52 protein-coding genes and 1 pseudogene (1 of these 53 running past the window's edge) are annotated in these 57671 nt (G+C 53.4%); 42 read left to right on the forward strand and 11 right to left on the reverse strand.

What is annotated here, in order from left to right:
• Positions 1 to 40 precede the first annotated feature (40 nt).
• Positions 41 to 646 carry an MFS transporter gene (locus M4I36_RS11965; protein ID WP_308661251.1) on the reverse strand — a complete coding sequence of 202 codons (606 nt, stop codon included), beginning with the start codon at positions 644 to 646 and terminating at the stop codon, positions 41 to 43.
• A 228-nt stretch (positions 647 to 874) separates the two neighbouring features.
• Here M4I36_RS11965 and M4I36_RS11970 point away from each other — a divergent pair, with 228 nt between their 5' ends.
• The 6 genes from M4I36_RS11970 to M4I36_RS11995 all read left to right on the forward strand — a co-directional run bounded on the left by M4I36_RS11970 (position 875) and on the right by M4I36_RS11995 (position 5001).
• Positions 875 to 1444 carry a manganese catalase family protein gene (locus M4I36_RS11970; protein ID WP_258111979.1) on the forward strand — a complete coding sequence of 190 codons (570 nt, stop codon included), beginning with the start codon at positions 875 to 877 and terminating at the stop codon, positions 1442 to 1444.
• Between the two features lie 186 nt (positions 1445 to 1630).
• Complete coding sequence (locus M4I36_RS11975; RefSeq protein ID WP_258111980.1) at positions 1631 to 1873, forward strand: sulfurtransferase TusA family protein; 243 nt, start codon at positions 1631 to 1633, stop codon at positions 1871 to 1873.
• 29 nt (positions 1874 to 1902) lie between these two features.
• Positions 1903 to 2262, forward strand: coding sequence for a DsrE family protein (locus M4I36_RS11980; RefSeq protein WP_258111981.1), 360 nt, complete (start codon positions 1903 to 1905; stop codon positions 2260 to 2262).
• A complete protein-coding gene (locus M4I36_RS11985) occupies positions 2240 to 2992 on the forward strand; it encodes a sulfurtransferase TusA family protein (protein ID WP_258111982.1) in 753 nt (250 codons plus the stop codon). The genes M4I36_RS11980 and M4I36_RS11985 overlap by 23 nt, the downstream gene beginning before the upstream one ends.
• A gap of 74 nt (positions 2993 to 3066) precedes the next feature.
• Complete coding sequence (locus M4I36_RS11990; protein WP_258111983.1) at positions 3067 to 4257, forward strand: cobalamin-independent methionine synthase II family protein; 1191 nt, start codon at positions 3067 to 3069, stop codon at positions 4255 to 4257.
• A gap of 75 nt (positions 4258 to 4332) precedes the next feature.
• Positions 4333 to 5001, forward strand: coding sequence for a cytochrome c biogenesis CcdA family protein (locus tag M4I36_RS11995; RefSeq protein WP_258111984.1), 669 nt, complete (start codon positions 4333 to 4335; stop codon positions 4999 to 5001).
• Between the two features lie 66 nt (positions 5002 to 5067).
• On the opposite strand, the gene M4I36_RS12000 is transcribed toward M4I36_RS11995, so the two are convergent.
• The 4 genes from M4I36_RS12000 to M4I36_RS12015 form a co-directional block, all read right to left on the reverse strand.
• Entirely contained in the window at positions 5068 to 5553 is a 486-nt protein-coding gene (locus tag M4I36_RS12000; protein WP_258111985.1) for a spore coat protein, read from the reverse strand.
• A 35-nt stretch (positions 5554 to 5588) separates the two neighbouring features.
• Positions 5589 to 5801 carry a hypothetical protein gene (locus M4I36_RS12005; RefSeq protein ID WP_258111986.1) on the reverse strand — a complete coding sequence of 71 codons (213 nt, stop codon included), beginning with the start codon at positions 5799 to 5801 and terminating at the stop codon, positions 5589 to 5591.
• A 124-nt stretch (positions 5802 to 5925) separates the two neighbouring features.
• Positions 5926 to 6774 carry a substrate-binding domain-containing protein gene (locus M4I36_RS12010; RefSeq protein WP_258111987.1) on the reverse strand — a complete coding sequence of 283 codons (849 nt, stop codon included), beginning with the start codon at positions 6772 to 6774 and terminating at the stop codon, positions 5926 to 5928.
• Positions 6775 to 7082: 308 nt separating this feature from the next.
• On the reverse strand, positions 7083 to 9155 hold the full coding sequence (locus tag M4I36_RS12015; RefSeq protein ID WP_258111988.1) for a TasA family protein: 2073 nt from the start codon (positions 9153 to 9155) through the stop codon (positions 7083 to 7085).
• Between the two features lie 501 nt (positions 9156 to 9656).
• Here M4I36_RS12015 and M4I36_RS12020 point away from each other — a divergent pair.
• The 4 genes from M4I36_RS12020 (at position 9657) to M4I36_RS12035 (ending at position 16236) form a co-directional block, all read left to right on the forward strand.
• The gene (locus M4I36_RS12020; RefSeq protein ID WP_258111989.1) at positions 9657 to 12494 is read left to right on the forward strand and encodes a 2-oxoglutarate dehydrogenase E1 component; all 2838 of its coding nucleotides are present in this window, start codon (positions 9657 to 9659) and stop codon (positions 12492 to 12494) included.
• A 130-nt stretch (positions 12495 to 12624) separates the two neighbouring features.
• Positions 12625 to 13869 carry a 2-oxoglutarate dehydrogenase complex dihydrolipoyllysine-residue succinyltransferase gene (gene odhB / locus M4I36_RS12025; RefSeq protein WP_258111990.1) on the forward strand — a complete coding sequence of 415 codons (1245 nt, stop codon included), beginning with the start codon at positions 12625 to 12627 and terminating at the stop codon, positions 13867 to 13869.
• 180 nt (positions 13870 to 14049) lie between these two features.
• The gene (locus M4I36_RS12030; RefSeq protein WP_258111991.1) at positions 14050 to 15330 is read left to right on the forward strand and encodes a S1C family serine protease; all 1281 of its coding nucleotides are present in this window, start codon (positions 14050 to 14052) and stop codon (positions 15328 to 15330) included.
• A gap of 132 nt (positions 15331 to 15462) precedes the next feature.
• A complete protein-coding gene (locus M4I36_RS12035) occupies positions 15463 to 16236 on the forward strand; it encodes a glycerophosphodiester phosphodiesterase (protein WP_258111992.1) in 774 nt (257 codons plus the stop codon).
• Between the two features lie 64 nt (positions 16237 to 16300).
• Here M4I36_RS12035 and M4I36_RS12040 read toward each other — a convergent pair whose 3' ends face one another.
• Both M4I36_RS12040 and M4I36_RS12045 read right to left on the reverse strand, forming a co-directional pair.
• On the reverse strand, positions 16301 to 17521 hold the full coding sequence (locus tag M4I36_RS12040; protein WP_258111993.1) for an MFS transporter: 1221 nt from the start codon (positions 17519 to 17521) through the stop codon (positions 16301 to 16303).
• Positions 17522 to 17574: 53 nt separating this feature from the next.
• Positions 17575 to 19005: an NAD-dependent malic enzyme gene (locus tag M4I36_RS12045; RefSeq protein ID WP_258111995.1), complete on the reverse strand. Its 1431-nt coding sequence runs from the start codon at positions 19003 to 19005 to the stop codon at positions 17575 to 17577.
• Positions 19006 to 19169: 164 nt separating this feature from the next.
• Between M4I36_RS12045 and M4I36_RS12050 the strand changes: the two genes are divergently transcribed.
• The 11 genes from M4I36_RS12050 to M4I36_RS12100 all read left to right on the forward strand — a co-directional run bounded on the left by M4I36_RS12050 (position 19170) and on the right by M4I36_RS12100 (position 30460).
• Positions 19170 to 20324, forward strand: a complete 1155-nt coding sequence (locus M4I36_RS12050; protein WP_258111996.1) for a PucR family transcriptional regulator — start codon at positions 19170 to 19172, stop codon at positions 20322 to 20324.
• A 137-nt stretch (positions 20325 to 20461) separates the two neighbouring features.
• Positions 20462 to 21610 carry an ABC transporter ATP-binding protein gene (locus tag M4I36_RS12055; protein ID WP_258111997.1) on the forward strand — a complete coding sequence of 383 codons (1149 nt, stop codon included), beginning with the start codon at positions 20462 to 20464 and terminating at the stop codon, positions 21608 to 21610.
• Between the two features lie 44 nt (positions 21611 to 21654).
• Positions 21655 to 21912 (forward strand): HPr family phosphocarrier protein, encoded by a 258-nt coding sequence (locus tag M4I36_RS12060; RefSeq protein ID WP_258111998.1) that lies wholly within the window; start codon positions 21655 to 21657, stop codon positions 21910 to 21912.
• 282 nt (positions 21913 to 22194) lie between these two features.
• Positions 22195 to 23154, forward strand: a complete 960-nt coding sequence (gene pfkA, locus M4I36_RS12065) for a 6-phosphofructokinase (RefSeq protein ID WP_258111999.1) — start codon at positions 22195 to 22197, stop codon at positions 23152 to 23154.
• Positions 23155 to 23300: 146 nt separating this feature from the next.
• Complete coding sequence (locus M4I36_RS12070; RefSeq protein WP_258112000.1) at positions 23301 to 23840, forward strand: CHRD domain-containing protein; 540 nt, start codon at positions 23301 to 23303, stop codon at positions 23838 to 23840.
• A gap of 254 nt (positions 23841 to 24094) precedes the next feature.
• The gene (purE, locus tag M4I36_RS12075) at positions 24095 to 24595 is read left to right on the forward strand and encodes a 5-(carboxyamino)imidazole ribonucleotide mutase (RefSeq protein ID WP_258112001.1); all 501 of its coding nucleotides are present in this window, start codon (positions 24095 to 24097) and stop codon (positions 24593 to 24595) included.
• The gene (gene purK / locus M4I36_RS12080) at positions 24576 to 25757 is read left to right on the forward strand and encodes a 5-(carboxyamino)imidazole ribonucleotide synthase (protein WP_258112002.1); all 1182 of its coding nucleotides are present in this window, start codon (positions 24576 to 24578) and stop codon (positions 25755 to 25757) included. The genes purE and purK overlap by 20 nt, the downstream gene beginning before the upstream one ends.
• Positions 25758 to 25884: 127 nt before the next feature.
• Positions 25885 to 26940: a phenylalanine--tRNA ligase subunit alpha gene (gene pheS, locus M4I36_RS12085; protein ID WP_258112003.1), complete on the forward strand. Its 1056-nt coding sequence runs from the start codon at positions 25885 to 25887 to the stop codon at positions 26938 to 26940.
• Between the two features lie 29 nt (positions 26941 to 26969).
• Entirely contained in the window at positions 26970 to 29450 is a 2481-nt protein-coding gene (gene pheT, locus M4I36_RS12090; protein ID WP_258112004.1) for a phenylalanine--tRNA ligase subunit beta, read from the forward strand.
• Positions 29451 to 29495: 45 nt separating this feature from the next.
• A complete protein-coding gene (locus tag M4I36_RS12095) occupies positions 29496 to 29783 on the forward strand; it encodes a cell division protein ZapA (RefSeq protein WP_258112005.1) in 288 nt (95 codons plus the stop codon).
• 161 nt (positions 29784 to 29944) lie between these two features.
• Positions 29945 to 30460, forward strand: coding sequence for a CvpA family protein (locus M4I36_RS12100; RefSeq protein ID WP_258112006.1), 516 nt, complete (start codon positions 29945 to 29947; stop codon positions 30458 to 30460).
• 107 nt (positions 30461 to 30567) lie between these two features.
• On the opposite strand, the gene M4I36_RS12105 is transcribed toward M4I36_RS12100, so the two are convergent.
• A complete protein-coding gene (locus M4I36_RS12105) occupies positions 30568 to 30936 on the reverse strand; it encodes a phage holin family protein (protein WP_374986162.1) in 369 nt (122 codons plus the stop codon).
• Between the two features lie 182 nt (positions 30937 to 31118).
• Here M4I36_RS12105 and M4I36_RS12110 point away from each other — a divergent pair, with 182 nt between their 5' ends.
• Entirely contained in the window at positions 31119 to 33461 is a 2343-nt protein-coding gene (locus M4I36_RS12110) for an endonuclease MutS2 (RefSeq protein ID WP_258112008.1), read from the forward strand.
• A 7-nt stretch (positions 33462 to 33468) separates the two neighbouring features.
• On the opposite strand, the gene M4I36_RS12115 is transcribed toward M4I36_RS12110, so the two are convergent.
• A complete protein-coding gene (locus M4I36_RS12115; RefSeq protein WP_258112009.1) occupies positions 33469 to 35742 on the reverse strand; it encodes a transglycosylase domain-containing protein in 2274 nt (757 codons plus the stop codon).
• A gap of 217 nt (positions 35743 to 35959) precedes the next feature.
• Between M4I36_RS12115 and M4I36_RS12120 the strand changes: the two genes are divergently transcribed.
• The 16 genes from M4I36_RS12120 (at position 35960) to yajC (ending at position 51060) form a co-directional block, all read left to right on the forward strand.
• A complete protein-coding gene (locus tag M4I36_RS12120; RefSeq protein WP_258112010.1) occupies positions 35960 to 36730 on the forward strand; it encodes a sporulation protein YunB in 771 nt (256 codons plus the stop codon).
• Positions 36731 to 36799: 69 nt separating this feature from the next.
• Positions 36800 to 38596 (forward strand): methyl-accepting chemotaxis protein, encoded by a 1797-nt coding sequence (locus M4I36_RS12125; protein ID WP_258112011.1) that lies wholly within the window; start codon positions 36800 to 36802, stop codon positions 38594 to 38596.
• A gap of 92 nt (positions 38597 to 38688) precedes the next feature.
• The gene (locus M4I36_RS12130) at positions 38689 to 39573 is read left to right on the forward strand and encodes a LysM peptidoglycan-binding domain-containing protein (RefSeq protein ID WP_258112012.1); all 885 of its coding nucleotides are present in this window, start codon (positions 38689 to 38691) and stop codon (positions 39571 to 39573) included.
• Complete coding sequence (locus M4I36_RS12135; protein ID WP_258112013.1) at positions 39530 to 40552, forward strand: aminoglycoside phosphotransferase family protein; 1023 nt, start codon at positions 39530 to 39532, stop codon at positions 40550 to 40552. Before M4I36_RS12130 ends, M4I36_RS12135 begins: the two co-directional genes overlap by 44 nt.
• 136 nt (positions 40553 to 40688) lie before the next feature.
• Positions 40689 to 41561 carry a nitrilase-related carbon-nitrogen hydrolase gene (locus M4I36_RS12140; RefSeq protein ID WP_374986167.1) on the forward strand — a complete coding sequence of 291 codons (873 nt, stop codon included), beginning with the start codon at positions 40689 to 40691 and terminating at the stop codon, positions 41559 to 41561.
• Positions 41558 to 42409, forward strand: a complete 852-nt coding sequence (locus tag M4I36_RS12145) for an NAD+ synthase (protein WP_258112015.1) — start codon at positions 41558 to 41560, stop codon at positions 42407 to 42409. The genes M4I36_RS12140 and M4I36_RS12145 overlap by 4 nt, the downstream gene beginning before the upstream one ends.
• Before the next feature lies 1 nt (position 42410).
• The gene (locus M4I36_RS12150; protein WP_258112016.1) at positions 42411 to 43142 is read left to right on the forward strand and encodes a YebC/PmpR family DNA-binding transcriptional regulator; all 732 of its coding nucleotides are present in this window, start codon (positions 42411 to 42413) and stop codon (positions 43140 to 43142) included.
• A 122-nt stretch (positions 43143 to 43264) separates the two neighbouring features.
• A complete protein-coding gene (locus tag M4I36_RS12155) occupies positions 43265 to 43630 on the forward strand; it encodes a hypothetical protein (RefSeq protein WP_258112017.1) in 366 nt (121 codons plus the stop codon).
• Between the two features lie 124 nt (positions 43631 to 43754).
• On the forward strand, positions 43755 to 44315 hold the full coding sequence (ruvC, locus tag M4I36_RS12160; RefSeq protein WP_258112018.1) for a crossover junction endodeoxyribonuclease RuvC: 561 nt from the start codon (positions 43755 to 43757) through the stop codon (positions 44313 to 44315).
• A complete protein-coding gene (gene ruvA, locus M4I36_RS12165) occupies positions 44312 to 44959 on the forward strand; it encodes a Holliday junction branch migration protein RuvA (protein ID WP_258112019.1) in 648 nt (215 codons plus the stop codon). The genes ruvC and ruvA overlap by 4 nt, the downstream gene beginning before the upstream one ends.
• An 80-nt stretch (positions 44960 to 45039) precedes the next feature.
• Entirely contained in the window at positions 45040 to 46050 is a 1011-nt protein-coding gene (gene ruvB / locus M4I36_RS12170) for a Holliday junction branch migration DNA helicase RuvB (RefSeq protein WP_258112020.1), read from the forward strand.
• A gap of 78 nt (positions 46051 to 46128) precedes the next feature.
• Complete coding sequence (gene sigI, locus M4I36_RS12175) at positions 46129 to 46920, forward strand: RNA polymerase sigma-I factor (protein WP_258112021.1); 792 nt, start codon at positions 46129 to 46131, stop codon at positions 46918 to 46920.
• 1 nt (position 46921) lies between these two features.
• Positions 46922 to 48310 (forward strand): anti-sigma factor domain-containing protein, encoded by a 1389-nt coding sequence (locus M4I36_RS12180; RefSeq protein WP_258112022.1) that lies wholly within the window; start codon positions 46922 to 46924, stop codon positions 48308 to 48310.
• A 123-nt stretch (positions 48311 to 48433) separates the two neighbouring features.
• Positions 48434 to 49489, forward strand: coding sequence for a tRNA preQ1(34) S-adenosylmethionine ribosyltransferase-isomerase QueA (gene queA, locus M4I36_RS12185; protein WP_258112023.1), 1056 nt, complete (start codon positions 48434 to 48436; stop codon positions 49487 to 49489).
• 9 nt (positions 49490 to 49498) lie between these two features.
• A complete protein-coding gene (gene tgt, locus M4I36_RS12190; RefSeq protein WP_258112024.1) occupies positions 49499 to 50647 on the forward strand; it encodes a tRNA guanosine(34) transglycosylase Tgt in 1149 nt (382 codons plus the stop codon).
• Complete coding sequence (yajC, locus tag M4I36_RS12195; protein ID WP_258112025.1) at positions 50644 to 51060, forward strand: preprotein translocase subunit YajC; 417 nt, start codon at positions 50644 to 50646, stop codon at positions 51058 to 51060. The genes tgt and yajC overlap by 4 nt, the downstream gene beginning before the upstream one ends.
• A gap of 103 nt (positions 51061 to 51163) precedes the next feature.
• On the opposite strand, the gene M4I36_RS12200 is transcribed toward yajC, so the two are convergent.
• Positions 51164 to 51580, reverse strand: coding sequence for a TIGR04086 family membrane protein (locus M4I36_RS12200; protein WP_258112026.1), 417 nt, complete (start codon positions 51578 to 51580; stop codon positions 51164 to 51166).
• Between the two features lie 298 nt (positions 51581 to 51878).
• On the opposite strand from M4I36_RS12200, the gene M4I36_RS12205 reads away from it, so the two are divergent.
• Both M4I36_RS12205 and M4I36_RS12210 read left to right on the forward strand, forming a co-directional pair.
• Positions 51879 to 54050 carry a sensor domain-containing diguanylate cyclase gene (locus tag M4I36_RS12205; RefSeq protein ID WP_258112027.1) on the forward strand — a complete coding sequence of 724 codons (2172 nt, stop codon included), beginning with the start codon at positions 51879 to 51881 and terminating at the stop codon, positions 54048 to 54050.
• 293 nt (positions 54051 to 54343) lie between these two features.
• Positions 54344 to 54847, forward strand: a pseudogene (locus M4I36_RS12210) (DUF421 domain-containing protein); the annotation flags it as partial.
• 75 nt (positions 54848 to 54922) lie between these two features.
• Here M4I36_RS12210 and spoVB read toward each other — a convergent pair.
• Entirely contained in the window at positions 54923 to 56506 is a 1584-nt protein-coding gene (gene spoVB / locus M4I36_RS12215) for a stage V sporulation protein B (RefSeq protein WP_258112028.1), read from the reverse strand.
• Between the two features lie 227 nt (positions 56507 to 56733).
• On the opposite strand from spoVB, the gene M4I36_RS12220 reads away from it, so the two are divergent.
• Positions 56734 to 57009 (forward strand): post-transcriptional regulator, encoded by a 276-nt coding sequence (locus M4I36_RS12220; protein WP_258112029.1) that lies wholly within the window; start codon positions 56734 to 56736, stop codon positions 57007 to 57009.
• Positions 57010 to 57244: 235 nt separating this feature from the next.
• A protein-coding gene (gene secD / locus M4I36_RS12225) for a protein translocase subunit SecD (RefSeq protein WP_258112030.1) crosses the window boundary here: on the forward strand, positions 57245 to 57671 show its 5' portion. 836 nt of this gene lie beyond the right edge of the window; the window shows 427 of its 1263 coding nt (coding positions 1–427); the start codon lies at positions 57245 to 57247; its stop codon lies off the right edge, out of view.

Consider the following 57671-nt stretch of genomic DNA (forward strand, 5'->3'; position numbering starts at 1 on the left):
TGGTTTCGTCACCTACCACGATACCAGGAGGTTTTTTAATCTAGCAAATCTTAAATTGCTTCATTACAGGACTGCTTAAGAAGAGATAAAAGAATGCGGCAAAGCCGAGCGTAGACAGGCTGTTGAAGAGAAACGTTAAATTGAAAGAGATAGCGGCTAAGATACCAGCCAATGTGGTTCCGAGAGCCACTCCGATGTTATTGCTGACGTAAATGGCATTGAACAGGGAGTGTCGATGTTCCGGCCACCGAAATCCGATAAAAGCATTGACGGCGGGCATCGTCACCGCGATGAGAAATCCGTTGACCGTCATCGCCAGAATGTAGAGAATCCAAGTCTTTGCAAAGATGAGACTGAACTGCGAGATGCCCGTGAGCACGAGGGATCCGATAATAAGACGCTTGGCTCCTAACCGTTCGTAAAGTGCTCCTCCCACGAACTGTCCAAGGATACTGGCTAGGGATTGAAAGAAGAGAGCCAAACCAGCTTGGCCGTAGGAGCGATGCAGCACGTTGTGTACATAAATGGTGGTGAGTGGCCACATCAACGCACTTCCAGTAGAGTTGACGAGGCTAGCGCCGATGAATGCATAGGATTCTCGTGGATAGGAGAAAAAAGAGAGTTGTCGATGCCACGGCAGACGAATGAGAGTCCATCTCCATTATGAGTAAAGTGGGTGGTCCCGGCTAGCGGGATCAACAAGCGCGCTTTATTGTAGCACGGAATGTGGCGAAAATAGCACTTTCTCAGGACCGTTTTTCGAAGCAATAGACGTTGCGGAAAACTACCGTGTCGGCGAAGTGGAAACGGCGAATACGGACAATCCTCGCGTGCATATGCATGTTCGAAAGAATGCCTTGGGGGTGGGCGATTCGTGTGGATTTACGAAAAAAAACTACAATATCCAGTGAAAGTTGGCAAGTGCGACCTGCGCTTGGCGAAAGTTCTCATGGAGCAATATGGAGGTGCGGATGGCGAGCTAGCGGCTGCACTTCGCTACTTGAATCAGCGGTATACGATTCCCGACAAAGTGATTGGACTTTTAACGGATATTGGAACTGAGGAATTTGCGCACCTTGAGATGATAGCCACGATGATTTATAAACTGACGAAAGACGCGACGCCAGAGCAGATGTGGGAAGCGGGCCTCGGGCCGCACTATGTTGCGCACGGCAACGCCTTATTCTACACAAATTCGGGAGGCACTCCGTTCACGGTGACCTACATCTCAGCTAAGGGCGATCCAATTGCCGACCTCTATGAAGACATTGCTGCCGAAGAAAAGGCGAGAGCGAGCTATCAGTGGATGATTGATTCTACGGATGATGTCGACATCCAAGACAGCTTGAAGTTTCTCCGAGAGCGCGAGATTATCCACGCACTGCGATTTCGAGAGGCTGTGGAAATTCTTAAAGACAAAGAGTCTGAGCAGACCATCTTTTAGATGTGTGGTTGCCCGTTGGGTGTGAAGCGTGAGGTGAACCGCACCAGGAGAAGGTTTAGGGACACTGAGATGACCCAGACTTTCTCTTTGACCAACTCATGAAAATATGGAATGATATATATAACCGATAGCATGTGGAGAGCTTCCTTCGTGGAGCAAGGTTCGTCCGAGATAGGGGGAGCATGAATGTGGGCAGCTGAGCATCGCTATGACGCCGGGCCGACCGGTTGCGGCGAGTTGGTGATGAAACTCTTTCTGACGATGCGTCGCATGCCGCCGGGCAGCACAATCGAACTCTTATCGTACGATCTCGGTGCTCGCGAAGATGTCCCCGCTTGGTGTCATTTGCGTGGGCAAATCTTGGAAGATTGGTTTGACGAGGGTGAAGTTCGGCATTACCTCATCCGCCGCGCGGACAACGCATTGTGACTTTCTGACGAGGAAAAGGGGAATGTAGGATGGCGAAATTAGCAATCAGCATAACGCATGCGAAAGACGACGCGGACAAGGCGACGGTAGGTTTTGTGGTCGCGAATGCTGCGGTCGCGTCAGGACAAGAGACTGTGATTTTCCTCAGTACAGAAGGTGTGTATTTGGCAAAGAAGGGCTATGCGGAAGACATTCACGAAAGTGGTTTCGCGCCTTTGCAAGAGTTGTTAAACAACTTCCGCGAAGCAGGCGGAACGGTTTGGGTTTGTAGTCCTTGTTTTAAAAAGCGTGGATTGACTGAGGATGACTTAATTTCTGGTGCCACGATTGTCGGCGGAGCGAAATTGGTAGAATTCCTCTCGCAGGGTGCCGCCTGTATCACGTATTGAAGCGATGAGTGCTCATTATCAACCAGACGTAGTTTGCGATGGTGGTGACCTCGACTGCGGCTCGGGACTGCTGCTCATCATCAAAAAGGCGATGGATGATGTGCCCAAGCGAGGTGTACTCGAAGTTCGAAGTCGAGAGTTGTCGGTTGCGGAAGACTTACCCGCGTGGTGTAGGATGGTCGGCCACGACTTTCTTGACCGAGCTCGCGGTGCTCAGTATGATACCTACTTTATTCGCAAGCATGCGGACGATGGGAATACTGTCAAAGAGGATTTGGAGGCTGCTCGGGGCTATCGATTTGCCGTTCGAATCCGTCGACAAGAGGGGCTCATGGCGAAAGTCTATGCGCGCAATCACAGTTTTCTGGCAGGGCGTCCTGCCGATTTTGCGGCGCATGTGGATGCCCCTGCAGCGGTCGATTTTTTGCTGACTGCGCTCGGTTCGGATTTAGTGGTTGGTTTACAATCCGCTGCTTCCCGTACTCAACTTGTTTTCGATGAGATTGAGCTGTCTTTGCAGGCGAAACTACGCAATATTCTCTACCATTTAAGCCTGGAGGATGAAGGAGATCCGTCGGTGGAGCTGATTGAAGGCACCCTGTATGTGGCCACCCTCGAGGAAGAGGCGGCCGTGCGCCATGTTTGGGCTGATGTACTTCGCCGCTCTCCGATGTATCAGACGTTACGGAAAGCGGCCGAGATCATCATTCGTTTGGAAGTCACATTGTAACCACTAGCATAGATGACCATGTCGTGTGTAGCGGGCCATGACCGCATCTGGCGTCTGAGGAAAGGAGTACTATTTTGGGGGTTCATATACCGCAATTTCCTGTCACTGTCGTCGGAAGTTGGCCGAGGTCCCGGGAAGTGTTGCGAGCCTTGCGGGAAAAGCGCTCTTCTCGCATGACGCAAGAAGAGTTTGACCGAGTCACTGGACAGGCGATATTGGACTGCGTACGGCTGCAGGAGCAAGCGGGCGTTGACATCGTGACAGATGGAGAGCAGAGGAGAGACAATTTTATTTCTTTTGTGGCGGAGCGACTAGAGAACGTTCAGATGTTGACCGTCGCCGAATTGCTCGACTACGTGGAAGACAAGGCGGGCTTTGAAGAAATCTTAGGGACCCTCGATGTGCCCGCCTATTCGCTCTCCAATCCGGCCGCGGTCGGGAAAATTCGCCGTGCTCGCCCGTTGGCGTTGGACGACTATCTGTTTCTGCAAAAACATACAGAAAAGGCTATCAAAGTGGCGTTGCCGGGACCCTATTTGCTAACGAGATCGATGTGGGTAGAAGGACTATCGCAAAGCACCTACCCTACCAAGGAAGAGATGGCTACGGACGTGGTGCGCGTTCTTCGTGAAGAATTGGAAGAGTTGATTCAGGCCGGAGTCGATTTTGTTCAACTGGACGAACCAGTCTTGACGGAGTTGGTGTTTACGCAAAAAAATGCGCATCGCACGTTTATGTGTGGGGCCCTCACGGCTAAGGCGGACGCAGAGCAAGAGCTGGAGTTTGCGGTCGACCTTATTTCTCAAGTGACACGCGGGATGACTCAGCGCGGAACGCGGCTTGGTGTTCACGTATGTCGCGGCAACTGGAGCACACACGAAGATGTCTTGTTGCGTGGGCCGTACCAACCGCTAGCGCCCTACTTGTCTCGACTTCCTGTCGATCAACTGGTTCTCGAATACGCAACGCCGCGAGCGGGGGATATGACTGCCTTAGCGTCTTTTGAACACATGGAAATAGGACTTGGGGTAGTCAATCCCCGGACAGATTGGGTGGAATCACCCGAAGACATCGTGGCAAAAGTTCGCATGGCGCTCTCTTATGTCCAGCCTTCGCAGGTTTTTCTCAATCCCGATTGCGGCTTTGGGACATTTGCGCAGCGTCCGATGAATGATGTCTCTCGCGCGGTAGACAAGCTGCGGGCGTGTGCCGAGGCAGCTCAGGCATTGCGACAAACCTATGCGGCCATCGTGCGGGAGGTTTAGAAGTTGCGGATTGTCATTCTCGCCTTTTCCGCGCTGGCGGGGGCCATTTCTTTTTGCGCTCCTTGACTGCTGAGCGTGCTGCCAGCCTTCATAGGCTATTTGAGCGGCACGGCCGCCGAGGTTTCGGCGGGATCGACCGTAAAATGGCGCATGACAAAGCACAGCGTTGCGTTTGTGGCGGGCTTCTCGACGACGGTCATTGGTCTTGGCATGATTGCGGCGGTTCTCGGCAAAGCGTTTTCCGGGTGGATTGGGTACGCGGGAGTGGTCGGAGGAATTTTGCTCCTGCTACTAGGATTGCAGCGGTTTGGTGCCTTGCGCTTGCCGTGGCTGCAGGATGCCGGTTTTGGACGACCGAAAGTCTCGCCAGTCGCGGAAAAACCAAGTTATTCACGTTCGTATTTGACGGGCTTTACGTTGGCGTTTGGCTGGCAGGTGACGCTGCTCTTGGTGCTCACGTTGGTTGTTGGTCTGCAAGAGTCTCTCTTTCAAAAGTTTTTGCTCTTGCTCATTTACAGTGCAGGCTTTTCTGCGATGTTTCTGTTCACGTTTGTCTTTTCCCGCCCGTTGGTCAGTGCGTTTCGAAGGCTGGGAAGGCATACCGTGTGGGTGGATAGAGCGGCGGGTACGCTCATGATTGGCATTGCGGTAGTTCTTATAACCACTGATGGAAATCTTCTAAAGTCTCTCGCAGACTGGAAAACCGGACCTATTATTAAGTCCTTATTCCATGGCAGGTTGTGAGCAACAAAGTAGAGCGCCTCTTTCTCCCCCTTTCAGGAGTGAGGCGCTCTCGTCATCTGCATGCCGTTACTGGTACGAGGAGTAGGTCGGAGACGAAGAGTACGTTTGTTCGGCGGGTGGTACACCTTGGCGAGTCGAGGATGTCATGTAGGACGTGGTGGAAGCTGGCGTTCCTGAACCTGATGCACGCTGTCCAGTGTTCTGCATCATCCACTGTTTGGTCTCGCGTTCAAATTGCCGATATTGTTGAACCTGCTTCTCTAAGTCGGAGCGAGGAGCACTGGAGGATGTATTGTACCAGCCCATCTGATACATAAAATAGTATAGTTCCGCCTGTATTTGTAATGAGTCTTGCAACAAATTAGTGAACATTTGTCGCACGGCTTGGCAGTTGGATTCCGTCACAGCGGTTGTGTATTCGCTACAGACACGCTTGACGTCGGCTAGAATGGTGTAGACCAGATCTTTGTCTTCCATGATAGCCACGGACTGCATGGGCATGGGTTGCCACGCGTTCGTCGGCGATGGCGTCGTGTGCAGGGAATTGTACATTCGGTTTCCTCCTTCTCCAATGCGGTGCGGATTCGTTACGACATGGGCGCAACGTGAACGTGTTGTTGCAGAGTGTTCATTAAATGTTCATAGTGGCGGGCGTGGCGGTCAAGCAGCGTCTGGCAGAGTTGTTTGACCGATCCGTTTTTCGCCTGAACGGCTGCGACAACGCATTGTTTCATGAGAAGGTCTTCGTTGGACATAGAGTCGGCGATGTACTCCAATTCTTTCGCTGTCAGTGGCTGCATGCAATGCCCTCCCTGAGGATGTTGTGCGGACTTTACGACGGTAGGTTTCTCCGATTCCCGAGAAATTATCCGAGCAATGTCTGTCACTTCACCCATTCATCAGGCCATTTATTCACCAGGTCCTTTATTCACCAGGTCCTTTATTCACCACCGCACAGATTGGCCAGCGCGTCTGTTCGCGGCGCAGTTGCAGGTTCTGCAGTAGATCGTCGGCAACGTCTGGCCGGAGTTCTTGATAGCTGGCCAGTGTTTTTTGCAGAATCAATTCGCGGATGTCTTCTTCCAAGTCTTTCAGATGGCTCGCAAATAAGTTCCGGAGGTGCGTCAGTGGTGGATTGTTGCTGAGAGCGTGCAATGCCAGTTTGTAAGCATTGACAAACTGAACCACTCGGTCTGTGCCGAGGTCTGTCTGGCGGCATGCTACAACGAGAGATGGATACGTCTCTTCGACGATATGTACAACAGACCATCCTGCTCGCTCTGCCAATTCGGTAAAGGGAGAGTGGAGCAAACCGAGCGTCGCGTCCCCGTTCGCCATTGCCCGATATCGCTGTAATGTGCCTCCGACCGGGTATATGTCGTAATCTTTGTCGAGATAACCCACTTTCGTCATTCCTTCGTACGCGAGTCCTGCATATCCACTTCTCGGATTGTCTACTGCCAGACGTCGCAAACTGGACACTTGTGGCGTTGCTACCAAGGATAATTGTCCAATACTGCCGACGACCAGTGGACAGAATTCGCGAGCATCTGGCGAAAGTAAGTTGTCGGGCGCTGTAAAGATGAAGTCGACACGTCCGTCAGAAAGCGAAGCTATCTGTTCGTCTCTGGAGGTTGTTGGGATGATTTTAATGAGGTTGTCTGAGAAAAGATTTGCTTCCATCCACCACAGCGGGAGGTTGTGGGCGCCTGGAAAAACCATAACTTCGAAGGCCGATCCCGCTTGACTAGCCGAATTCCACTGTTTACTCAACGCAAACATCCTTTCGTCCGTTGAATCAAGGATTATGAGCTAAAAAATGCGGTGCGAAGATGGAGCTTCGACATCATGAGAAAGACCCGATACAGGTACCGAGTGACTCTGCAGCGGTACACCCAGGAAGGAATCCTGCTCCGCAGTCGAGCAAGATGGAGGGAGATGACAAACCGTTGTGCCGTGACGGCCGTTGCCTTGGAAGGAGGCGCAAAGGGCAACGCAGCAGACTGTCGAGACAATGGCCTCTGGCCGCAACTCGCAGCCAGAAGCCATATCCCGGGGAGCCCGTGTGAGGACTCCTCTTCTTAGAAGAGGCCGCCAGTTCCAAATCCACCAGAGAAATTGCTTGGTGGTGCGACTGTGACTTCAATTGTGCCATAAAGCCCTTTGTTTGTGTCTTCTATTCTCGTGATACCTGGAGCTAAGGGAAAGTCTTGAGAATTTCCGCTTCCCGAGAAGGCAGCGTAAAAGGTGGCTTCACCATTGTATAAGCGCGTTCCTCCGCCAATTCCTACCCAGCCTTGGCCATTTTCGTAGTTACCAAAACCCCACAAAGGATCGTTTGCCGGAACTATATTTCCGTACCGATCTTCCAACCGTACGGTTACTTTGACCTGGCTACCATAAGTCGGAATTTGGTCATAGCTCGGAGAAACGACCAACTTCGACGCAGGACCGGGCTTTATCTGCTCGTCCGGACCTGTAAAAGAACCGTGTGCCACGTCCGTAGCTACATTCGCCACCAGTTGTAAAGTCTCCGCTTTCGTATCCGTAACGGAAACTGTGTAGACCCCTGGTGTGGTTTCAATAATAGGTCCGTACGCTATGTCAGCCGCTGTCCCCTTCTCCAGGGACATTGAAATATCCGATGCAATTCCTTCCAATGGCTGACCCAATCCATTTTTCAGAGTGAGGGTATAGACATCGGACTGACCAGCCTGCTCCGTTGACTGCTGCTCTGTAAGACTTCCGTTTATTATGCTGTCTACCGCCAATGCCACTGTCCCGGACTCGACACTCACCGACTGGCCCTGAACATTTACCGTTGCTTTGACTTGTAGCATCTCAGCTCTGCTGTCCGTCACTGTGAAGGAGTACATGCCGTTGCCGAGTGAATGGAGCGGTCCAAAGACGACAGCGGCTGGCGTGCCTTTGCTGACGGAGAGTTCGATATCTGAAGCAGGAACGCTGACGGGCTGCCCGCTTGCGTTCTGCAATTGCAGAACGTATGTCATCTGCTGCCCCGCATACACAGGATTGGAACTGGGCGGAGCCTGCTTGAGAGAGGCAGTATATGTCACCTTCGGTGCCACGGGGACAGGACTTATGCTATCACTGCCAGCATTCCCTGCGCTAGGCTGGGACAATGTCGTCTGCGCACCGTGCGAGTCTGGGTTCTGAATATCCCCGTGATTGTTCTCATACTGTGCCGCATTGACTTCCACCTGCACGCCGCCCCAGGAGTCCTGGTAATCGTTGTGCGCTTTGCGTGGCAGTCCGCCGCGATACGTGACCAGAAGGTACTGTCCTGGTTGCAAGACAACCCCCTTCAATTGGGTCGTTCCACTGAACTTCAACTGGCTTGTAAGTGAACGGGTGAATCCGGTATCCGAGGTCTCAGCACTGAGTGTACCTACGGCCTTCGCATAGGCTGTGCCACTCTTGCTGTATCCGGACTGCCAGTAGTCGTAGTTCAGCGTTGCATTCTGTGGTGTTTCGACGGGCGTGCCAGTCACAATATAGCCCAGTGTTCGCGGGTAATCCTGCGGATTCGCAGTGACCGTCGGTTTGTTGTCATAGACCGCATATTGTAGCGTGTAATAAGCCGGGTGGTCGTCCGTTTGATAGGCCGGAACGCCCCCGGTTTCTGAGTAGTCCACAGATTCGTAACCAACACCTGGGATTAACTTTGGGCCACCTGTCAGCAGGCGGGGCTGCCAATAGTTTGCATAGGTCTGATAGACAGTGCTGTGGTACGGCGAATCTGTGAATAGAGCTTTTGCATTAGCCGAGCGGCTTGCTCCTTTGACAAAACCAGTCAATGTGACCACTTTGCCGTTGTTCAATCCGTCATTCCAAAAAATTGGGCCATGCACGTTGTTCTTCAAGTTGAGAATTTCAGCTACACTGCCGCTATTGTGCAGGATGATGTAGCCGCCAGCGTGATCGCCCGGAACCATGTTGTAATAGGCAATCTGCTTTACGTTTGAATAGACATTCGACTTCCCTTGTAGCGTGATGTCCACGACACCTGCACCGAAATTTTGCGTTTTAGATTGAGAATGTGCCGTGAATAATGCAAAACTCCCTGCGCCCATCATCGCGATACCAGAGAGCACCGCGAGGCCGGACATGCCAATCTTAGATGGAATTTTCACCCTTTACCCCTCCGAAATTTTCGACATTTTTCTATATAAAGACCAAGTTGTTCGTATAATAGAACAAAAGCAGAAGGATGGTCAATCGTCGATTGAGAGAAAATTGGTGCCACAGTAGGCCCGTATCTACTCTTGTCGTCTTCAGTCCGCCGATGGACCGGTGTGCGTTGGTCCTACCGTGAGACTGTTATTATTTGTGCATATTACAGTTATGGTTGGTCATCCTTTGCATGAAAATCAGGCGTTGATATTAACACGAAAAGAATTATACCTGGGGGACACCGATGCTTCGGATGATGGCTTGATCGAGGCCAATAGAAAACAAGTTATCGGTCGCAGATTCGACGAATTCGCGAATCTTTCCTATACACTGTTTCAGTCTAGCCTATTGGTGCGCCGCGTGCCTCTTTTAGGCGCAGTCGATTTGGGCTCGAATGCTGTCGATATGGTACAATAGCCAAGGTGTAAACTTGGCAAAAGTACATGAGGGGGACGCACCAAATGGGGAAACCCGACGAACGGATTGACACACTGTCATGGGATAGTTTCAGCGGGCCGAATTTGGCGTATTTGGCCGAGATGTATGAGATGTATCTTCGAGATTCAGAGTCGGTCGATGCATCGTTGCAGTCGTTTTTTGCCGTTCGCGGCGGTCCGACCACAAGTGTTTTGGAAGCGGTCGTGCCTGCAACACCGGGCGGGGAAGCGGTGCAAACGTCAATGGACAGCATCCGCCGCGTGGTCGCGGTTCACGAACTGTTGAGAAATGTGAACGAATATGGACATCTATTGGCTCAGACGAATCCACTTGAAAATACGGCGACCGATACTCCTGTGATGAATCCGGAATATCACGGTCTGACCGAGGCTGACTTAGCCTCGATTCCGGCTCAGTTGGTATGGCCAGATGCACCAGTTGGACTACATACAGGTCTCGAAGTGTTCCACTGGTTGAAATCACTTCACACTGGAACGATTGCGTTCGAGTTTGCCCAAGTGCATCGTCCACGAGAGCGCGAGTGGTTGCGCAAATACGTGCAGACGCATCTACCCGAACAGGGGCTGTCGCGAGATGACCGATTGCGGCTCTTGGAGCGGCTGACCGAGGTAGACGAGTTTGAGGTGTTTCTGCACCGCACATTCGTCGGCCAGAAGCGATTCTCGATTGAAGGCGTGGACGTGCTCGTGCCCATGATGGATGAAATTATTCATCAGGCGGTCCGCCATGGTTCAAAGAACATCATGATTGGCATGGCTCACCGGGGGCGCCTGAATGTCCTGGCTCACGTCCTGCATAAACCGTACGAAAAAATCTTTTCGGAGTTTCACACAGCGGTCAACAAGGACCTGGTACCGTCTGAAGGCTCTACGGGAATTAATTTCGGCTGGTCGGGAGACGTCAAATATCATCTCGGAGCGAGTCGCACCGTCCAAAATGGAGACACCGTGGAAGCGCGGTTGGTACTGGCTAACAACCCCAGTCATTTGGAGTTTGTCAATCCGGTGGTCGAGGGATTCGCTCGGGCAGCTCAAGAGGACCGCAAAGTCAAAGGCACACCAACGCAGAACACGGCAACTGCCCTTGCCATCTTAGTGCACGGTGATGCGGCATTCCCTGGTGAAGGCGTCGTTCCGGAGACCCTCAACCTGTCTCGGTTGGAAGGTTATCAAACGGGCGGTTCCATTCATATCATTGCGAACAACTTGCTTGGCTTTACGGCCGTCGCTAAAGAAGGACGTTCGACTCGTTATGCGAGTGACTTGGCTAAAGGGTTTGAAATTCCCATTGTTCATGTCAATGCGGACGACCCAGAGGCGTGCCTGTTTGCTGTGCGCCTAGCCCATGCCTACCGTCAAGAGTTTCAAAAAGACTTCTTGATTGACCTGATTGGGTATCGCCGCTGGGGTCACAATGAAGGGGACGATCCGTCCGTGACCTCGCCTGCTCTCTACGACAAAGTGAATGCGCACCCGCGCGTTCGTCACATTTACGCTCAAAAACTCGTAGCCGAGAATGTCGTAAGTACTGCGGAAGCAGACGCGGTCGTCGAGCAAGTTCAAAGTCGACTGCGCCATGCGTACGCAGAAGTGGCAAAAGTGGAAGACGAAGCGAATGGAGATTCGGGCATGGCGGGTCAGTTAATGCCGCCAGAGGAAACAGGCGTTTCGGGCGACGTGTTGCGTGAAATCAATCGGGAATTGCTGACTTTCCCGGAGGGCTTCACGCCTTATCCGAAGTTGCATCGAATTCTGGAACGGCGCCTTCAGTCCTTCGAGGCTGACGGAAAGCTCGACTGGGGTCATGCAGAAACGATGGCGTTTGCTAGTATTCTCATGGAGGGAACGCCAATTCGATTGACCGGTCAGGACTCGGAACGGGGCACGTTTAGTCAAAGACACCTTGTCTTGCATGATGTTCACGGCGGAGCAAGCTATTCGCCACTACACCACTTGCGCGAAGCAAAAGCATCTTTTGCCATTCACAACTCTCCGCTTTCAGAAATGGGCGTTTTGGGGTTTGAATATGGATACAACGTGGAGGCACAAGAGACGCTCGTGCTCTGGGAAGCTCAATACGGAGACTTTGCAAATGCCGGACAGGTCATCATCGACCAGTTCATCGCTTCTGGTTATGCCAAGTGGAAACAGCCTTCAGGCATCGTGATGCTCTTGCCGCATGGCTATGAGGGTCAAGGTCCGGAACATTCCAGTGCGCGCTTGGAGAGGTATTTGACATTGTCTGCCGAAAATAATTGGCGGGTTGTTTACCCAACATCGGCCGCACAATATTTCCACTTGCTTCGCGACCAAGCGCATCGTTTGCGCGTAGAGGCGAGGCCTTTGGTCGTGATGGCGCCGAAAAGCCTGCTGCGAAATCCATATGCAGCGTCGCCCTGGTCAGATTTAGTGAAAGGCTCGTTCCAGCGGGTGGTTGCTGCGAACGGAACGGGATCGACCCCAGAGAGAGTGCGGCGGTTGATTGTCTGCTCCGGGAAGATGGGTATTGAATTGCAGGCGTCTCTGGAAGAGTCGAAAATGCAGGCGGACTGGCTCTGCATTCTCAAATTGGAGCAACTGTATCCATTCCCAGAGGAAGAAATCAAAGCTCACCTTGCGACGATGACAGGTTTGAAGGAAGTCATGTTTGTGCAAGAAGAGCCGATGAATATGGGAGCATGGATGTTTGTTCAACCTCGCCTGACAAAATTGTTGCCGAGCGGACTCGGCCTCACGTATTGCGGTAGGCCGGATAGGTGCAGTCCTGCGGAAGGCAAAGCTGGCGTACACGCGGCAACTCAAAAGAGCATTGTGGATACGGCGCTCCGCCCCATCGACTGACGCTCGGGTAGGGCGCAATGGGCAAGAAAAGTTTCATCCATAGTGCGCGGAAGGCTTGGGATGATGGGTCTACTCGATGAAATCGAGGTACTTGGTAGAAATGGCAACAGAGACGAAGGAGTGAGAGGCAGTGGCAGAAGTTCGGGTTCCAGAACTCGGCGAGTCGATTGTGGAAGGTACTATCAGCAAGTGGTTTAAAAATGAAGGTGAGACGGTGGCAGCGGGAGACGCTGTCTGTGAGTTGGAGACGGATAAAGTGAACTTGGAGGTCATCTCCGAAACTGCCGGGGTGTTGCGTGGAGTGACCAAGGCGGTCGGAGATACTGTGTCGGTCGGAGAGGTGATTGCCACTATCGAGGCAGGAACTGGTGCCGAGTCTTCTGCCGCGCCAGCAGCATCTCAAGGAGCATCGACACCGGCGTCTACTCCCGCAGCGCTAGCGGCACCGACTCCAGCTGCCGCCGCACCCGTTGCACCAGCGGCCATGGCAACTCCGGTAGCGGCAGCACCTTTGCGTGAGACGCTGAACGCATCCCCTTCGTTGCGGAAGATGGCCCGCGAACAGGGGCAGGTTGGTATTTCCGCCGCGCCGGCAACTCCGGTTGCGGCACCTCAAGCTCTGCCAGTGAAACCGAGCGCTCCCGCAGCGGCGCCAGCGGCCACGGCGCAAGTCGGGGTGCGCGAAGAGCGCGTGCGCATGAGTCGGCGCCGTCAAACCATCGCCAAGCGACTGGTTGAGGCACAGCATACGGCAGCGATGCTGACAACATTTAATGAAGTCGATATGACGGCGATTCTCGATATTCGCAAACGCCGTAAAGACGCTTTTAAAGACAAGTATGGCGTTGGCCTAGGGTTCATGTCCTTTTTCACGAAGGCCGTCGTTGGAGCGTTGAAGGCATTTCCGCGTTTGAATGCAGAAATTCAAGGTGACGACATGATATTGAAACAGCACTATGACATTGGGGTTGCTGTTTCGACAGACGAGGGCCTCGTGGTGCCCGTCGTGCGCGATGCAGACTCGATGACGTTTGCTGCCATCGAATCGGAAATTGCGTCACTGGCGAAGAGAGCCCGTGAAGGCAAGTTGACGCTGACGGAACTGAGCGGCGGAACATTTACTATCACGAACGGCGGAACATTCGGTTCGCTCATGTCGACGCCGATTTTGAATGCTCCTCAAGTGGGCATTTTGGGTATGCATAAAATTCAAGAGCGCCCGATGGCCGTGAACGGAGAAGTGCAAATTCGTCCCATGATGTACATTGCGCTGTCTTATGATCACCGCATTGTGGATGGTAGCGAAGCAGTTCGGTTCCTCGTGATGGTCAAAGAATTGGTTGAGAATCCAGAGTCTCTCTTGTTGGAAGGCTGAGCTCGTTGTCCGTCTCGTGTGGGTCGTTGAGGCAATTGAGGCAAGGTGTTGACGAAAATGGCGGTGCGGGTTTTCCGCTCTGCCTTTTCCATTTTGTGCTCTGTTTCAATGGATTTTCAAGACTGAGTGGCTATACTGACAGTGATATGTAAACGAATCGGGACGAAGGGAGTATTCTGCATGGGCTACTACAGCAACCGACAACCAAAAGAACGATGGTCAGGAGCTTCATCGAACGGAGCACGCTTGGGGAAGTGGGTAGCGACCGTTGTGGTTTCCGCAGTCGTCGGGTCTGGAGCTACGTTTGCTGGGTTTGCCATCGCGGGTAAACAAGTTCCGGCACAGCCCATCTTCGGCGGTGGAAGTCCCACGGTCAATGTGGCGCCCGTGTCGCAACAACTCAATGTCAGCGTCAATGATGCGGTCACGAAGGTGTTTCAGGAATTGAAGCCAGATGTTGTCGCGGTCATTAATTACGACGCTGTCCAAAACCCGTTCAACGCCACGTCTGATTTGCAAGAGTCAGACATCGGGTCCGGCGTGTACTTCTACAACAACGGTAGCGACGCGTTTATTGTCACCAACAACCACGTTGTTCAGGGCGGTTCGCGCGTCAAATTGCAGCTGAGTACGGGAAAACGCGTGACTGGCACGGTTGTTGGCACAGACCCGTACACGGACTTAGCGGTCATCAAAGTTCCGGCCAACGATTTCCGGGGCGTACAACCGGCACAATTTGCGAACTCGAGTAAGCTTCAGGTTGGCGAACCAGCAATCGCCATAGGAACTCCGGGTGGACTGACTTTTTCGGAGACAGTCACCTCGGGCATCATCAGTGGACTCCACCGAATCATGCCCGTAGAGACTCCCAATTCGAGTCAGATTTTAGACTATCAACCCGTCATTCAGACGGATACACCGATTAATCCTGGGAACAGCGGAGGTCCGTTGTTGAACTTGGCGGGTCAGGTAATGGGCATCAACAGCAGCAAGATTGTAGAGACTGGATTTCAAAGCATGGGCTTTGCCATCCCTTCGAATGAAGTCAAGAAGATTGCCTCGGAAATTATCCGCACGGGTCACGCGGTTCACCCTGCACTTGGCATTGAGGCATTGTCTGTAGACTCCATTCCTCAGGAATATCTTCCGAACGTGCCCGTGGACTATGGCGTGTATGTGCATTCGGTGGTGTCCGCCTCGGCGAAGGCGAGTGGATTGAAAGCGGGCGACGTTATCGTCGAGTTGGATGGACATCTGATTAAAAACGCAGCCGATTTGAGGACGCAGTTGTTTGCGTTGAAACCTGGCGATAAAGTGACATTGGTGGTCTACGATGGACCAAAACGCGAAACGCTCCATGCGGTTTTGGGAGAGATGGAAACACCGAATACGACGGATACGATTTCCGGTAAGTCGAAGGAAACGTCCGATCCGTTTATCAACCCGACTCCAGGTACTTAATCGAGATTTTGGTATCGTTTTGTCCTATGTGGCGGTGTTATCTGTTATTTGCAGATAGCACCGCTTTTGTCGTGTGCGGCTGATAGCTCTAGTCTGATATCTTGAAGACGGCGAAGAAGAGGGGGCTTTTGAATGAGGGAAGAGCGCGAAGCAAAGACACGGGTCACGAAGATTTGGGGTCATCGCGGATTTTCGGGCAGATTTCCGGAAAATACACTGTTGGCCTTTGAGCGAGCATTGGAGATGGGGGTTGACGGCATCGAATTGGACGTTCATCGACTGGCAGACGGGCAGATTGCCGTCATGCATGATGCATCGGCAGCTCGAACAACAGGAGTACGCCGGCAACTGATGGACATGAGTCAGGATGAGCTGAAACTTCTTGATGCTGGGGGTTGGAAGGGAGAGGGATTTTCCGGACAGAAGGTACCCATGCTGGACGAAGTTCTAAACCTGTTGGCGAAATTTCCGAAGGCGACCATTAACGTTGAAATTAAGCAACAGAAAGACGGTGCAGTGTATCCACATCTTGTTGAAGACGTCTGGAACAAAATAGAGCAACATGGACTCGCCAAGCGATGCATCGTGTCCTCCTTTCACCATGTAGAGCTCCATACTGCGAGTGCTCGGCTCCAGAATTTTGCCTACGGACTCTTAACTCATGAGTGTCTGGTTGCACCCTGGGAATATGTTTCGCGAGTCGGAGCGAGTGCCTTTCACCCCAATTTTAGGACGTTGGACGCGTCGGTTGTGGATGCATGTCATGAACAGCATCTTCGCGTCCACGCATACACCGTCAACACCCGGGAGGACGCCACGCGTCTCTTTGACATGGGTGTAGATGCTGTTTGCACCGATTATCCAGACATCCTGTTACCATTGCAGAAGGAGTATTTTGGGCTCTGAAGAGTGGGATAACGCAGGGAGGATGAGCGCTTTGACGGCACCCATCCTCGCACTCTGTGCTAGGTCAAGAGGGAATTTCTAAACCGAGATCGGCCCGGGTAGCACTGTGTTGTCGCTGTAGCAAAATTTGAGTGACTACAAGAGAGGCCAGCACAACGAGCACCAAAACGGGGAAAATCCAAAAAGCTTTGGCCAATCCGTAATGCGTGGCGAGAACGCCAATCAAACTGTTGACGAGCATGCTGCCAATACCCGCCCCCGTAAATAGCACCCCGAGCACGGCCCCGACATTTTTCGGGAATGCGTGGCTTGCGATGGAGACGACCGTAGGGAAGATGACCGCGCAGCCAACGCCGGCCACGATGAAGAGCACGTATAGGGAGGGGTCGACCACGGCGACTGCGAGCACCATGAACAAGACCAGACCGGAGATAAAAATGGCTCTGTATTCTCCTACACGTGGCACCCACAATCTACCGCTCAGTCGGCCTAACGTGAAGAGAAAGTAGAACCCTGTCAAATACAGAGAGCCATTTCGGACCGACATGCCGTGTACGTGCACCATGAACGTCGGGAGCCAGGAGGCGATGCCGCTTTCAATCATCACGTACATCATCAAAGCAACGGCGAATCCATAAAACAGTGGATTGGTCCAGAGGCTGCGCTTGGCTTTGGTTGAGTTGTGGGCCGATTCGACTACCGCCGGGTGCGCATCTGCCGATGGGGTTAGTCGTCGATAGCGGATCAACAGGACGATGACCAGTAACGTGAACATGAAACCGGCTGTCACGGCAAATCCGGTGTGCCAGGTCCCCGTTCGATTCGCCAATACGGCAGCCACGGTCGGAAATACCACACACCCTACTCCATAGAAACCGTGAAGCGTATTGAATTTGCGCGAACTGTCGGCTGGCCCACTGGAGATGGCGGGAACGACGGCGTTGACGCCAATTTCTAGCCAGCCGTTGCCAAACCCGGACAGCAAAAAACACGCCAATGCGACGGCATAGCCGGGGGAGAGAAGCACGCCAGTTAAACCAATTCCCGACAGGAACGCGCCCAGGCGCAGGATGGACGCCATCCCGAGGCGTGCCATCACTGTACCCGCCACAAACGAACCAAACAGATATCCGGTGGAGTTGGCGGTGAATAGGTATCCGAGTTGTAGATAGGACAAATGCCATCCTTGCTGCATCAAGGGACCAGAAACACCGCGCGTCATGTCAATCGCGCCAAAGACGAACATGCTGAACAGCGACGCAAAAAAAGCTACTTGGCGGATCATGACGTGAAGAATCCCTCATTCTCACGGCCTTGGGGCAAAGTTGCCACGTGACCTTAAAAGTTGTTGGTACTGTTGAATGATTCGCGGCGAGCGACACCACTTTCCGCCGCTGCTTTGGCGACTGCTTCAGAGACTGCTTTGACCACCTGTACGTTGAAGACAGACGGGATGATGTAGTCTTCTGTCAGTTCCTGTGGTTTGACCGTGGCAGCGATGGCTTTGGCGGCTGCCAATTTCATGTCTTCATTGATGGTGCTAGCCCGAGCTTTTAATGCTCCTTTAAAAATGCCCGGGAAACAGAGGACGTTGTTGATTTGATTGGGGTAGTCGGACCGACCAGTCGCGATGACGCGGACATATGGAGCTGCAACATCCGGTTGAATTTCTGGCTCAGGATTGGCCATGGCAAAAACGATGGGGTCTTTTGCCATGGACTTAAGATGCTCCACCTTCAACACTCCCGGACCAGACACACCGACAAACACGTCGGCATCTTTGATAGCTTCGGCGAGCGTTCCCGTTACGTTGTCTGGATTGGTGTTTTCTGCATACCAGTTCCACATGTCATTGTCGTAGGTCGGCCCGCGGTGGATGACGCCATCGAGCGTGACTCCCAGGATATTGCGGACTCCTGCCGCTAACAACATTTTTGTGCAGGCGACACCTGCCGCGCCAATGCCAACGACCACCACTTTCAAGTCGGCCATGTTCTTTTGAACGATTTTTGTGGCGTTGAGAAGTCCCGCTAGCAAAACGACCGCCGTCCCGTGTTGGTCGTCATGAAAGACGGGGATGTCTAACTCGGCTTTCAGCTTTTCTTCGATGTAGAAACAGCGCGGAGAAGAGATGTCCTCTAAGTTGATGCCACCAAATCCAGGCGCGATGGCTTTGACAATCTGAACAATCTCGTCTGGGTCTTTGGTATCTAAACAAATTGGAAAAGCGTCGACATCCGCAAACTGTTTGAACAGCATGGCCTTGCCTTCCATGACGGGCATCGCGGCGCGCGGGCCGATATCACCGAGTCCGAGAACGGCGGTGCCGTCCGAAACGACGGCCACCGTATTGCGCTTAATAGTCAATTGGAATGCCTTCGAAGGGTCGTCGTGAATAGCCTCGCAGACTTTTGCCACGTGCGGCGTGTATACGCGGGAGAGGTCGTCTCGGTTCTTCACCTGCAACTTCGGATGAACCTCGATTTTTCCGCCGAGATGGACAAGAAAGGTCCGGTCTGACACCGCCACTACAGAAATCCCCGGTTCGTTCGATAGAACGTCGGCAATTTTTTTGCCATGATCTCGATTTTGAACGTTGATGGTCACGTCTCGCACCATGGTTTCCTTGCTGACGCGGATGACGTCCACTGCGATAATGTCTCCGTCGTTTTCTCCGACCAAACTCGCGACTTTCGCAAACGTTGTGACGGCGTTCTCAAGTTCTAAGCGGAAAATGAGTGAAATGGCAGCTCCATTATGTATTTCCATTTGCTCTTAAGTCCTCCCTCTGCTTGCATTGACTCCCGCTATTGTACCACGCGTGCACCGTTCTGTCGGCAATTTTCAGAAGGAGATATTTGGCGTGATACGGCTTGTATGTGACAATAAACATGCACGGAAGACGGGTCAACGGAAGAAGAGGGGAAGCAGGCATGCAGCAATGGGTAGAGCAAGTGATGCGAGAGTGGCTGCTCGCGTTTGGCTATTCTTTCCACTTTGGGGTAGGATCCGTCGGTCCAATAGACACATGGGTGCAACTTGCAAACTCCGGCTGGGCCTATCAGTGGGGACCTTCCGACTATGTGGAAATTCACGTCGATTCGCTGGACAGCTCGGTGCGCCGTGCCGTTGAACGGACGATTCACGCAGTAATTCGTCATGACCACTCGCAGCAACCGTCCGAGACAGTCGAGGCCTGGTTGCGAGAAGACGCGTACCGACCGACCGTCGAACTTCTTCGGGAATGGGAGTTACCGCAGACAGAAGCGACTTTCAGCCAACCGCAAACCATTGAGTTGTCGGGTGGCGGCGATTGGCAGGGCCAAGTTCCTGGTTATTTTGTGTGGATTCGCTTTGCGGCGTCTTTGCGGGCCTCGGATGTGAGCGAAACCGTCGAAGAGATTATCCGGGAGTTTCTCAGACCAGAGCAGCTTGAATGGATTTCTGGCGAAACGCCATCGATTCTCTTGTACCAAAGTCTGCATAGTCTCGATATGTACGATGAAACGTTCGGGTCGCCGACTGGCGGGGAGGCGGACGCTACCGAAGAGGAGACGATGAGCTTTCGGGTCTTGTTGCAGGCACTGGTCGCGGCACTGGAGTCGGATGGATCCGTTTTGGCCAACGTGATCGTCTCGGAGTTGGTCCGACATCCTGCTTGGCGGCGGCGCGCGATAACGAGTTTGACGTTGGTGCGACGCATGGCGGAGCGGCGCCGAGCGGTGCTCACCACCACTGGCATTGCGCCGTTTTCCGATTTCATCGCGGAGTTTACGGTTGCCGCGCTGCCCCAAGCTGCCAAACAGGCTTGCTTGGCGGCCGCGACCAGTCGTCTTCCTGATGCCGCTTTTCCCTTAAGTGAGGACATGGCGAGGACGCTTGAAGGCATGATTGCTGCCAACTTGAACATTAGCGAAGCTGCTCGTAAATTGTATATGCACCGCAATACGCTACTTCATCGAATGGACCGCTTATACGCGGATACTGGCTTTGATATTCGGCGTTTCGACGACGCCATGGCGCTGTTCGTCGCCCACCAATTATCGATTCGAGAAGAGGTTCCAAATTCGAGTCAACACCGAGTGTAGCGGACAGTGCATGCACGCAGGAGGGTTGGGCAATTTGCACTCTTCTCTAGGTCAAGATGAAGCAAGTTGCCTCTCGGCAAAGTCTTCAGCGTTCGGTATGCTGACAACAAGCGAGAGGATGAAGGAGGTTTTTTTACGTGGCGAGAGTCAAACTGGAGCATATTTATAAAAAGTATACGGCCGATACCATTGTCGTGAAGGATTTTAATTTGGATATTGAAGATAAGGAGTTTGTCGTATTTGTGGGTCCGTCTGGATGTGGCAAGACGACCACTTTGCGAATGATTGCCGGGCTTGAAGACATCACTGCGGGAGATCTTTTGATTGGAGATCGGCGTGTCAATGACGTGGCTCCGAAAGACCGCGATATTGCCATGGTGTTTCAAAATTATGCACTTTATCCGCATATGTCGGTGTATCAAAATATGGCCTTCGGATTAAAGTTGCGCAAATTTTCGAAGTCGGAGATTGACAAGCGTGTGCGCGATGCTGCTAAGATTCTGGATATTGAGCATTTGTTGGAACGCAAGCCAAAGGCGCTGTCCGGTGGCCAAAGGCAGCGTGTTGCCCTAGGACGTGCGATTGTCCGGGAACCGCAGGTGTTCTTGATGGACGAACCTCTGTCCAACTTGGATGCAAAATTGCGCGTCCAGATGCGCGCTGAGATTCGGAAGTTGCACCAGCGCATACAAACGACGATGATCTATGTGACGCACGACCAGACGGAAGCGATGACCATGGGCGACCGAATTGTCGTCATGAAAGACGGAATTGTCCAGCAGTGTGATACTCCGCAGGTAGTGTATAGTCGGCCGGCGAATATGTTTGTGGCTGGATTTATTGGGTCCCCGGCCATGAACTTTTTGCACGGGCAAGTGGTGGAAGAAGGCGGTCGCGTATATTTCCGGGCGAACGGTTTGTCTGTTGCGTTGCCAGAAGGAAGATACCCAACCTTGAAGAGCGAAGGCGCAATTGGCAAGGAAATGGTGCTCGGAGTGAGACCAGAAGATGTGCACAACGAAGAAGTCATGCTGTCCACGTATCCGGAAGCCGTTCTAGATGCGTCGGTCGAAGTGACGGAGCACATGGGTTCCGAGGTATACTTGCATGTGATGGCTGGCAATCAGTCGATGATTGCTCGCGTCAATTCGCGGTTCCAGTACCGTCCTGGTTCAGCAGTCAAATTGACCCTGGATTTAAACAAGATTCACCTATTCCACAAGGACACGGAGGAGACGGTCGCATTTCAACAAAGCGAGCGAGCTTTAGCCTCCAGTGAAGTTTAAGGGCACCTGCTTTTGGTTGAGCCCATGCTGAAGGAGGACACGACGTGCGCGAAACGCAAGTACAAATTCAATTGGTTCAAGGATTGTCAGCTCGGTCAGCAGCAAATTTTGTAAAGACTGCTTCCTCCTTCAGTAGTGATGTGAAAGTCGGCAAGACGGGACAGTTCGTGGATGCGAAAAGCATTCTTGGAGTCATGTCAATGGCTTTTGCCAAAGGGGAAGAAGTTTCTTTGCGTGCCGAAGGCTCAGATGAAGATGCAGCCATTGCGGCGCTCACTCAGCTGTTGCAGTCGAACGAGTAAACCATGAGTAGCGAGGTTTCTTGAAGAATCCTCAAGCGGCGTGGAGCAACGCATGTTCACTTGGGCAGGCGTTGCTCTTCTTCGTCTTTTAGCCAATCAACACATCGCTTCCGTCCCACGGTACGGTCGGTAACTAAACCGTGGATGAGCTGCCTGGCTCTCTTTGACGTGGCGGATCGTCCTAAGCTAAAATGGTGCTATAGAGTCTGCACGGTGTCTTACCGTTGGCGGGACGTAATTTGTCATCATGGGACTTGTGTTGTCCCTTAAGAGGTGGACTTCTTGAAAAAAATAGCGGTTTTGACGAGTGGTGGAGATGCCCCTGGAATGAATCCGGGGATTCGCGCGGTCGTAAGAACGGGCATTTATCATGGCATTGAAGTCATTGGCATCCGCCATGGCTATGCAGGTCTGCTGCAGGGAGATTTCATTTCGATGCAGTTGGAGTCTGTTGGTGACATTGTTCAGCGTGGCGGAACATGTCTGTACACAGCACGCTGTCCGGAATTCATGACAGAAGATGGACAGCTTCGTGGCTATAAAAATCTCCAGGACGCTGGTATTGATGCCTTGATTGTCTTCGGTGGAGACGGTTCTTTTCATGGAGCGCTGGCTTTGCATCGGCTGGGAATCAAGACGATTGGAGTACCGAGCACCATTGACAACGACATTGCCTGCTGCGATGTGACGGTCGGATTTGACACAGCTGTGCAGACGGCCATCGAGTCCATCGATAAAATCCGAGACACGGCCACGTCTCATGAGCGCACATATGTCATCGAAGTGATGGGACGGTCAGCGGGACATATTGCATTGCAAGCGGGCTTGGCGGGCGGTGCAGAGTCGGTGCTGTTACCGGAGGTTCCTTATGATTTGAAAGATGTTCTCGTTCGGCTCGAGCGAGGCATCATGCGCGGCAAAAAGCACTCCATCATCGTCATTGCGGAAGGCGCCGGGAGCGGTGTGGAAGTTGGCAAGTACGTTCGGGAGCACACGGGATTGGATGTGCGTGTCACCGTGCTCGGGCACGTTCAGCGAGGTGGAGCGCCGACTGCTCGGGACCGCGTCTTGGCAAGTCGGCTGGGCGCCCACGCAGTGGAATTGTGTCGGCAAGGCGAGTCGGGCAAGATGGCCGGGACCCAGAATGGAGAACTGTGTGCCGTTCCTTTTGAAACAGTCTTTGCTGCAGAGCGAAAGCCGGACATGTCCGTCTACGACTTGGCCAATATTTTGTCTATTTGAGAAGAGCGCTCCCTAGGTCAATGGAGTCTGAATCAAGTCGCACCATGAAAATTCGGTCGGTCAACAAGGTCTCAGTGGACTGTTACGACACGAACGAGGGCATACCAGCGGCAGATGCGGGAAGCATAGTCTCATGAGGTGAGACTATGCTGAAACGGATCTTGGTGGCCCTAGGATGCTGTACTGTCGCGACGTCAAGTTGGCTTGTGGAGAGTGGTTGGGCTGCGTACGCATCGACGGCAACGACGAGTGCCCTGCCGACGAAGTCCTCTGTGGAAGATGCGGTCCATCGACCTATTTTGTATGCCGTTGCGAGGATAGATCCGGAGCGAGGTCACCACATGCATGGTACGGCAGAGTTGGTCTGGGACGAAGCGACCCAAAATTTGACGGTATTGGTTGTCGCTGCGGGTTTGCGTCCGATGCAGCGGTATTTGGTCCATTTGCACAATTTTAGCAAGGCGTCGCGCGGCCCTGTCCTGTATCCTCTGCAGACACTTGACGCGAATTCCCAGGGGGAGGCGCGTTCGGTCACGGTTCTTCGACACGTGCCGTACATTCCGGACGGTGGCTGGTACATTGCTATTCACAGCGGCTTCAACTTTGACGTTACGATGGAATCTTTGGCGTCTGGCAATGTCTATGTCCTGCATCCCCGCCCAGGCGAACCCATTTCTGTCCCGTGACGGTGAAGGGCAAAAGCTTGGGAAGAGAGTCAAAATTGTTCCGTTTGGCCACTTTTCTTGCGAAAGTGGCTTTTTTGTTGTAAAGAGCGTGTCCACTCCCCGAAAAGTCTTTCTGCAGGGAAGCGAATTTGGATGCTAATTTGGTATCATGAGAGGAATTGAGGACTGAGTTAACCCTCGGCGATGGGTTAGGGCGGGTCTGAAACCACCCGCAGTGCCGTGGGAACTTTGGTCGGAGAGGACGAGTGTGGCAGATGGGTGTACAAGTTGGCGTTATCATGGGAAGTCAATCGGACTGGCCGACCATGGAGCATACGTGTCAGGTGCTCGCTGAACTGGGAATTGAATATGAGTCGCGAATTGTCTCCGCGCACCGCACGCCGGACTGGATGTTTGCCTATGCAGAAACCGCGAAGTCGCGCGGATTGATGGTTATTGTCGCTGGGGCGGGCGGGGCGGCACATCTGCCAGGCATGGTAGCGGCTAAAACGCAGTTGCCAGTCATCGGAGTGCCTGTTCTTTCGTCGGCGCTGCAGGGGATGGACTCGCTACTGAGCATTGTTCAAATGCCGGGGGGCGTACCCGTTGCGACGACAGCCATCGGCAAAGCGGGCGCGGTCAATGCTGCACTGCTCGCAGCGCGGATACTGTCCCTTCAAGATGAAGCGTTGGCGAAGCGTCTCGCCGAGCGCTCTTTGCGAATGAGAGACGCTGTATTGGAGAGTGGTGTGCCTGGTGCAGCAACTTCAAACTGAACCCCATGTTTTCTTACCAGGGAGCACCATTGGCATCTTGGGTGGAGGGCAGCTTGGACGCATGACCATTTTAGCAGGGCGTGCGTTAGGGTACCGCTTTGTCGTGCTCGATCCCGTTGCAGACGCCCCCGCTGCACAGGTAGCGGATCGCCAAATTATCGCTCCGTATGACAATCGGACTGCCGCGCGAGAATTGGCGGAGGCGGCAGATGTCATCACCTATGAGTTTGAAAATGTGGACGCGGCGGTGGCGGCCGTTTTGGAGAGAGAAAGTGTGGTACCGCAAGGGAGCGCCTTGTTACATACCACGCAGCATCGGCTGCGTGAAAAGCGTGCTATTCAAGCTACGGGTGCGGCCGTAACGGAATTTTGTGCGGTGCGTTCGGAGCGAGAATTGGTGGACGCCGCCGAAAAGTTTCAGTGGGACGCGTTTTTGAAGACGACGACGGGGGGCTACGATGGCAAAGGTCAGTGGCGAATCACTCCGGAGGCGGATGTTTCGGCAATGTGGGCGGATGTGCTGGCCCATCTAGGATCACTCGCTGCAAAGGCCGATTCGGAGCCAGAACCTTTGATTGTCGAACGGCGAGTTCCGTTTGTGTGTGAGATCTCGGTTGTAGTCGCGCGCAGTACGCGTGGAGAGATTCGGTCTCTGCCCGTTGTTGAAAACATACACCGCAATGGCATTTTGCACCAATCCATCGTGCCAGCTCGCATCCCTCCAGAAGTGGCCCTAAAGGCATTGGCGGCTGCCGAAAACATTGCCCTTGGCCTAAATATGGTTGGAACCTTGGCGGTCGAAATGTTTGTCACCGCAGACGGAGAGGTTTTGGTCAATGAGTTGGCGCCGCGTCCGCACAATAGTGGACATTGGTCAATTGAAGCCAGTGTCACCTCCCAGTTTGAGCAGCATCTGCGTGCTATTCTCGGATTGCCCCTCGGTGATACGACGTTGTTGACTCCGGTCGTTATGGTTAATCTTTTAGGGCAACATGTTGAGCGCTTAGACCACTGGTTGGAACGGTTACCGACTTGGGCGAAACTACATCTGTATGGAAAAGCAGATGCAAAACAAAATCGCAAGATGGGGCATATCACTTTGTTGAACTCGATTGAGCAAGCCCTCGACTGGACAGAGAAATCCGCCATATGGACGCCATGAGGGACGACGAGTGGCGTTCTGCTGAGGGAATGACCTTACCCAATGTCGCAGTGGGGCGAATCTTTCAGAGGCACGTTTCAGACTGTATCAGAGAATGGTCAAGATAGGGTTGTCGGAGGTGTTGAGGATGCATCAAGAAGCGTGGAATGAGGAGTTGCAAGCACTCCGTGAGGAAGCTCTGGAGTCTTTGCGTCTGAGTGTCGACGAAGCCAGTCTGGAAGCATGGAGAGTTCGGTATTTCGGGAAAAAGAGCCAACTGACCGCATGGTCCCGGCAATTGGGTGGCATGGACCCAGAAGAGCGCAGGGCGGTCGGTCAGCAGTTGAACGCAGTGCGCGAAGTTCTCGAATCCGGCTACAAAGGTCAACTCGAAGAAGTTCGCGCACAGGCGATTCGACATCAGTTGGCGGCGGAGACACTGGATGTGACGCTGCCGGGCCGAGCGCGTCGGGTTGGGACCCTTCATCCGACCACGCGGACCATTGAGGAGATTGAGGCGGTATTTTTGGCGCTAGGCTTCACGATTGCCGAAGGGATGGAAGTGGAGACAGACGAATATAACTTCGAAATGTTGAACGTCCCCAAAGACCATCCAGCGCGAGATATGCAAGATACCTTTTATTTGACGGATGAGTTGCTGCTCAGAACTCACACTTCGCCGATGCAGGTGCGGGTGATGAAACAAATTGGCCCGAACCAACCGCTGAAAGTGATTGTGCCAGGGCGTGTCTACCGCCGAGATGAGGACGATGCCACGCATTCGCACGCTTTTGCTCAGATAGAGGGTCTTGTGGTCGGTGAGGGAGTTCGCATGAGTGACTTGAAAGGGACCTTGGAGGCGTTCGCAAAAGCTCTGTTTGGGCAACAGCAATCGATTCGCTTGCGACCAAGCTTCTTTCCATTCACCGAGCCCAGTGTCGAAGTCGATGTGCGCTGCATCCAGTGTCAGGGCACCGGATGCCGCGTCTGCAAAGACACAGGCTGGATTGAAATTCTCGGTGCGGGCATGGTGCATCCGCATGTGCTCGAAGCGGCTGGCTACGACGCTCGGCGATTCAGCGGATTTGCCTTTGGTATGGGCCCAGAGCGAGTCGCCATGCTGAAATATGGCATTCCCGACATTCGCTTATTGTATCAGAATGACCTACGCTTCTTGACTCAATTCAGACGTGTGCTGTCATGACAAGCGTGATGAAATAGGAGGACGGACCGGTGCGACTGTCGTACAAGTGGTTGAGTGAATTTGTGGATTTGACAGGAGTTTCGCCAGAAGAACTTGCGACTCGTTTGACGGCCGCCGGACTAGCGGTCGATTCGGTAGAACCCCGCAATCATGGTGTCTCTGGGGTGGTGGTCGGTCACGTGCTGACCTGCGAACGTCACCCAAATGCTGACAAACTGAACGTGTGCACGGTGGACGTGGGTGGCGCAGAGGCCCTGCAAATTGTCTGCGGGGCGGAAAACGTGGCGGCCGGAGTGAAAGTGCCCGTTGCCTTGGTGGGTAGCCGTTTGCCAGGAGACGTGCAGATTGGCAAGGCCAAGTTGAGAGGCGTGGCGTCTGAGGGAATGCTCTGTTCCGCACGCGAACTTGGTTTGGAGACGCGGTGGTTGCCTGCACATCGAACAAACGGCCTGTTCCTGCTCCCGCAAACGGCGCCGATTGGCAGGAATGTGGTGGAATTGCTCGATTTGGACGATGTGGTGCTCGACGTGGATTTGACTCCTAATCGGAGCGATTGTCTCTCTCTGCGCGGATTTGCTTATGAAGTTGCGGCGCTGCTGGGCCGTGAGAACCAGTTCGATGCAGTGGCGAAGTCGCAAACCTCGGAGTTGTCTTCTGCGGGACCGCTCAAAATTCATTTGGAGACGGATGCTTGCAGCGTCTATGCCGGGCAAGTGATGGATGCGACCCACAAAAGCGAGTCGCCACTCTGGATGCAGATGCGACTTTTGGCGTCTGGAGTCAGGCCCATCGACTGTCTTGTCGATGTGACGAACTACGTGATGCTGGAGTGGGGTCAACCGCTGCATGCATTCGATGCCGATTGCATTGAAGAGGAGACCATCATTGTCCGATCCGCTGCGGCAGAAGAAGTTTTGGTCACGCTGGATGGGCAGACGCGCATTTTGGATGAAACGATGACGGTCATCGCCGATCCCACTAAGGCTCTCGGCCTAGCCGGAGTGATGGGCGGACAGAATAGCGAGATTACCAGTACGACGCGCCGAATTGTGCTCGAATCAGCGGCGTTTCACGCAGGGAATACGCGGCGAACTGGGCAGCGCCTAGGGCTGCATTCTGAAGCGCAGCAACGATTTGAGCGAGGCGTCGACATGGCCGCAATTTTACCAGCCTTGCAGAGAGCGACCGATTTGCTCGTGTCTCTGGCAGGCGCCGAGCGGGATGGAGGACCAGTCGTGGTGGGGGCGATGGATGGAAACACACTTTCTAGGTCCATCGCTTTTTCCCCAGCTCGCTGCAATCGTTTGCTCGGTGCGAATATCGAGCCTGCGGAAATGCGCAGTATTTTCCACCGTCTAGGATTTACGCTGACCGGACACGACACGGCGGGCGAGTGGTCGGTGATGGTGCCTACACGGAGAATGGATTTGCAAATCCAAGAAGATTTAGTGGAGGAAATTGGTAGAATTCACGGTTTGGATTCGATCCCATCTACCTTGCCGGAACTCTGGATATCCAAAGAGGCGGTTCATCTTGACCATCGACTGCGGTCTGCGACCCGTCACGCGTTGGCTTGGCAAGGAATGAATGAAGTCTTCACGTATGCGTTCGTGTCAGAAGGCGCGGCGAATGCACTGTTACTTCCTGACCATTCTCCGTTGGCGCACCCGATTCCCCTGATGCGCCCGATGTCCGAGGAACGGTCACACCTGCGTACGCATTTGCTGCCAAGTTTGGCGGAAGTCGCTCTTCATAACCTAAGTCACGGTGCAGCGGGTGGGCAAATTTTTGAGATTGCTCATGTCTATCTGGCGGACTCTTTACCGTTGCTGCAGAGACCGTCAGAGCCTTGGATGCTCGGGTGTTTGTGGTTCGGCAGTACGCCTGAAAGTTTTTCCGAACGACCGCGCCTCTATGATTTTTACGATGCCAAAGGGGTTGTAGAGTCTTGGTTGACGAGCCTTGGATTTGACCAGTTGCAATTTCGACCTGCCGATGAATCGTGGCTGCATCCTGGTCGCAGTGCACAGGTCTTGGCGAAGGGAGTCTGTCTTGGGTCGTTTGGACAACTGCACCCATTGGTGATGAGGTCCTTGCGACTGCCTCATGCACTGTACGGTCACTTTGATTTAGATAAGCTGGCTGCACATCTTCCAGAGCATCGCTTGGTGTCACCTTTGCCCAAATACCCGCAGTCTCGTCGTGATGTGGCCATCATCGTGCCAGAAGAGATATCCGCCGAGGAGTTGCTCAAGGCCGCAGAAGACGCGGTGCATGCACGAAGAGGAGAAGTCGCTCTTCGCGCCGAAGTGTTTGATGTCTACACAGGCAAAGGGGTTCCAGCAGGGCATCGGTCCATTGCGATGGCCTTGACACTGAGCGCAGAAGACCGTACGCTCACCGAAGATGAAATTCAGGCGTCAGTCGACGGCGTGGTCGAGTCGCTTGCAGAAAAGTATGGCGCAATCTTGCGTGGGCAGGATTCCGGACATGCGTCGCGAATGGAGTAATCGAATGGTCCTTCGACAGACGAGAAAAGTTTGGAGGGCTTCTATATGAACCGAATCAAGGTTCAAATTCACGGTGCAGAATACACCTTGCGTGGGGATGCATCGAGCCAGCATCTTCGTGCGGTGGCAGAACGTGTCGACCACTTGATGGCCGGCATCACGTCTGCGGTACCGCACTTGGATGAGCGTCGAGCCGCCGTGCTCTCGGCTGTCAATATGGCCGATGAACTGTTGCGTCTAGAGCAAAGTTATGAGGCACTCCAACGAGAGTATCAGGAGTTGTTGGAACTGATTGAAGAACAGACTGGTAAAAAAGGTCCATCTTCTTCCTGACAACGCTCGATGAAGGAAAACGTCCTGTTCGGCGGATGGTCTGGTGAGGGATTGTGGATAGGAGTGTAGGCGGGCGTCGCTCCGCGACCTGATGCCTGCGAGTTCGTCTCGAGTCTGTCCGACAGGATGTGTGCCGAGAGCTTCACAAAGGTGGTTTTCTTGTGGACTTACTAGATTTTATTTTGCTTTTGATTCTCCTGCTCGGAGCTTTGAATGGATATCGTTTAGGGTTTATTCGTGAGGTCACTCGACTCTTCGGGGGATTAATTGCGTACGTTATCGCCTATCGGTTTGGTCCGGATGTAGCGCCGCTGCTGAAACATTTTAAATGGGCGTCAAAACCACCGACAGGCTTGGTGGGTGACCTGTTTGGTAATTTTTCTGGGGCGATTGCATTCCTTGTCGTATTTCTCGTCGCATTTATCGTTTTACGCTACGCGGCAGGTCTGTTAGATGCGCTGTTTTCACTACCTGTGCTGTCGTTCGTCAATCGTTTGGCAGGACTCGTTGCAGGACTTCTGTTAGCCGGATTGTTCATCTACATTGCCACTCTAATTATGCACTATATTTCCAATCCGGGTTTACAATTTCAATTGCGTCATTCAGTGGTCACGGCATGGTTAGATACGCATGTCATGGCGTTTCTGAAACATCCTACAACCATTCGAAGGTCTTGATAGCGAGACAGACAGGAACAGTGTCTGTCTCGCTCGTTGAGGATACTTTAGGATGTCTTGGTCGTCGACCGCATTTTTTTGTCAACTTCTTTTGCAAGGAGTTCCTGTCAGTCTCGCGACGAGCGGCGAAATTCGGTCGGCACGAACAAATCAATGATACCAATGACGAGTGAGGCCAGCAGCGCCCCAAGAATGGTCACGCGCATGCCAGGTACAAACAATTGGGCCACGTACAAGACCACCGCGCCAGAAATAAAACCGACAATGCCTCTCCCGTAGGGGGATATTCGTCTGCCGAACAATGCCTCAATGAGCATGCCGAGGACGGCAATGACGACTGCCGCAAAAAGAGCCCATTGGAATGACAGAACCGCAAATCCTGGCACGACATAACCGACAAACATCAACACTAAAGCGGACACGATAAATCGCACAATGAGACCGAGCCAATGCAAACGACGAGCACCTCCTGACATTCAATAAAAAGGGACTGTTCGTATGCACGTAGTCTGCCCGCTGAGTGTCCGGTTCACTCCTTGGGGATGGATATTGCATGGACTGTGGGGACAGCGGCCGATTTTTTCTTTTCGATGCAGGATTGTGCTACAGTCGGGACGAGACGATTTGGTCGGATTGAAGGCCGAGAAAGGGATAGAACATGCACGAGAGAGCGCTTGGTACACTGGAGTTTGACAAAGTCAGAGAGAGAATGGCGCGGTATGTTGCGTGCAGTTTGGGCCGAGAGCGCATGATGTCGGTTGCACCATTCGTGTCTCTGGCCGAGGCAAGAGAAGAACTGTCCGCGGTCGACGAAGCACTGACTGCTACGTTGCGCTATGGTACAGCCCCTTTTGGCGGTATTACGGACATCCGTGGCAGTGTGCAGCGAGCGCGGATTGGCGGACTGTTGAGTGTTGAACAATTGAGCGCCGTTGCGGCTTGGTTGGCTGGCATTCGGGCATTGCGCCAGTATGTGACGCGGCTTCCCGACTCGTCGCTCTACCCTCATCTCGTAGCGGTGGTTGAAAGTTTGTTTCCCGGCAGGGATTTGGAACGGGCGATTCGCGAGGTCATCGCGGAAGATGGGACCATCCTCGACCGGGCGAGTCCTGAGTTGCAACGGCTCCGTCAAGAGCGTCGCACGGTCGAGGCGCGAGCACGAAAGTTGTTGGAACAGATGTTGCGAACCGAGTCTCAACGCTTACAGGAACCAGTCATCGCACTGCGCGGAAACGCGCTGTGCTTGCCCGTCAAAGTCGAGTATAAAAACTCCTTTCCGGGCGTTATTCGCGACTATTCTGCCAGTGGATCGACCGTGTATATTGAACCGCGAGCGGTCGTCGAACAGGGAGAAATGGCGCGAGAGCTGCTCCTGCGTGAAGAGCGTGAAATCGAGCGATTGCTCTTATTGCTGAGCCAACAAGTCGGTGCCTGCGCGGAGTGGCTCGAAGTCGATGTCGAATCCGTCTCGATGCTCGACCTGTGGTTTGCTAAAGCGGCGTATGCTAAGGCTGAGGGTTGCGAATTGCCAGTGCTTCGAGATGACGCGGGCTGGCAGTTGCGGCGTGCGCGCCATCCGCTCTTGGCGAAAGAGAATGCAGTTCCTCTTGACGTGGAAATGGGCGAAAACTACAGGATGCTGATGATTACGGGACCGAATACCGGCGGTAAGACGGTTACGTTGAAGACGGTCGGCCTGTTGACCGTCATGGCTATGTCAGGTTGCTTTATTCCCGCCGAGCGGGGCTCGTCTGTGGCTTGGTGTGAAGACATTCACGCCGATATTGGGGATGAGCAGAGCATTGAGCAGAGCTTGTCGACCTTCTCGTCGCACCTTCGGAATATTGTCGATATGTTGCGACACGTTCGCAGGGGTCACCTCGTTTTACTCGATGAATTGGGAGCCGGGACGGACCCAGGGGAAGGCGCTGCGTTGGCCATCGCCATTCTCGAAAAATTGGCGGCAGTTGGCGCTTATGTTGTGGCCACCACGCACTATGCAGAACTCAAGGCGTACGCGTTTCGCGAACCGCTGGCGATGAATGCGAGTATGGAGTTCGATATTCAGAGCCTGAGCCCGACCTATCGATTGTTGATTGGGGTACCAGGGCGTTCCAACGCGTTTGCAATCGCGCGTCGATTGGGACTCCCTGAAGACATTTTGGCGCGAGCCGAAGCGAATGTTTCGACCGAGGACCGTCGTTTGGAAGCGATGATTGCCGAAATTGAAGAAGCTAGGCGTCGTCAAGAGAAGGCGTTGACGGCGGCTGAGTTGTCGCTCGCGAGTGCAGCTCGGATGGAGCGAGAACTGTCAGAGGCACAAGAGACCTTTGACCGGAAGGCCGAGGAACGCTTGCAGGCATCCATCCGGCAAGCAGATGAAATTTTGCGCAAGGCCCGGGAGACGGCGGAGACCGTCATCGCCGAGTTGCGCGAAAAACAGTCGAGTTTGAAAGACCACGAGTTGGTTGAGTTGAAAAAGATGCTGGCGCCGGTTCCGCGTTCCGACCTCGGGAAAAGCGCCACCCGCAAGCAGGGAGGCAGTTCAGGCGGGCTTCGCGTTCAGGTAGGCAGTCAGGTCAAGGTGCACTCTCTTGGACAAAAGGGAGAGGTACTCGAAGTTTCAGGGGATAAAGTGATGGTACAACTCGGGGTCCTTCGCACCAAAGTGGACTTAGCAGACGTGGAGGTCCTGAGTAACAAAGAGCCATTGACATCGACCAGTCGTGTCCGTGGGAGCGGATTGGACAAGACCGTCCGGATGGAACTGGACGTGCGCGGCGAGACCGTGGAAGATGCGTTGCAGCGGATTGACAAATATTTGGATGACGCCGTTCTGAGCGGATTGAGTCGCCTGGTCATCATCCATGGAAAGGGCACTGGCGCGCTACGGGACGGCATTCGCTACCACTTGGCTCGGCACCCGCAGGTGAAGAGTCGGGAGCCCGGAGGACTTGGCGAGGGCGGCGATGGTGTCACGGTGGTACAGGTGCGCTCATGACGTCGGCCTATTGCGGTAGGGTCGGCCAGAACTCTGCGGGTGGAGCATTGTTCGGCGCACTCTCGGGGGAGGCGTTCCAACTATCGCCGCCATTGTCTGCCGCGGACGGATGGCTGCACACGTTACAAAACGTGGTCGGAATGTGGTTGACACAGAACCACTCTTTGCGGCTGTTGCCAAGGCGACGGCAGGCGGCAGTGGCCAGTTCTCCCGTACGTTCGCAAATGTCCAGTTGCACCACATTGTCGGGCACTTGGAAATCGCGGACGGGTGCGCTCGCTGTTAGCACGGGCCGCATCAAGGCCTCCCAAAATCTCATTTTCACGTTGTAGTAAGCGCGTGGAATCGGCTGGTTGTGGTTGTAGCCAGTCCACACGCCGAGGCTGTAATCAGGAGTGTAGCCCACAAACCAACCGTTTTCCTCGTGGTCTGTCGTCCCTGTCTTCCCAGCAATCGGTATGTTCGGGAATGTTTTAGAAACCATTCGCCCGGTCCCGTGGCGAACCACGTCCTCCAACATATTCGTGAGCAGAAAGGCGGTATCTCTGCGAAACACACGGTGCGCCTTCGGGACGGCGGAGTATAGCACATGGCCGTACCGGTCCGAGATACGCGTAATGAGCCGCGCTGGATGCCAGACCCCGCCATTACCCAAACACGTATAAGCGCTCGTCATTTGAAGGACGGTTACGCCGTGAGTCAATCCGCCGATAGCGCTTGCCAACGTCACGTCGTCAGCCACCACGGTCGTCTGACCGACAGTCGTTTTGGCCCCAACACCCATACCGAGCGCAGCCAAGTAGCGAAATCCCGTCGCAGGGCCGAGATTGCTGAGTACCTTGACGGCTGGGATGTTGAGTGAGTGAACCAACGCACGGCGGACACTGACCCTGCCGTGAAATCGACCATCGTCATTTTTCGGCGCGAAAGGTGGTTGGCCGGGGAAAACGGTCGGCGCATCGTCCAGCAGGGTGGCCGGTGTAAGAACGCCGAGGTCCAGTGCGGGCCCGTAGTCCAACAGAGGTTTAATGGCTGATCCCGGTTGACGAGCGAGATCGGCATGGTCATATTGGTCAGCCTCGTAATCGCGTCCGCCGCCGAGAGCGAGAACGTCTCCGGTGTGGTTGTCTATGAGCGCGGCACCGCCTTCTAAAAGGTCGGTTCCACGGTGGTGGCCTTGAGCAAAAGGTCGAGCACTCGCGGTTCCAAAAATCGTCCGGGATTGCAACACGCGCTCCATATGATTCTGCCAGTCTGCATCGATGGTCGTCTCGACCGTCAGTCCAGCACGCGGGATGGCTTTTGCGGCTTCTGCTTCGTTTGGATACACTCCGTTTTGTGTCAACAAGCGGACAACGAGGGGCTGTATTTCATCCGCCATGAGATATGGGTGCTTTCCATAAGGGCGAATCGGTTGCCGCACCAGTTCGCCGAGCACGTTCTCGGACTGCGCCCGATGGACGTCTTCTTGAGTGGCGTAACCTTCTGACTCCATTTCTTGCAATATGTAATGGGCGCGCTCGAGAGCGGTCGTAGGGCGCATATAGGGAGAGTTCAGTTCTGGGTTGTTCGGCAAGGCTGCAATGAGTGCCGCCTGAGCTAGAGTCAAGTTTTTCAAGTCACGTCCAAACAATCGTCGCGCCGCGGTTTTAACACCGTACACGTGAATGCCGCGAATGTGCCCGAAGTAGACGCGATTCAAGTAGTCCACAAGAATTTCGTCTTTGGTCAACAGACGATTTGCCTCCACTGCTAACAAGGCTTCTTGAAATTTTCGCTTAAACGTCCTCTCCTGCTTCGGGAACATCGCCAATTTGACCGTCTGTTGCGTGATGGTACTTGCCCCACTGACGATCCGTTGATCCAACACATCTTCGACGGCTGCTCGAAGCATCGATACGGGTCGAATTCCCGAATTGCTGAAAAATGTGCGGTCTTCTGCCGCCACAAAGGCGTGGATGAGCGCCGGAGACACTTCACCGAGGCTGTGAATGGGTTCGCATTCTTCACCACGAGTCAGTTCGCCGAGGCGTTGACCGTGCCTGTCGAGCGCGATCGACCCGACGTTTTCGGCCGACAGCGCGTCCGGTGTGAGTTTGGGTAATTCACGCAACGATGCGTAAGCGTAGGCCCCAAAACTGGCGCCTCCGAACATCGTGCACACGACCAGCATGCTCAACAAGAGTCGAGACAGCATGCGTCTTATCCTCGGTGTCCGCCGTCTGCGGTGTTTGGGATGATGGTGTGTTTGTGCGGTCAAAGCCTTGTCTCGTTCGGTCACGTCGCGCCAACCTCCTTTGCGAAAAGGTGGACAAGCGTATCATATTTGCTTCCACACCGGTTGCGTCTATCGGTCTGTCAAGCGATCGGTCCAACGTCTTGTTAGGGTTGGTTAAAGAGGTCGTTTCATTCCATCCAATTGTTGCCCGCGGCTGGCTGTCTAGGGAGAAGTCGTAATTCTGGACTTCGCCGCATAAACAGTCGTTGGGGGTGAGAGCATGACCACCCGATTTCGTCCACGCAGGTCTCGTCGACTTTTTCTAAGTCAGACGCGCCGGAGGCCTGTTGGCAAAGTGTCTGCTTCTCGGGCCGTCCGCACGCGCTGGTCTTGGCGGTTTTCGCTCCTCATCGGTTTGGCGGTGCTTTTGGGACTCGCTGGTCTGGCAGGAGTGCGTCTTCAGCCGGTACTTGCGACGGTCGCGACAGCTGAAGCACGCCGCGTGGCGACCGATGCTTTGGGCGAAGCTCTGAGTGCCGAATTAGTTGCTGAAACAGACTCTGGCCAGTCGCTCGTGTCTTTCACCGTAGCGCCGAAACCGAGTGGCTTGACCTTGGCGCAGTTTCACTTACACCGGATTGCCATCATTCAGCAGCAGGCTGTTGAAGCAGCTCGCCACAATTTGCTGGCTCTGAAACGCGAGAGGGTGCCTGTGCCCGTGGGCTCCTCATTGCTCGGCTCACTCGTGCCTATGGCTCCAGTGGAAATTCCAATGCGCATCTCTCTCCTTGGAACGGTGCATTCCGCTGTTTTTCTCGACTTGCAAACGACCGGCCTCAATCAGGCTGTTCACGTCTTGAACTTGGAATTGACCGCAGAGGTCCATGTGTTGGCACCTTTCGTATCTCATCCGGTGACGGTCAGTTCGCGTGTCCCGTTGGCTATTCTTGTGTTCTCCGGACCTGTTCCGGGAGCGTATTCGTCCTCTGGTTGGCAGTCTCTTTGGCCGTACTCTCCCAAAAGTTCGACAAAATTTTCGCAACCAGGATAGGAATTTGTAGGGTCAGCGGAGAATGGGAATGCGTCGAAAAAAGAGAGTAGGCTATGGGGGAGTTGCAACGTGCCGTCACAAACTGATGTCTCGAGGGTAAAGAAGTCCACATTTTATCCATTGCACCAAATACGTTCTTGGTATCGCAAAAAAGTGCCTTATTTATCTATTAGAGTAAAAATCGGTTCTACCTTCGGAGTCATTCTGCTTTTGATTTTCATGGTTGGCGTGGTATCGACGATTCAATTGACGCGAATGCGAACGGAGGTTAACGAAGTCGCGTTTCGGGACGTGGCCATTCTCCAAGACGGTCATGCCTTGCAAGAGGATTTACTATCGATGGACGCGGCTATGCATACGTTTTTAGTGACGGATCATCAAAGTGTTCTTGGTGACGGATATTACGATAAAGTCGCGAACTTCAGCAAAAATTACGAAGCATTGAAACAGTTGTTGTCCACCCATCCGAAGGCGCTCGCCAGTTTGCGCGAGGCCAACTTGGAATTCGTCAACTATCAGCAGGAGACCAATGAATTGGTCACAATGGAAATTAACGGGCAAGGCAAAGAAGCCCTGCAACTCGTTTCCCTGGGTAAGGGTACTCATCGGTTAGACGTTGCTGCTTCCAGCATTGATCAATTCCTCGCCAGTAGCCAAGCGGCGGCGAAGCAGGCGTCCGTTCAGTTGGCATCGACCGTGACGACCACTTTGACCGTTCTTGCCATCTCTGTGCTTCTCATTGTTCTGCTCGTGCTCGTCTTTGGTATTCCAGCCACGTTTCAAACGCCGCGCAACATTCGTCGGGTCACTCAGATTTTGAATGATATTGCGAGCGCCGATGGCGATTTAAGCCGACGCATTTCCGGGGTGACGAGCCGCGACGAAGTCGCACAGTTGGCGGATGCCACGAATCGAGTCTTGGCGGCTGTGGCCGATATGGTGAAGCGCATGAAAACGGCAGCAAGCACGCTCGCCGCGAGTGCGGCGGAGTTGACTCTGTCGACTGACGAAACGGCACGTGCGGTACAAGAAATTGCGGTCACAGCGGGAGAGTTCGCTTCCGTCAGCGAGAGCGCGGCTCAGTCTCTGACGGAGATGACCCACGGCATGAATGGCGTTAAGGAGCAGGGTGACGAGACGATTCGGCAGATGGACGGTGTGTTGACTGCGGTTCATGGAGTGGCTGAGGCTACGGGTCATGGGAGCCACTTGGTCGCAGATGCGGAACAGACGATGCATGGTATTGAAGCGATGACCGTTCAAACGCAGGAGGAAGTTCGAGCTCTTGCACAGTCATCTGCCGAAATCAACGGGATTTTGCTAAGCATTCGCGAGTTGGCGGACCAAACCAATTTGTTGGCATTGAATGCGACCATCGAAGCGGCGCGCGCTGGTGAAGCTGGCCGTGGCTTTGCCGTCGTTGCCGATGAGGTGCGCAGTTTAGCGGACCAGAGCCGTAAGGCCACCTTAAAAATTGAGCATATCGTCAAACAGAATAAGGAACTGAGCGACCGGCTGAGCCGTTCGATGCAAGATGGGAGAGAGCGAGTCTCGACCGGATTAGACGTGACGGTAGCCACGCGAAGAGCTTTTGACGAAATTCGCCAAGCTGTAGAAAATGTGTTGCCTATCACAGTAAAAATCTCCGACAGTATTCACGAAACGGGAGATATTGTCGACCAGTCTCTCCAGTCGATTGGAACACTGCACAAGTATATGGAGCAAGTGGCGGCTGGGTCAGAAGAAAACGCCGCGAGTACGGAAGAAAGTCTGGCGACCGTGCAAGAAATCGCTGCGTCCTCTCATTCGCTGGCCGAGCTGGCCGAGCAACTACAGAGTCTGGTGGGACGATTTCAAGTGGAGTGAAATGCTCGATGAGCATGCCTTTGGGCGAATGCATATACTGTCGCAGACTTCGCGCGGGCGTCATGAGAAGGCGCGCAGAGGAGGACTGGGCAGTGAAAAAATACACCATACGGACAGGAGACACTCTGTATATCATCGCAAAGCGCACTGGCGTGCGAATTCCGCTGTTGTTGGCAGCAAACCCGGAATTGAAGGGCCCGAACGACTTGATGCCAGGGATGACCATTGTCATTCCTGAGTTAGGCAAGGCAGGGAAAGGGCAGTCTGAAGTGTCGAAGCACAGTGCCGGGAAACAAGGCGGTTCGCACTCGGGCGGTTCCCATTCAGGGGATGTGAAATTGAGCGGATCGAAAGAAAGCGGATTGAAATCTGACGTCGGAAAAGCGAGCGGATTGAAGGAAAGCGGGTTGAAAGAAAGCGGATCGAAATCCGATGGTGCGAAAGCTTCGGAATCCGCGTTGCCGCCGTATTTTGGGTTTGTCTGGCCGTATGTAGTACAGGTCGGCGATACGCTGTCCTCGCTCGCTAAAAAATTCCGCGTCTCAGAAGAGCAATTGTTACATTTAAACGGATTGAAAAAGAATGTCGTGCTGTATCCGGGGAGTGTTCTGTTTTTCCCGGATTTGACCATGAGTGACGCTCCATTTCAAGCACAGACGGCGGCCAGTTCTACGCCGATGCACTCCGGGAAGGTGCCGAAGGGACCGTCCACGAAAGCGTCGTCCACGAAGGATGAAGGAGAGGGGCCGAATACGCATGGAGGTGCGTATCGGCAAGAAGCGTTGATTGAAGGCGCGAGCGCTGAGTTAACAGGACGGGGGCAGTGGTCTGAAGACAGAGATGCTTTTTCCATCTCATCTTGGGACTCGTGGGTTGATGGTCATCACGAATCCATGCGCCAAATCGATTCCGAAGCTGAGGATGCAGATGGAGATGGATGGTCGGATGTCATCACATACCACGAGGGCGAGAAGTGAGTCGATGGGGCTTTCAGCAGAGGCTCTACGTGAACTGGAGAGTGCCTATGGTATCTCCATTGCGGCTACCGTTCAGCGCCGCACGGTGATCGGACTGTGCGCCGAAAACGGCCACTGCTACATGTGGAAAGAGGTGAGCCAACGAGAGAGCGAAGAGCGACTGGCCGATTTACGGGAAGTTCTGGTCGCTCTCGAGGGCAACCACATTAGGGTAGCGCCACCCATCGCCAACCGCTTTGGTCGCGTGCGCGTATATCTTCCGTCTGCAAATGCCTCCGGGTTTCTCCAACCTTGGTTGGCTGGACGCCATGCGAATTACAATGACCTGCAGGAGACTGTCCGCGTCATTAAAGAGGTGGCGCGTATGCACCGCACGCTGTCGGCAGATGAGTGGAGGAACCGGCGCACATTGACGCGCGGTCACCTCCGTCAGCGCCTCCAGAACAAACGGCGGGCACTCGAAGTCATTTGGCGAACTGCGGTGGTAAGCTACCCTTCTTTGGCCACCATCGAGCCCGTCTGTCGACAGCGGATGGACACGGTCCTTGCCGCTTACAGCACGAGTCTCGCGCAAATGAGTGTCTGGCCCATGTCGTTCTGTCATCGCGATTTGGCTCCCCACAATGTTCTTCTCAATACGCGGGGAGAAGTTCAGTTGATAGATTTTGACCAAGCTGGTTTGGACGATCCGCTCCATGACATCCTGCAAATTCTGAACCACGTCATCTTTCTGCATCCGCTCCGACCGGGTGAGCTTCGGGAATTGGTCGACGTCTATGTAGAGTCAGGCCAACTTTCCAAGGCACGGTCACGAATGCTGTGGCGGCTGTTGTCATGGCCTGAAAATTTGGGGCGCTCGCTTGTGGAATGGGCAAAGCGCGGCTATAGCCAAGAAGATTTGCCGAGAGTCTCCTTCGCAGTGCAAAAGGAGATGGCGCGCTTTCGGCTTTTGGCGACAGACAGTCCTCGACTCGGATAATCCGCATGGCAGGGCAGAGGTTGCAATGACAGGCTTCGATTGTATACTAGGCCATAGGCGCTTGCGAAGGCATGGTGCGTGATGCACGACGTCTTTTCCATGCTCTTCGTGCGCCATGCTGGCCGATGAAGGGGCTATGGTAGTGGACTGTTGGAAGATATGCATTGCACAAATCAGCCCGAAATTAGGGAATATCGAACACAATGTGGACAAGCACCTGCATTACGTCTCAGAAGCAAAGTCGAGGCAAGCATCCCTTGTGGTATTCCCGGAGCTCGGCTTGACGGGCTATCAGGTTCAAGACATGACACTCGATGTTGCGCGCACGCTCGACCACCCACAAATTCAGGTGTTGGTTGAGAGCAGTAGAGATATTGACGTGGTATTCTCTTGTGTTGAGGAGACGAAGCATCATCTCTTTCATGTGACGGTTGTCTATGCGACAAAGGGAAAGATTGCAGGTATACACCGGAAAGTTTATCTTCCGACCTACGGCATGTTCGACGAACGACGCTATTTTGCACCAGGGACATCGTTTCGAACCATCTCATCGCACACCGTGGGTGACGTCGGGCTGATGGTTTGCGAGGATGCTTGGCATGGCACAAGTCCGTATTTGCTTGCGCTTCAGGGAGCCAATTTGCTCATCATCCCGTCGTCTTCACCAGCACGTGACGTGACGGATGCAAACTACTTCGGGTCTCAAAAATTTTGGCGTGAACTCCTCCAAGTTTATGCAGAGACCTATGGAGCTTTTGTGGTTTTCGCCAATCGAGTCGGCGTAGAAGACGGCATTTCGTTTTTTGGAGGTTCCGGTGTGGTCAGTCCGGAAGGGGACTGGGTGCTCTCAGCACCGACTGTTACGGAAGGTCTGTACGATGCCATGATTGACACGCGGGCTAGTCGGCGCGCGCGCTTTAGCACGCCCATTCTTCGAGATGAGCGGCCTCTACTCGTGGCGCGAGAGTTGGAGCGAATTATAAAGACGCGCGAGGAGAGCGAACGATGAGACCTGAAGTTGCGCAGAGACTGTCAATCAATGCCGAACTTGCGCAGGATTTGTTAAAGGGATTTATTCGAGACGAAGTCAACAAAGCGGGATTCGAAAGAGTGGTGTTTGGGCTCTCGGGAGGAATCGACTCCGCTTTGGTGGCGTATCTTGCGGTGCACGCTCTAGGCAAGGACCGCGTTCATGCAGTGCTGATGCCCTATGAAACAAGCAGTCCAGCCAGTTTGTCAGATGCTCGCGAGGTGGTAGACCAACTGGACATTCCAGCAACTGTGGTCTCCATCACCAATCCGGTGGATGCGTATTTTCAAAACGTGGACAATGTGCTCGGCGTTGGCGCCTCTTCCCTGCGGAGGGGCAATCGCATGGCCCGTGAGCGGATGTCGACGTTATTTGATTTTTCAGCTTATCTGGGAGCGCTTGTCATGGGAACCAGCAATAAGACGGAATTATTGCTGGGGTACGGAACGCAATTTGGAGACATGGCGTCCGCACTTAATCCAATAGGAGACCTGTACAAGTGTCAGGTACGACAATTGTCGAGGGAACTCGGCGTTCCAGACAGCATTCTAAACAAGCCGCCAAGTGCCGATTTGTGGGCGGATCAAACCGATGAAAAAGAACTTGGCTTTACTTATGACGACGCAGATGAAGTGTTGTACTATCTGATGGATCTTCGATATTCTCAGTTCGAAGTCCTTGAGCTAGGTTTTCCAGAGGCACTGGTACAAGCCGTGATGAAGCGCGTGATGCAGAGTCAGTACAAGCGCAAGCCTCCGATCATTGCGAAATTGTCGCCGCGAACGGTGAGTATTGATTTTCGCTATCTGCGCGATTGGGGGAATTAGTATGTCTGGACATTCCAAGTGGCACAATATACAGCGTCGTAAAGGCAAACAAGATGCTGAGCGAGGGCAGTTGTTTACGAAACTCTCGCGCGATATCTACCATGCTGCGAAGGATGGCGGGGGCAACCCTGACACCAACTTCCGCCTGAAAGTTGCTTTAGAGCGGGCCAAAGCGAACAACTTGCCTGCTGACAGCATCTCTCGCACCATCGCAAAGGCAACAGGCACCCTGGCTGGAGTTCATTATGAGGAAATACTGTACGAAGGGTTTGGCCCAGAAGGCGTGGCGATATTGCTCGACATCGTGACCGACAATCGCAATCGGACCGCAGCGGATATCCGTCATATCTTCAAAAAACGAGGCGGAAATCTCGGGGAAAGCGGAAGTGTGGCGTGGATGTTTCAACGGAAAGGCGTCCTCTCTCTGGCCTCTTTGGGGGAGTTGGAAGTAGGAGACGATTTGCTCGCTCTCGCCCTAGAGGCAGGGGCGGAGGACATCCGTAGCGGCGAAGAAGGCATTGAAATTATCACGGCTCCCGAAGATTTTTCGAAGGTACGTTCGAACCTCGAAAGCCATGGACTGGTTCTTGCCGATGCGGAGTTGACTTACGAGCCAACCACACCGGTGGAAGTCAGTACCGAGGGCGAAGAGATGGTGTTGGACTTACTGGAGACGCTGGAGAGTCACGATGATGTGCAGAACGTGTACACAAACGCCTCTTTTGAGAAGTAGTTTTCCTGGCTTCGTGTGTCTGTTGGACATCTTGTTGAATACGCATGTGCCGCAAGTATAGGCCGACATAAAGATGGCAACCTAACTGTGAAGAGACAATACAGGTTGTGAGGTGGATTTTGATGCAAAAGTCATGCTGGGTTTCGGCTGGGAAGATGGTGGTAGCGTCTTTGGCGGTGGTACTAAGTACTCCCACACTCGCTCTCGGAGCGAACATTCCCGCTACGGATTTTCGCAGTGCGCCGCTTTCTGTACCGGCTTTTTCATCGCATGGAAATCATCCGCAGAACCTGGCGTTGTTTCGCACGGTGGACGACAGAGGAGACGAATCTTGGGAGTATAGAACGAGTGGTGACGGTTCTGTCAGCGGATTCGCGAACGGCGCCTCAGGCTGGCACTTAAACGAAGCGTTGCGATGGTATTTTGGCATTCCGGTCTATGAGCGACAACTTCAACATACCGACCTGACCAAGGACCTGTCTGTCTGATGGAGTGAGCCGCCTCTTAAGATCCGTGAAATTTGCTCTGTGCAAGTAGGAGAATGGGCGTTGTATGGAGAAACTCCTTCCGGTAGCCTGAGTTCTGCCGGGCGCATTGAAGGAGGTTTTTTTGTTGCAGTCTGTTCGTGTCATGGGGGTCGATCCGGGGATTGCCCGCATGGGCTTTGGTATTGTGGATGCTTTCGGCAATCGTCTGCAGTCCATTCATTATGGATGTCTCACGACACCAGCACATACGCCGATTGAACGTCGCCTCCATCAGCTCTATCACGAACTGTGCGAGTTGCTGATACAGTATCGACCTGATTTTTTAGCAGTAGAAGAACTATTTTTCAATAGAAATACGACGACGGCATTCACGGTAGGACAAGCTCGTGGAATTGCCATTCTGGCTGGAGCCGAGCACGGTTCGCAGTTGGCGGAATATACGCCGATGCAGGTCAAGCAAGCGGTCACTGGCTATGGACATGCGGATAAACAGCAAGTTCAGATGATGGTCAAGACGTTGCTTCATCTGGAATCGGTCCCGAAGCCTGACGATACTGCGGACGCTTTGGCGATTGCCATTACTCATGCGCATGCGTCTCCGTTTCAAATCAAGACGACGGTCGTTGGAGCGCAACAAGGGGTGCGGCAAGACAAGTTATATCCTGGTGGGGGTCGTCCACAATGATTGTCTTTCTTCGTGGGAGAGTGTTTTCAAGGCACGACGGGATGGTCGATATCGATGTGCAAGGTGTTGGGCGCAGGGTTTTTGTAACGGATCGAACCCTGTCCTTGTTGCCGCTTCGGGAGGACTGTTTCTTGCATGTCTACCAGCATCTGCGTGAAGATGCAGAGGAACTTTATGGGTTTTTGGAAGAGGCAGAGCGGACCTTGTTTATTCAGCTCATCGGAGTCACGGGCATCGGACCCAAGAGCGCGCTCGCGATGGTCGGCACGAGTACGGTCGCGGAGTTGACGAGAATTTTAGACACCGAAGATGTGGCTGCACTCTGTCGATTTCCTGGCATCGGGAAAAAGACAGCTGCGCGCCTGGTCTTGGAATTGCGCGGGAAGTTGACGGCAGATGCAGGCGCCGATGCAGCAAGGGAGAGACTCGGTGCCTCCGAGAGTACGAGTCTTGGTAGCATCGAGCAGGATGTTCGCGATGCCTTGGTCTCGCTAGGTTACAGTGAGCGCGAAAGCTTGCAAGCAGTGTCCGCAGCGAGCAAGGCGTTGCCAGGGGCAGACTTTGAAACGCTCTTTAAGCAGGCGCTTCAACACTCTTCTGCAGGTGCGGGAGTTGAGCGCGCTACGTCGCGTGGGCTAGCGTGATGTGGGTGGTGCGAGCCACTCCTGTATCGACGTCTACTCTTTATGCTGTCAATGATGGACGATGGAAAGAGGTGTAGAAAGTGTCGGAGAGAATGGTTTCTGCGGGCGGTTTGACGGAAGACTTCGTACTCGACACCGTGCGGCCTCGTTTTTTGGACGACTATATTGGCCAGTCGGCCGTCAAAGAGAATCTTAAAATTTTTATTCAAGCGGCGCGCGACCGGTCGGAATCGCTCGATCACGTTTTGCTCTACGGACCTCCTGGACTGGGCAAGACGTCGTTGGCGATGATTATCGCCAACGAACTTGGTGTCAACATTCGCATCACATCCGGTCCAGCCATTGAGCGTCAGGGTGATTTGGCAGCACTTTTGACCAATTTGCAATCGGGCGACGTATTGTTTATTGATGAAATTCATCGGCTTTCACGGTCGGTGGAGGAGATACTGTACTCGGCCATGGAGGATTTTTTGCTGGATATTATGATTGGCAAAGGGCCAACGGCGCGCAGTGTTCGCATTGACTTGCCAGCATTCACGCTCATCGGCGCGACGACGCGGGCTGGCCTTTTGTCATCGCCACTGCGGGACCGATTCGGCGTACTCCTCCATCTGGACTACTATCCAATCGACGAATTGGCGGAAATTGTCGACCGAACGAGTCGAATTTTGCGACTGCCGATGGAGTCTGCAGCTGCTTTGGAAATTGCTGGACGAGCTCGAGGTACTCCGCGCATAGCCAATCGAATTTTAAAGCGCGTTCGCGACATTGCCCATGTACAGGGAGCGTCGGTTGTCACCGAAGATGTCGCACGGTCGGCTCTCATTCAACTCAAGGTCGACAGCCTTGGCTTGGATGAAGTAGACACTCGATTGCTCCTCGCGATGATGGAGCAGTTCGGAGGCGGTCCAGTCGGCTTAGATACCTTAGCGGCTGCCATCGGCGAGGACAGTGGCACCGTTGAAGACGTGTACGAACCGTATCTCCTCCAGCGAGGACTTATTCAACGAACCCCCCGCGGTAGAACGGTCACGGCTACGGCTTATCGGCACTTTGGACTGACTCCGCCGGTTCAGGCATGGTTAGTGTAAGCATCTTGACGAGCAATGGCCATCGACCCTAAGAAACGCGCGTGCGGTAACGAAACTATAGGCAGAGAGGTGGAACATGTGGGCTTCTTGCCAACCCGGCGACGGGCTGTATCCGAAGCGCGGGATTTGACCACATTGCTCCACGCTGTGAAGATGGGGGACAGCGAGGCGCGAAATCAGCTGCTTGAGCAATACACCCCATTTGTGTTGAAAGTGGCTTCGCAAGCAGCGCGCCGTTATATTGATCGCATGTCCGACGACGAGTTCAGTATCGCGCTGGCGGCGTTTAACGAGGCCATCGACATTTACGATGTCACGCGTAGCGTCGGTTTCTTAGCACTCGCCGAGACCGTCATGAAGAGGCGCCTGATTGATGAGTTTCGCAAGCAAAATCGTGGCCCGCGTCAGAGTCCATGGAGTGAATACGACGTTCACGACGAAGATGACAATGTCGTCAACTACGTCGATGTTCGTTCTTCTCTCGACCATCATGCGCGTGCAGAAGAGTCAGCCAATCGAGTTTTCGAAATTGAAGAGTTTGCGGCAGAGTTAGCGAAGTTCAAACTGTCCTTTGAGGACTTGGTCAAATCTTCTCCAAAGCACGAGGATGCTCGGGAAAATGCCTTTCAAGTAGCACGACAGATTTCCGAAAATCCTCAGTGGTTGACATATGTTCAGGAAAAGAAATCGCTGCCCTTAAAAGAGTTGGAACAGGTGGTCTCCGTTTCTCGGAAGACGTTGGAAAGACAGCGCAAATACATTCTCGCAGTGGTTCTTCTTCTCGCTGGAGATTATCCGTGTTTACAGGAATATGTGAGGTCAACCGGGCGCGAGAGCTCGCAATCGCCGGTGAAGAGCAGAGGTGAGTAGGATGGCCGAGGCAAATCGTCAGTCTGGCATAATCCTGGAGTTGGGACGGCGTCATGCGGTGATTTTGACACAGACGGGCCAATTTCTCCGGTGCAAACGCCAAATAGGCATGACAGTCGGAGAGATGGCAGAAATATCGGCAGAGGAGATACTGTTTCCTCGGACGTCTCGCTTCGGACGGAAATGGCGAAGAATACTCGGTCCGGCCTCTACCCCTCTTTGGCGGCGGCCTGCGTTCCTGAGTGGTGCGACCGTCGTCATTCTGCTCGCGGCTGGTTTATCCCGTGTCCTTTTGGGCTTGAGTCCACTGTCCACGGTCTATGCGGATGTTGCCGTTGATGCGGTTCCAAATGTGGTGTTTTCGGTCAATGCTGCCGGTCGGGTGGAGTCCGTGAATGCCATTTACGGCACAGTTCCAGCCAACTTGTCCGCGCTTCGCGGCCAGTCGATGGACACGGTGTTAATGAGCCTCATCGCCTCTGCTGCCAAACAACAGGGTGTCAAGGGCAGTGCTGTCATCGTCACAACGGCTCCCGTGAAGCAAGGTGTGAAAGTGAACAGCATCGAAGCACGGGCGAAAAAGGACGTCATGGCGGATTTGGCGAAAAATCACTGGCATGCGTCCGTCGTTGATTTACCAATGAGCCCTCACCTCTGGACAAAGGCCGTCAAGGCAAAAGTTCCTCCGACCAAGCTAGCGGCATATTTTGTTTTGAAACAAGTTGGACTGCCTGCAGCGCCCTCGGCCCAATTGGATTCTGCCGTTGAAAAGGCCATGGCAAATCCTAAGATGCACGCGAAGCTGCGCCATGAGTTGCGCCATCCGAACCTAAACGCTGTGACTTCAGTGATCCAAGACATTTTGGCCCAATGGCCTGTGCCTTCAGAAGCGTCTCCGCCCAGTGTCGTTGGGGGACAAACGTCATCGCCTGTTCCCAGTCCCACACCGTTGTTGAGGACGTCGTCGACCATCAGCGGTCACGGTCATGGAAGTTTAGGAAATGCGTCGGGTCTATCCGCACACGAGGTAGGGACATTCGGAAGCGCTGCGCACACATCGACGGGAGTTCAAGAGCAGCGAGCAAAGCCATCCGCAAAAGGGAGCGTCTCCAAAGGCAAGTCTAGCGCCAACACTGGTGGGAAGTCTGGTGCCAAGTCTGAGCAGAAAAAGACGGCAACTTCGTCGCACAAATCGACTCATCCAGCGGTCCCGAAGCAGCCCATCGTCCCACCGACGTCTCCTGTTCATATTCCGACGTCTCCTGTGATTCATGTGCCGACGATTCCCCATTCACCGGTTCTTGCCACTTGGAAGCAGATGTCGAGTCAAGTGTCTAGCATGTTTTCTCATCTTCATCTTGCTGGATATATGGGATGGTTTCGCGAGTGAGGTCATCGGTTAACAGAATGTCCAATGCATCCAGAGGTGCGGTTTCTTTGACCGCGCCTTTTGATCAACTTATAATGGACACCAGTGTCATTTTGGGAACTAGGAAGGGATGGAGGGCGCACATTGCGCGTCGATGACTTTGATTACGAATTGCCGGAAGAGTTGATTGCCCAAACTCCACTAGAAAATCGGACGGAGAGTCGATTGTTCGTGGTACACCCGCGCAGCCAGAGTTGGTGTCACAGTCGATTTGATAAGTTGCTCGAGGAGTTGACCGCAGGGGATGTTTTGGTCTTGAATGACTCGAGGGTTATTCCTGCGCGACTGTTTGCGGAGAAGTTGAGCACCGGGGGCAAGCTCGAACTGTTGCTTCTCGAGCGTCAATCGGAGGACAGTTATACCGCTCTGGTGAAGCCAGCAAAACGTGCATCGGTCGGAACAGAGATCACCTTTTTCGCCGAAGGGCTAGACCCGAGTGTTGCCGAGCGGATCGGACAAGCCGTCATTACAAAGGAGCTTCCGCGCGGTGTACGGGAAATCAAGTTTCAGGTGGAAGGCGGGCTCGACGATTTTATTGAGCGTGTGGGACACATGCCTCTGCCACCTTACATTCACGAAAAATTGATAGACAAGGAGCGTTACCAGACCGTCTATTCAAGGCGTTCTGGTTCTGTGGCAGCTCCAACAGCTGGATTGCATTTTTCGGAGACGCTGTTGCAAAAGATTCGCGAGGCGGGAATCGAGATACATTTTGTCACGTTGCACGTTGGTCTGGGAACATTTCGACCGGTGCAGGTGGAAGATGTAGAGGAGCACGACATGCACAGTGAGTGGTATGAGGTGCCTCTGGAAACAGCAACCGCCATCAACCGAGCGAAGAACGACGGTCGGCGGGTCATTGCTGTCGGCACTACGGCGCTGCGTACATTAGAGAGCGCTACTACAGCGGGTCAACTTCAGGCGGGATATGGAGAGACGGATATTTTTATCTATCCGGGCTACGCATTTCGGATGGCAGATGGTTTGATTACCAATTTTCATCTTCCCAAGTCGACACTGTTCATGCTCGTTTGCGCATGGATGGGCACGGACTTTGCAAAGCGAGTGTACCGCGAGGCGATTGAGCAAAGATATCGTTTTTTTTCGTTTGGCGATGCGATGTTTATAACCGAGAGGTGATCTTTTTCCTTGTCTGGACCGATTCAGTTCGATTTACTTCAACGCTGTTCCCATACCCGCGCACGGCGAGGTCGCTTAAAGACACCGCATGGCGTCATTGAAACCCCTGTCTTTATGCCAGTCGGCACACAGGCTACCGTGAAAACAATGTCTCCATTCGAATTGAGGGAAATGGGTGCCGGAATCATTCTCTCCAACACCTATCACCTACATTTGCGTCCTGGAGAAGACTTGGTTCAAGAAGCAGGTGGGTTGCACTCCTTCATGCGTTGGCCGGGTGCTGTGCTCACGGACAGTGGTGGCTTTCAAGTGTTTAGCCTCTCCAGTCTGCGCAAGATCACCGAAGAAGGGGTGACGTTTCGTTCACACATCGACGGTAGTCCGCGTTTTTTTTCGCCAGAGACGGTGATGGCCATAGAGAATGCCCTCGGTGCCGATATCATTATGGTCCTCGATGAATGCCCGCCGTATCCGGCGGATAGACCTTATATCGAGGCTTCATTAGAACGCACACTGCGCTGGGCGGAGCGGTGTCTGAAAAGTCATGCCCGCCCAGAGACACAAGGGCTGTTTGCGATTGTGCAGGGCGGTATGTATGGTGATTTGAGAAAGACCGCAGCGGGTTCGCTCAGTTCTATGGATTTCCCTGGTTTTGCAATAGGTGGTTTGAGTGTCGGAGAACCAAAGTTTATGATGTATGATGTACTTGCAGAAACCACAGCCTTTCTGCCAGCGTCGAAACCACGATATCTCATGGGTGTGGGGTCCCCAGACGACTTGTTTGAAGGTGTGGAGCGTGGTGTGGACATGTTTGACTGTGTTCTGCCTACGCGCATTGCGAGAAATGGGACGGTCCTGACGAGTCGCGGTAAAGTAGTGTTGAAGAACGCTAAATACGCTCGGGACTTTCGACCGCTCGATGAGAACTGTTCTTGCGCGGTGTGTCAGGTGTATACGCGGGCCTATCTGCGCCATCTTCTCAAGGCTGAGGAAGTGCTGGGAATTCGCCTGACTTCGTATCACAATGTCTATTTTCTGCTCGACTTGATGAAACAGATTCGTGGAGCCATTGAGAACGACTCATTTCTCGCGCTCAAGCGAAGTTTTTACGAATCCTATGGTTATGAACACACGGAAGGGATGGATGTTGAGTCATGAAACCTGCTTCTCTCCTCATTTTAGTAGTCGTCATCGCCGTATTTTACATCTTGATGATTTTGCCGCAACGAAGGCAGCAAAAGCAGCGCCAAGCCATGATGCGCAGCATGGAGGTAGGTTCGAAAATTGTGACGGTTGGAGGCTTCCACGGTCAAATCGTATTGGTCACAGACTCCATCATTCGAGCTGAATTTGCGCCAGGCGTCATCTTCGAGATGGATCCACGTGCAATAGCCCGAGTTGTCAGCTCACCGGAGCCGACTTACGGCGCTCCGGAGACACCGTCATGGGAAGAGCGCGAAGAAACCGCCGATGAGCAGGGCACTGTGGCGTCTTCGGGTAGCACGTATACAGCGGAATCGACCGAAGACACCGCAGAGAGAGAGGAGAGCGGCCGGTCCGGAGCTCATTGAATAGAGCACTACAACTGAGGCATGCGCGGAGGTGGCGACAGATGTCGCACCTCCGTTTGTTTTTTTTCGGTGCTTTGCTAGGCATCGAGGCCAGAAGCGCTCGTTATTTCGCAGGTTCTCGCGTCGATGCTTTGCCTAAAACTCCAGCAAACGACGCTAAGATGGTCATGAGTAAGATACGAAACATCCCGTCTGCATCGAGGGTGAATGTCTGAAAGGATACGAATCCAATGGCGGTCATGACACAAGAATACAGGAGTCCAGTGATACCGCCGACGTACCAACCTTCACGATGTTTGGCTCTACGACTGGCAACAAACGCTCCTACAAACGTTGCGAGGCCGTGCACAATGTAGCTACCAACTACAATTCTTCCATCCGTCATGTCGTCTGCCTGCGCCAGCCAGATGACGGCCATCATTCCGAAGATCGACAGACATAGGGCGACGAAGAGTCCATAGAGTACTGGAAAACCACGCTCCGGCGTTGCGGACGTAGGTGGAATTCTCGACGTGCGCATGAAGAAGCCTCCTCAATTTCGGGTTGCGGTTTGTTGACCTTCTTAGGATTGCTGTTTGCTTAACTTCCCTGCAAGGATATCCATTGGACACGCTCTTTGCCTCAATATATTCATTCTTTCAAAAAAACATGCCAATGAGTATTCCATTTTTGCTCGATTGTAGTACAATTACGTCATCTAACTGGAGTTTTTGGTGGTCTGAGAAAATTTGGCGCAGACAATGCCAATCATGGGCAGGCGATGGCTTGTGGCTTGACTGGCGCGATGAGACCGGCACGGGAAAGTAGGGGACGGCAACGTGACACGACAGTTTCCGCAGAGGGCAACGATATATGCTTGGGTTGTGGCTTTGGCCGGTCTGGCCGCTGGGGCGTTTTTTGTTCCAGGACTGTTTCATCCGTGGTGGTTTATCACCATCGGCCTAGTGGCAGTCGCCGCTCTGCTGGAGCACTTGCCGGTTCCTATCGGTTCCATTTTGACGTCTTTGGTGATGGCGGTCCCACTCGGGGCGGTGGTTGCCTATCGCCCGGAGACGGCCATTTGGGTGCCAGCGCTGGCGTCGTTTGTGGCCGCTATTTTCTTTGGAAAGCGTAAAAGCAGCTGGTATATTATTGCCTTTAATGTCGGTCAATACCTCCTTAGTTCTCTGGTTCTTGTCGGCATCTTCTACCTCGTCGTCCCGCATCATCCGTCGGGTGTGTCATTAAACCTTTCCGTGATTTTAGGCATGGTAGCAGCTGGTATCGGCTTTGTGGTTGCCAATCACTTGTTTTTAAACGGGATGCAAAAATTTATGGACAGATTCGATGGCACGTTGGCACTCACATTGTTTAAAGCGGATATGCTCAATTTGTTGATAGTCTTTCCATTCTCCTTGGCTATGGTGTTGCTGCGGCCCATTCAGTCTTGGCTGACGGTCGTCGCTTTATTACCCCTTGTCGTGCTGTCTTACACTCTGCGAAATATTCGAACACTTCGAGATATGCAGACGGTGCACACCACGGCTATTCGCTTGGCGAGCGAGTTTGACTTGGAAGCCATTGGTCGCGAAACAGCCTCGGCAGTTCGAAAGTTGTGCTCTGCCGACGAAGTGGTCGTTTTTCAGATTCACCCCGACTCGAGACGTTTGTTGCCTCTTGCTGTCGAGCCGGAAGAAGACAAGGACCAGTTCAGTTCCTTGGGATGGCCGGAGGAAGAAGGAGGCGTTATTTGGGAAGTTATTGACTCTCGTGAACCAGTCTATGTTCAGGATACTCGCAAAGACAGTCGGGTCGTGTGGACTGGTACGGACGGCATTCGATTTCTCAGCATGGTCATCGTGCCTCTGCACAGTCGTGCCGCCGTCCAAGGGGCGATTGTACTCTACTCCAAGCGGTCTTATGCGTTTTCAGAGTCGATTCAATATGCGACGGCTCTTGGTGCACACGTGTCGGTTTTAATCGAGAATGCCCGTTTATATCAGGAATTGCTCAGTCGGTCTGCTCGGGACGGTGCCACGGGCTTATACAACTATCGTCATTTCTATGAAGTGTTGCATCGGCGCATGAAATGGGCACAAGAGTCAGAAACGGCGCTTTCGGTGGCGATTATCGATATCGATTTTTTCAAGAAATTCAACGATACATACGGGCATTTGGCCGGAGACGCTGTTCTCAAGTCGGTCGGAGAGTTACTGCGGGATTTGGCAGGCGAAGACGCGCTGGTGGCTCGGTATGGTGGGGAGGAGTTTGGGGTTATTTTGCCTTTGCCGACTGCGTTAGCACTGGAGAGGATTGAGCAAATGCGCTCCGCCATTATGCATCATCAGGTCGAGTTTGACGGATATCAACTCCAAGGTATCACAGTATCTGCTGGTGTCGCGAATTATCCAGAGCATTCGTCGACCGATAGAGAACTGCTGTTGCGAGCCGACTCGGCGATGTACTGGGGAGCTAAGCAACGTGGGCGAAATCGCTCGGCTGTATACGCTCCCGAATTTGACCACCCCCTCAATATTGATGCACTGACGGGATTGTACACCTATCATTTTGCAAACAATCGCGTCGCTGAGGAATTGGAATTGGGCGTGCGTCAATGGGGAGTCGTGTGTATGGACATTGCGAGTTTTGGAGCGGTAAACGCATCCATTGGCTTTTCGGAAGGAACCCAGGTATTAAAGGATGTCGCCATGCGGCTACGCGATGTAGTCCGTCAAGGAGAGTTGGCGTGTCGCTATGGAGGAGATGAATTCCTCGTCTTGGTACCCAACGTCGGTGAAGAGGAACTAGGGACTATCTCAGATCGCATTGTCAAAGCTCTGACCACCAGTTCTTACGTAGTCTCAGGAAATGTGGCTCTGCGACTGCAAGTTCATGTGCGGTTTGCTGCGTTCGCGGAACTGACGCGTACCTCCGATTTATTCGATGAGACGGGCCAGTTGTTTATGGCGCTGTCGAGTCACCGGGAATCTTCTTCGTCCTCTCTAGCCTAAATGAAAAGTGCTTATGTAGTGCCTACGCCACCATTTCTACCCTTTCCCGCACAAGCTCATGTACTCGCCTTTTTTCGCGAGGTGCTTTCCGTCGATGAAGCCTTTGTGCCGATGAAGCCTTTCCGTTTTGGCCATACTAGGCAACATCGGGAGGCGTTCGGATGGCCAATATGCCTTGGTGGGAATTTGTACTGCGCATCGTGGTTCTGTACTTTTTTGTGATGATCGCGCTGCGCGTCATGGGCAAGCGCGAAATAGGCCAGCTCTCCGTTTTCGATTTTGTCGTCTCGGTCATGATTGCAGAGGCTTCGACACTGCCGATTGAGGACAAGAACATCCCCATATTTCGTGGCCTGGTAAGTATTGCGGTGCTGGTTGCGTTGCAAATTTCCGTGGCGCTGCTCCAATTGAAAAGCCATCGTTTCCGCCACTGGGTAGACGGAGAGCCGTCTGTGCTTGTCGAGCGGGGACAAATTAAAGAGCGTGAGATGAAAAAAATGCGCTACACGATGCATGACTTGCTGACGCAGTTGCGCCAGCAGGGTCTGTTTGATGTGGCTGACGTCGAGTTTGCCATTTTAGAAACATCGGGAGACTTGTCTGTCTACCCAAAGCCCCACGCCCGTCCATTGACTCCAGCTGACATTGGAGTGCGAGCCGTCGACAACGGACTGCCTATTCCGTTAGTGGTGGATGGAAATGTCGTAACCAAATCTTTGTCTAAGCTCCAGGTAGATGAAAATTGGGTACACCAAGAATTAGCCCGGCGCGGGTATCCGGTCGTAAAGGACGTATTCTTCGCGGCGGTTCTCGCCGATGGAACCATCTCGGTCGATCCGGTCGATGAAACCATCCCTTCACAGACCACCCGCTTAGATGGCAAATGGCACCCACGATACGACGGTCGCCAGAAGTCCGCCTACCTTCGGCAATCGTTTGACGTTGGCGGTAGTGACCACGCGAAATCCACAGAGCAAAAAGAAATAGAGGAAGAACGAGCCCACCAGGGCGAGCCAAACCGTCGTCGCCGTCACAGAGGTGCCGCGGCGCGTGATGACTTCCACGAAGATGAGCATCAATAGAGATGCGATGACCGTCTTGATGGTGCTTTCCACGCGGATGGGGAACCCAATCTGGCGTGCCACACTGAAAATGTGCAGTCCAGTAGTCAAGCAAATAGAGAGAGTGACTGCCCAAGCAACCCCGAGAATGCCCAGATGTGGCGATGAGGCAAACCAGTAAATACAGATGAGTCGAACGACACCACCGATGATGGAGTTACGCATGGCCGTCCCAGCCTTATTTAGGCCTTGCAAAATTCCTGTCAGCGGGGCTTGGAGATAAAGAAGAAAACCGCACGGTGCCATGACAGCAAGAATTCTGCCCACTTCTGGTTGGTGGTAAATGGCCGCTGAGAGGGGAGTGGCCAGCAAGGTGAGAATGACCGACGACGGTAAGCCGACGATAGCGGTTGCGAGAAAGCTCTGTGTCAACCGTATGCGCACACGCTGTATGTTATTTCCCGCAACCGCTTCAGACACGGCGGGGACCAAGTTAGTGGCAAGGGACCAGGTAAACACGGTCGGGAAAATCAGCAGGGGGATGGCCATGCCGCTGTATTCTCCGTAGGCTGCGGTCGCGCGGTGGATGGTTAGCCCGGCGTGAATCAGCGCTCGTGTCACAAGCACTGGTTCCAAAGCGAAAATCGCCGATGAGATAAGACGACTGAGTGTCACTGGTGCGGCAATCGCCGTGATCGACTTGAGCGTCTGACGCGTCGTTTCTGTACTTCGATTGGGCGCTTCTGGGAGCACTTGCTCTAAGCGTGCTCGTCGGCGCTGCTGGACAATCAGATAGACAAGGCCGGAGAGTTCTCCGAAGACCATGCCCATCATCGCCGCTGCAGCAGCAAAGGGCAGTGAGTAGCGGATGAAGTAGGCGGCTAGCCCCCAAATGGTGAGGATGCGGACCATCTGCTCGAGGATGGACGCCCAGGCAGTCGGAGTCATGTCTTGAATTCCCTGAAAGTAACCGCGATAAATGGTCGCAATGGCGATGATCGAGACAATCGGAATCATTGCCAAGTAACTTGGGTATGCGCGCGGGTCAGATAACCAGTGATGCAGCACAAAATGTCTACCGAACCACATGAGGAGCGTGAAAACGACGGCCAAGGTGCCAATCACGATGGAACTGACGCGCAAAATGCGGCGGATGCGAACGCGATCGCCCTCCGCAACCGCTTCTGCTACGAGTTTAGAGATGGCGACAGGTAATCCAGCTGTGACGAAAGTCAGAACTAGATTAAGCAGAGGAAAGACGAGTTGAAACAGCCCCATGCCCGAAGCGCCAATCAGCCGGGTGAGGAAAATTCGATAAACGAAGCCCATGATGCGCGTCACCAAACTCGCCGCAATCAATACTAGGGCGCCGTGAAGGAATGTTTTTTGCTTCACGCCACCGCCTCCTCCTGTCTCTATGCCGGATGTGTCTGTCAGGACATGCTGGTATCAAGGTATGCCGTGCGCGAGAGGGTTAGTCCAAGTAGGAAATTGCTTTCCGGTGGCGAATAGGGAGGGTGGAACAGGAAGAGGCGAATGTCTTGCTTGCGAAGTATCGGTGCGTATAAGGCAGGGAGCCGCAATTTGGCGGGTGTTTCGGCTTTGGGAATGGGGGAAGAATAGTGGAAATCGAATCGGAATCCATCGATGCGCGGGCATACCATTCGGAGATTGATGCGCTTTGCCGAGTCAAGGCAGAAGAGTTTGCGGCGATTGGCTATGAGCGCATCTCGCCTCGCGACATCCGCGCTTGTGCAGAGTGGATGACGCGCTCGAATCAACGGCTTTACGCACTCGTGGAAACTGTGTTGACGATGCGCATTGACCAGTTTATGAACTACCAGACGGTGAACGCGTATAAGGGAATCTTCTCCGAAGACGAGCCCCTGCCGGATTGACCGAGAACGCATGGAATGGCGCAGAAAATAGCGGTACCAGCGCGGATTTTGCTGAACGTGATGGAGTGGTTTTGTTTGACGAATCTTGAATATCCCCAGTATACTAAGGGCTGGCTTGTTGGCTCTGCCAGATGTGGATAGAGAGCCCGTATTTGCGGCACTCAGGTGCCCGAACGTAATGCACAGACAAGATGGAATGAGGACTGGAAATGCGTGAACTAGAGGGGGACAGGCCATGAAATGGGGCCGCTTTGGCGTGTTCCTAGGCATCGCTGTCATTATTGTCGGCTTGACAGCAGGAACCGTTGCATCAGTATGGAAACAAATTCCGCTTGGGTTGGATTTGAAGGGCGGTATCAGCCTTCTCTATAAAGTGGAGCCAGTCGACAACAAACCGTTGACAAAGGCGGGTATTCAGGCAGCTTTAGAAGCCGTCGAAACGCGAGTAGACTCGCTTGGTGTGACGTCGCCGCTGATTAACTTGGAAAATGGCTCGGAAATCAGCGTTCAACTTGCAGGCGCGTTCAATCAGCAGCAGGCGGAACAAATTATTGGGCAAACGGCACAATTGGCGATTTATGGAGAGGTCACAAAGGGGAAGAATGGGAAAGCAGCACCCGTGCCAAGTTCGCTTCTCGTGACAGGCAGAGACCTGAAGAGCA

The organism is Alicyclobacillus sp. SP_1 (assembly GCF_024706985.1).
Lineage (GTDB): Bacteria > Bacillota > Bacilli > Alicyclobacillales > Alicyclobacillaceae > Alicyclobacillus_I.

What these genes read in the sequence shown, in the direction of transcription:
- M4I36_RS11975 (WP_258111980.1), top strand. Translation starts at nt 1,631, where the DNA reads ATGTGGGCAGCTGAGCATCGCTATGACGCCGGGCCGACCGGTTGCGGC.
- M4I36_RS11980 (WP_258111981.1), top strand. Translation starts at nt 1,903, where the DNA reads ATGGCGAAATTAGCAATCAGCATAACGCATGCGAAAGACGACGCGGAC.
- M4I36_RS12000 (WP_258111985.1), bottom strand. Translation starts at nt 5,553, where the DNA reads ATGTACAATTCCCTGCACACGACGCCATCGCCGACGAACGCGTGGCAA.
- M4I36_RS12005 (WP_258111986.1), bottom strand. Translation starts at nt 5,801, where the DNA reads ATGCAGCCACTGACAGCGAAAGAATTGGAGTACATCGCCGACTCTATG.
- M4I36_RS12020 (WP_258111989.1), top strand. Translation starts at nt 9,657, where the DNA reads ATGGGGAAACCCGACGAACGGATTGACACACTGTCATGGGATAGTTTC.
- M4I36_RS12030 (WP_258111991.1), top strand. Translation starts at nt 14,050, where the DNA reads ATGGGCTACTACAGCAACCGACAACCAAAAGAACGATGGTCAGGAGCT.
- M4I36_RS12035 (WP_258111992.1), top strand. Translation starts at nt 15,463, where the DNA reads ATGAGGGAAGAGCGCGAAGCAAAGACACGGGTCACGAAGATTTGGGGT.
- M4I36_RS12040 (WP_258111993.1), bottom strand. Translation starts at nt 17,521, where the DNA reads ATGATCCGCCAAGTAGCTTTTTTTGCGTCGCTGTTCAGCATGTTCGTC.
- M4I36_RS12045 (WP_258111995.1), bottom strand. Translation starts at nt 19,005, where the DNA reads ATGGAAATACATAATGGAGCTGCCATTTCACTCATTTTCCGCTTAGAA.
- M4I36_RS12050 (WP_258111996.1), top strand. Translation starts at nt 19,170, where the DNA reads ATGCAGCAATGGGTAGAGCAAGTGATGCGAGAGTGGCTGCTCGCGTTT.
- M4I36_RS12070 (WP_258112000.1), top strand. Translation starts at nt 23,301, where the DNA reads ATGCTGAAACGGATCTTGGTGGCCCTAGGATGCTGTACTGTCGCGACG.
- purE (WP_258112001.1), top strand. Translation starts at nt 24,095, where the DNA reads ATGGGTGTACAAGTTGGCGTTATCATGGGAAGTCAATCGGACTGGCCG.
- pheS (WP_258112003.1), top strand. Translation starts at nt 25,885, where the DNA reads ATGCATCAAGAAGCGTGGAATGAGGAGTTGCAAGCACTCCGTGAGGAA.
- M4I36_RS12095 (WP_258112005.1), top strand. Translation starts at nt 29,496, where the DNA reads ATGAACCGAATCAAGGTTCAAATTCACGGTGCAGAATACACCTTGCGT.
- M4I36_RS12105 (WP_374986162.1), bottom strand. Translation starts at nt 30,936, where the DNA reads ATGTCAGGAGGTGCTCGTCGTTTGCATTGGCTCGGTCTCATTGTGCGA.
- M4I36_RS12110 (WP_258112008.1), top strand. Translation starts at nt 31,119, where the DNA reads ATGCACGAGAGAGCGCTTGGTACACTGGAGTTTGACAAAGTCAGAGAG.
- M4I36_RS12120 (WP_258112010.1), top strand. Translation starts at nt 35,960, where the DNA reads ATGACCACCCGATTTCGTCCACGCAGGTCTCGTCGACTTTTTCTAAGT.
- M4I36_RS12135 (WP_258112013.1), top strand. Translation starts at nt 39,530, where the DNA reads ATGGATGGTCGGATGTCATCACATACCACGAGGGCGAGAAGTGAGTCG.
- M4I36_RS12140 (WP_374986167.1), top strand. Translation starts at nt 40,689, where the DNA reads ATGGTAGTGGACTGTTGGAAGATATGCATTGCACAAATCAGCCCGAAA.
- M4I36_RS12145 (WP_258112015.1), top strand. Translation starts at nt 41,558, where the DNA reads ATGAGACCTGAAGTTGCGCAGAGACTGTCAATCAATGCCGAACTTGCG.
- M4I36_RS12150 (WP_258112016.1), top strand. Translation starts at nt 42,411, where the DNA reads ATGTCTGGACATTCCAAGTGGCACAATATACAGCGTCGTAAAGGCAAA.
- M4I36_RS12155 (WP_258112017.1), top strand. Translation starts at nt 43,265, where the DNA reads ATGCAAAAGTCATGCTGGGTTTCGGCTGGGAAGATGGTGGTAGCGTCT.
- ruvA (WP_258112019.1), top strand. Translation starts at nt 44,312, where the DNA reads ATGATTGTCTTTCTTCGTGGGAGAGTGTTTTCAAGGCACGACGGGATG.
- M4I36_RS12180 (WP_258112022.1), top strand. Translation starts at nt 46,922, where the DNA reads ATGGCCGAGGCAAATCGTCAGTCTGGCATAATCCTGGAGTTGGGACGG.
- yajC (WP_258112025.1), top strand. Translation starts at nt 50,644, where the DNA reads ATGAAACCTGCTTCTCTCCTCATTTTAGTAGTCGTCATCGCCGTATTT.
- M4I36_RS12200 (WP_258112026.1), bottom strand. Translation starts at nt 51,580, where the DNA reads ATGCGCACGTCGAGAATTCCACCTACGTCCGCAACGCCGGAGCGTGGT.